General features: G+C 71.5%; 39 protein-coding genes and 1 pseudogene (1 of these 40 running past the window's edge). 26 read left to right on the top strand and 14 right to left on the bottom strand.

Annotation, left to right across the window (positions count from 1 at the left end; translation table 11 throughout):
* The 4 genes from ACWDYF_RS35795 to ACWDYF_RS35780 form a co-directional block, all read left to right on the top strand.
* On the top strand, window positions 1-5,126 hold the end of the coding sequence (locus tag ACWDYF_RS35795) for a hypothetical protein (RefSeq protein WP_451584325.1). 19,015 nt of this gene lie to the left of the window's left edge; the window shows 5,126 of its 24,141 coding nt (coding positions 19,016-24,141); its start codon lies off the left edge, out of view; its stop codon occupies window positions 5,124-5,126.
* Between the two features lie 20 nt (window positions 5,127-5,146).
* A complete protein-coding gene (locus ACWDYF_RS35790; protein ID WP_389471024.1) occupies window positions 5,147-5,809 on the top strand; it encodes a type VII secretion system-associated protein in 663 nt (220 codons plus the stop codon).
* Window positions 5,810-5,994: 185 nt separating this feature from the next.
* Window positions 5,995-7,695 carry an amidohydrolase gene (locus ACWDYF_RS35785; RefSeq protein WP_381741826.1) on the top strand — a complete coding sequence of 567 codons (1,701 nt, stop codon included), beginning with the start codon at window positions 5,995-5,997 and terminating at the stop codon, window positions 7,693-7,695.
* A 199-nt stretch (window positions 7,696-7,894) separates the two neighbouring features.
* Window positions 7,895-9,142: an NAD(P)/FAD-dependent oxidoreductase gene (locus ACWDYF_RS35780; protein ID WP_389471027.1), complete on the top strand. Its 1,248-nt coding sequence runs from the start codon at window positions 7,895-7,897 to the stop codon at window positions 9,140-9,142.
* Here the strand turns inward: ACWDYF_RS35780 and ACWDYF_RS35775 are convergent.
* Window positions 9,132-9,998, bottom strand: a complete 867-nt coding sequence (locus ACWDYF_RS35775; protein WP_037892012.1) for a L,D-transpeptidase family protein — start codon at window positions 9,996-9,998, stop codon at window positions 9,132-9,134. The two genes, ACWDYF_RS35780 and ACWDYF_RS35775, sit on opposite strands and share 11 nt — an antisense overlap.
* Before the next feature lie 195 nt (window positions 9,999-10,193).
* Between ACWDYF_RS35775 and ACWDYF_RS35770 the strand changes: the two genes are divergently transcribed.
* The 3 genes from ACWDYF_RS35770 (at window position 10,194) to ACWDYF_RS35760 (ending at window position 12,649) form a co-directional block, all read left to right on the top strand.
* Window positions 10,194-11,159, top strand: a complete 966-nt coding sequence (locus ACWDYF_RS35770) for an RNA polymerase sigma factor (RefSeq protein ID WP_389471030.1) — start codon at window positions 10,194-10,196, stop codon at window positions 11,157-11,159.
* 262 nt (window positions 11,160-11,421) lie between these two features.
* On the top strand, window positions 11,422-12,339 hold the full coding sequence (locus ACWDYF_RS35765; RefSeq protein WP_381741818.1) for an alpha/beta fold hydrolase: 918 nt from the start codon (window positions 11,422-11,424) through the stop codon (window positions 12,337-12,339).
* Window positions 12,340-12,403: 64 nt separating this feature from the next.
* Window positions 12,404-12,649, top strand: coding sequence for a Smr/MutS family protein (locus tag ACWDYF_RS35760; protein WP_018569300.1), 246 nt, complete (start codon window positions 12,404-12,406; stop codon window positions 12,647-12,649).
* Between the two features lie 27 nt (window positions 12,650-12,676).
* Here the strand turns inward: ACWDYF_RS35760 and ACWDYF_RS35755 are convergent, their stop codons facing one another.
* The 3 genes from ACWDYF_RS35755 to ACWDYF_RS35745 form a co-directional block, all read right to left on the bottom strand.
* Window positions 12,677-13,060, bottom strand: a complete 384-nt coding sequence (locus ACWDYF_RS35755; protein WP_018569299.1) for a DUF6009 family protein — start codon at window positions 13,058-13,060, stop codon at window positions 12,677-12,679.
* A 202-nt stretch (window positions 13,061-13,262) separates the two neighbouring features.
* Complete coding sequence (locus ACWDYF_RS35750; protein WP_389471036.1) at window positions 13,263-14,825, bottom strand: DNA primase family protein; 1,563 nt, start codon at window positions 14,823-14,825, stop codon at window positions 13,263-13,265.
* Window positions 14,822-15,937 (bottom strand): bifunctional DNA primase/polymerase, encoded by a 1,116-nt coding sequence (locus tag ACWDYF_RS35745; protein WP_389471038.1) that lies wholly within the window; start codon window positions 15,935-15,937, stop codon window positions 14,822-14,824. Before ACWDYF_RS35745 ends, ACWDYF_RS35750 begins: the two co-directional genes overlap by 4 nt.
* Window positions 15,938-17,005: 1,068 nt before the next feature.
* Between ACWDYF_RS35745 and ACWDYF_RS35740 the strand changes: the two genes are divergently transcribed.
* The 5 genes from ACWDYF_RS35740 to ACWDYF_RS35720 all read left to right on the top strand — a co-directional run bounded on the left by ACWDYF_RS35740 (window position 17,006) and on the right by ACWDYF_RS35720 (window position 22,086).
* Window positions 17,006-17,830 carry a hypothetical protein gene (locus ACWDYF_RS35740; RefSeq protein ID WP_389471041.1) on the top strand — a complete coding sequence of 275 codons (825 nt, stop codon included), beginning with the start codon at window positions 17,006-17,008 and terminating at the stop codon, window positions 17,828-17,830.
* 198 nt (window positions 17,831-18,028) lie between these two features.
* Window positions 18,029-19,294 (top strand): ParA family protein, encoded by a 1,266-nt coding sequence (locus ACWDYF_RS35735; protein WP_389471043.1) that lies wholly within the window; start codon window positions 18,029-18,031, stop codon window positions 19,292-19,294.
* Window positions 19,291-20,484, top strand: coding sequence for a ParB/RepB/Spo0J family partition protein (locus tag ACWDYF_RS35730; protein ID WP_389471046.1), 1,194 nt, complete (start codon window positions 19,291-19,293; stop codon window positions 20,482-20,484). Before ACWDYF_RS35735 ends, ACWDYF_RS35730 begins: the two co-directional genes overlap by 4 nt.
* Window positions 20,485-21,325: 841 nt before the next feature.
* Entirely contained in the window at window positions 21,326-21,778 is a 453-nt protein-coding gene (locus ACWDYF_RS35725; RefSeq protein ID WP_037863325.1) for a MarR family transcriptional regulator, read from the top strand.
* A complete protein-coding gene (locus ACWDYF_RS35720; protein WP_018569291.1) occupies window positions 21,775-22,086 on the top strand; it encodes a cyclic nucleotide-binding domain-containing protein in 312 nt (103 codons plus the stop codon). The genes ACWDYF_RS35725 and ACWDYF_RS35720 overlap by 4 nt, the downstream gene beginning before the upstream one ends.
* 271 nt (window positions 22,087-22,357) lie before the next feature.
* Here ACWDYF_RS35720 and ACWDYF_RS35715 read toward each other — a convergent pair whose 3' ends face one another.
* The 4 genes from ACWDYF_RS35715 to ACWDYF_RS35700 form a co-directional block, all read right to left on the bottom strand.
* A complete protein-coding gene (locus ACWDYF_RS35715; RefSeq protein WP_018569290.1) occupies window positions 22,358-22,558 on the bottom strand; it encodes a cold-shock protein in 201 nt (66 codons plus the stop codon).
* A gap of 165 nt (window positions 22,559-22,723) precedes the next feature.
* Entirely contained in the window at window positions 22,724-23,668 is a 945-nt protein-coding gene (locus ACWDYF_RS35710) for an LAETG motif-containing sortase-dependent surface protein (RefSeq protein ID WP_389471050.1), read from the bottom strand.
* A 178-nt stretch (window positions 23,669-23,846) separates the two neighbouring features.
* Entirely contained in the window at window positions 23,847-24,830 is a 984-nt protein-coding gene (locus ACWDYF_RS35705; RefSeq protein ID WP_389471052.1) for a helix-turn-helix domain-containing protein, read from the bottom strand.
* A 188-nt stretch (window positions 24,831-25,018) separates the two neighbouring features.
* Window positions 25,019-28,918, bottom strand: a complete 3,900-nt coding sequence (locus ACWDYF_RS35700) for a S8 family serine peptidase (RefSeq protein WP_389471155.1) — start codon at window positions 28,916-28,918, stop codon at window positions 25,019-25,021.
* Window positions 28,919-29,179: 261 nt separating this feature from the next.
* Between ACWDYF_RS35700 and ACWDYF_RS35695 the strand changes: the two genes are divergently transcribed.
* The 6 genes from ACWDYF_RS35695 to ACWDYF_RS35670 all read left to right on the top strand — a co-directional run bounded on the left by ACWDYF_RS35695 (window position 29,180) and on the right by ACWDYF_RS35670 (window position 37,120).
* Window positions 29,180-29,611, top strand: a complete 432-nt coding sequence (locus tag ACWDYF_RS35695; protein WP_389471054.1) for an organic hydroperoxide resistance protein — start codon at window positions 29,180-29,182, stop codon at window positions 29,609-29,611.
* 138 nt (window positions 29,612-29,749) lie between these two features.
* Window positions 29,750-30,262 (top strand): peptide-methionine (S)-S-oxide reductase MsrA, encoded by a 513-nt coding sequence (gene msrA / locus ACWDYF_RS35690; RefSeq protein ID WP_018570086.1) that lies wholly within the window; start codon window positions 29,750-29,752, stop codon window positions 30,260-30,262.
* 141 nt (window positions 30,263-30,403) lie between these two features.
* Window positions 30,404-33,355 (top strand): helix-turn-helix transcriptional regulator, encoded by a 2,952-nt coding sequence (locus ACWDYF_RS35685; protein ID WP_389471058.1) that lies wholly within the window; start codon window positions 30,404-30,406, stop codon window positions 33,353-33,355.
* A gap of 133 nt (window positions 33,356-33,488) precedes the next feature.
* The gene (locus ACWDYF_RS35680; RefSeq protein WP_381741803.1) at window positions 33,489-33,638 is read left to right on the top strand and encodes a hypothetical protein; all 150 of its coding nucleotides are present in this window, start codon (window positions 33,489-33,491) and stop codon (window positions 33,636-33,638) included.
* A 78-nt stretch (window positions 33,639-33,716) separates the two neighbouring features.
* Window positions 33,717-35,708, top strand: coding sequence for a hypothetical protein (locus tag ACWDYF_RS35675; RefSeq protein WP_389471061.1), 1,992 nt, complete (start codon window positions 33,717-33,719; stop codon window positions 35,706-35,708).
* Between the two features lie 65 nt (window positions 35,709-35,773).
* Window positions 35,774-37,120 (top strand): S53 family peptidase, encoded by a 1,347-nt coding sequence (locus ACWDYF_RS35670; protein WP_389471064.1) that lies wholly within the window; start codon window positions 35,774-35,776, stop codon window positions 37,118-37,120.
* A gap of 100 nt (window positions 37,121-37,220) precedes the next feature.
* Here ACWDYF_RS35670 and ACWDYF_RS35665 read toward each other — a convergent pair whose 3' ends face one another.
* Window positions 37,221-38,627, bottom strand: a complete 1,407-nt coding sequence (locus tag ACWDYF_RS35665) for an FAD-dependent oxidoreductase (RefSeq protein WP_389471066.1) — start codon at window positions 38,625-38,627, stop codon at window positions 37,221-37,223.
* Window positions 38,628-38,895: 268 nt separating this feature from the next.
* Here ACWDYF_RS35665 and ACWDYF_RS35660 point away from each other — a divergent pair, with 268 nt between their 5' ends.
* The 3 genes from ACWDYF_RS35660 (at window position 38,896) to ACWDYF_RS35650 (ending at window position 41,706) form a co-directional block, all read left to right on the top strand.
* Complete coding sequence (locus tag ACWDYF_RS35660) at window positions 38,896-39,942, top strand: NAD(P)-dependent oxidoreductase (protein ID WP_389471071.1); 1,047 nt, start codon at window positions 38,896-38,898, stop codon at window positions 39,940-39,942.
* Window positions 39,943-40,003: 61 nt separating this feature from the next.
* A complete protein-coding gene (locus ACWDYF_RS35655) occupies window positions 40,004-40,864 on the top strand; it encodes a hypothetical protein (RefSeq protein WP_389471076.1) in 861 nt (286 codons plus the stop codon).
* Window positions 40,861-41,706, top strand: a complete 846-nt coding sequence (locus tag ACWDYF_RS35650; protein ID WP_018570095.1) for a prephenate dehydratase — start codon at window positions 40,861-40,863, stop codon at window positions 41,704-41,706. The genes ACWDYF_RS35655 and ACWDYF_RS35650 overlap by 4 nt, the downstream gene beginning before the upstream one ends.
* Window positions 41,707-41,745: 39 nt before the next feature.
* Here ACWDYF_RS35650 and ACWDYF_RS35645 read toward each other — a convergent pair whose 3' ends face one another.
* The 3 genes from ACWDYF_RS35645 to ACWDYF_RS35635 form a co-directional block, all read right to left on the bottom strand.
* A complete protein-coding gene (locus ACWDYF_RS35645) occupies window positions 41,746-42,867 on the bottom strand; it encodes a glycerophosphodiester phosphodiesterase family protein (RefSeq protein ID WP_389471079.1) in 1,122 nt (373 codons plus the stop codon).
* 217 nt (window positions 42,868-43,084) lie between these two features.
* Window positions 43,085-44,503, bottom strand: coding sequence for an FAD-dependent oxidoreductase (locus ACWDYF_RS35640; RefSeq protein WP_389471081.1), 1,419 nt, complete (start codon window positions 44,501-44,503; stop codon window positions 43,085-43,087).
* A 649-nt stretch (window positions 44,504-45,152) separates the two neighbouring features.
* Entirely contained in the window at window positions 45,153-45,581 is a 429-nt protein-coding gene (locus ACWDYF_RS35635) for an organic hydroperoxide resistance protein (RefSeq protein ID WP_381741787.1), read from the bottom strand.
* A 196-nt stretch (window positions 45,582-45,777) separates the two neighbouring features.
* Between ACWDYF_RS35635 and ACWDYF_RS35630 the strand changes: the two genes are divergently transcribed.
* The 4 genes from ACWDYF_RS35630 to ACWDYF_RS35615 all read left to right on the top strand — a co-directional run bounded on the left by ACWDYF_RS35630 (window position 45,778) and on the right by ACWDYF_RS35615 (window position 49,000).
* The gene (locus ACWDYF_RS35630) at window positions 45,778-46,407 is read left to right on the top strand and encodes an HAD family hydrolase (RefSeq protein WP_389471085.1); all 630 of its coding nucleotides are present in this window, start codon (window positions 45,778-45,780) and stop codon (window positions 46,405-46,407) included.
* A gap of 119 nt (window positions 46,408-46,526) precedes the next feature.
* Window positions 46,527-47,489 (top strand): aldo/keto reductase, encoded by a 963-nt coding sequence (locus ACWDYF_RS35625; protein WP_389471088.1) that lies wholly within the window; start codon window positions 46,527-46,529, stop codon window positions 47,487-47,489.
* Between the two features lie 96 nt (window positions 47,490-47,585).
* Window positions 47,586-47,966: a nuclear transport factor 2 family protein gene (locus ACWDYF_RS35620; protein ID WP_381741781.1), complete on the top strand. Its 381-nt coding sequence runs from the start codon at window positions 47,586-47,588 to the stop codon at window positions 47,964-47,966.
* A gap of 116 nt (window positions 47,967-48,082) precedes the next feature.
* Complete coding sequence (locus ACWDYF_RS35615; RefSeq protein WP_389471091.1) at window positions 48,083-49,000, top strand: TIGR03619 family F420-dependent LLM class oxidoreductase; 918 nt, start codon at window positions 48,083-48,085, stop codon at window positions 48,998-49,000.
* A 38-nt stretch (window positions 49,001-49,038) separates the two neighbouring features.
* Here the strand turns inward: ACWDYF_RS35615 and ACWDYF_RS35610 are convergent, their stop codons facing one another.
* Window positions 49,039-56,280, bottom strand: coding sequence for a hypothetical protein (locus ACWDYF_RS35610; protein ID WP_389471095.1), 7,242 nt, complete (start codon window positions 56,278-56,280; stop codon window positions 49,039-49,041).
* Between the two features lie 421 nt (window positions 56,281-56,701).
* Here ACWDYF_RS35610 and def point away from each other — a divergent pair, with 421 nt between their 5' ends.
* Window positions 56,702-57,355, top strand: coding sequence for a peptide deformylase (gene def, locus ACWDYF_RS35605; protein ID WP_389471098.1), 654 nt, complete (start codon window positions 56,702-56,704; stop codon window positions 57,353-57,355).
* Window positions 57,356-57,418: 63 nt separating this feature from the next.
* On the opposite strand, the pseudogene ACWDYF_RS35600 reads toward def, so the two are convergent.
* Window positions 57,419-57,671, bottom strand: a pseudogene (locus tag ACWDYF_RS35600) (TetR family transcriptional regulator); the annotation flags it as partial.

The following is a 57,671-nucleotide window of genomic DNA, read 5'->3' as shown; positions in this document are numbered from 1 at the left end:
TTCCGCCCCGGCCCTCCCCCCAACCGCCCGCGCCCCCGGCGGCCAGCCGCTTCCCCGTCGCGAACTCGGCTGCCGACCCTGCGGAGCACCAGCGGGGGCACGCCCGGTCGAGCGTGGATCACCATGCCGACCTCGCCCCTGCCACCGGTCCCGCTCGGCACGAGGAGACCCGGCCCGCCCCCGGATCACGGACCGACGATGCGATCCCCCTGCCCGCCCATGACGTCCGCACACCCCGGAGGGAGCAGGAGAACAGAGCAGAGAGCGCCTTCACCATTCTGACCGACGTGACAGCCGAGAGGCCGATGGACGAGCATGCCGATGGGTACTCCGAGCCTGGCACACTCGCCGACGCGGCGCGGTTGGCGGTGGGCCCGCGGAAGCCTCAGGTGCTGTACCGGTCGCGCCTGGATCAGGTGGTCCGCGAGGTCCTGAGCAGTCGGGGGAAGGGGATACGCACCACCGGCGCGAGCGAGGACTCCGGGCCGGTGTCGCTGTCTCCCCGCGAGCTGTCGGTGCAGGAGTGCCTGACATTGCTGCACGGTCTGCGCGACAAGCTGTTTCCACAGAGCATCGCTCCGGCGCGTACCGCGGACGACAGTGTGGTGGGCGTCCGCCCGCAGGAGGATCCGCTCGCCCTCGGCGCGGACTGGCGGCCGGTCCGCGACTGGCGCGCAGTGGAGAGGGCCCTCGAACGAGCTGAACCCGGCAGCACCGCGTTCATCCTCGCCACGCGTACCGGTCGTATCGGCCACGCCTTCGCGGCCTATTCCCCCGCGCCCGGCGACGGCGGTGCGCCGAGGATCGCATGGATCGACCTCCAGGCCTCCCTCGGTTCCCAGGTCAGCGACGCCCGTCCGGCCATCGCCCCCACCGGCGCTCGGGCGATCATCGTCGACCACACAGCTCGCGTCGTGGCGGACGCTCTGCCCGCGAATCCCGAGTCCAGCTCCCTCCCACACGCCCTCGTGGATCCCCCCGCCAGCCACCAGTACGGGGCTATAGGGCTGGAAGTGGAATTCAACCAGCCCATCGACATTGCAGGCGATTTCGGCCTCGAATACAATCTACCCATCGCAACCCATATCTCCGGGTCCGAGCTACGCGTGGACGATCAACATTTCTGGCAAGGTGGCGGTCGCCTGTTCCTCGACATCGACGACGCACTGGAGGCAGGACACAAAAACCCGAAGCAGGCATCTCACTTCATCCTGGAATTGATTTCCAAACCTGCCGCAGTGATCCGTGGAGAATCACGTTCACTGAACAGCGAATCCGCCCTCAAGCTGGCGGAAATGACGCGAAAGCGCCTCAATGTCGGCCGGCCAAGGCATTTGGGAGATATCTTCAAGCCGGAAGACGGCTGGTCCGTGTCCAGCCCCATGGAAGACATGCTCATCCACCCCTCCCCCATAGGAAGAGACCAAAACAAGGCGTACACTCAACTGACCGTCGGAATTCCCGTCAATGGAATTCTCCCCCTGCTCCATCTGGTCGAGTCTCACGACGGCGCCACGAATGACCAGCTTTTCGCCGCATCCCGAGATTTCGGAATGCGCCTGGCTCAAGATTTCCTGACCCGTCGCCTAAATCGTTCCATCACATCCGATCAGGTGTACTTGATGTCATGGGACCCCCAGGTGCGAGAGCTGTGGGGATACGGCTGGCTCCTCTTCAACCATGTCGCGGCGACACCGGTGCGGAACAGGTACCACGTGGGAAGTCTGGTGAAAAACAGACTTCCTGCCGCTTCCAGAAACCCACTGGGAGAAATACGCGCAGCGCTTCTCCCGGAAGTCCGAGCATTCCTGAGAAACAATCTCGCACAGATCAAGACAAACTTTTTGGATTCTCTGGAGAATCTGTTTTCCAAAACGGATCCAAAGCACTGGCAGCATCGCCCCGACCCCGACGTTCTCCGGGAAAATCTGGCCCAATACGGAGCCACCGTGGATGACTATCTCACCTACGGCGCGATCGGGAAAACTGCTCAAGGGCGCATCGTCGACCAGTTCACTGCCGTCGACATGAACCCAAACCCGTTGTACAACAACCTGGACGAGCATTCTGGTGTCCCCTTGGCGCTTCTGGAACTACGGCAGTACGGTCCAGAGGGAGGCATCATGTCCCGCGAGCAATTGCACCAATACTTCCAAGAAGTGTCCCATGTTTCGCAGACATCCTTCATGGATCACCAAAGCCGTGCAGTTCAGCACGACTTCAACCACCAGTTCCGGCAAATTCTCACCTACCCCGGCATGCATGAGGTGGCCCCACTGCTCGAAATGATCCCGCGAATCAAAGTTTCTGCGCGGGCAGGCACAGTCGTACCTCCGTCCACGCACAGTGGCCAGATCGTATTTCTCGCTCAATCTCTCAGTGAGCTGGGTATCAACGGGCGGCATCTACCGGCCAGGGCACGTGAGGAGCTCCTGCTCTTGGCCGATACAGTCCAAGCGGAACTCTTGTCGCGGACAGCCTCCCTGGGCTTCAGGCATCCGGAGCGCCGGCAACAGATGCAGGACGCCGTCAACGCTGCCAGGCGGCTCGCCACCCCTCCGCGCTCGCTGCCGCCGACACAACGACCGGCAGCAGGCCCCTCGCACTGGCAGCCCCCCGCCCCTTCGGGAAGCCACCCGTACGTCCATGCCCCGCAGCAGCCGCCCCGCCCGCTGCCGCCGCGCCCCCTCCCGCAGCCGCCGCCCATGTCCTTCCCCGACGCTCGTCACCACAACAACTCAGCCCCTTACCGGGACCGGCCCCAGCAGGCGACCCCAGCACCATATGGCTCGCCTCGCACGATCACACTCGGCCAGGCAGTTCGACAGGAGCAGGAGAGGACGGTCACCGATGTCGCCCCCGGCCCGGCGGAGCCGCGGCGAGGGCACGCCCGGTCAAGCGTCGGTCACCATGTCGCTCCGGCTCCTGTCAGCGGTCTCGCTCAGTTCTCCCAGGCACGCCGGTCAGCTCCGGATGCCGCGGTTCTCAGCCAGTCGCTCTACGCCCGTGGCGGCGTCATCGCCGGTGCGGACTATCGGCACCATGACGACGGCCGCTTGAGCGCATCCGTTCCTCCTCTGATCACGGGTGAGTACCTCCACTATGTGTCTCCGCATTTGCCCCGCGAACTTCCGTCAGGCACCCGGGGCATCCCGTCTCCTTGGGGTGCGAGCACGCCGATCCTGGTCGCCGCCGATCATTCGGGATCCGGCGTAGCGGTGACCTCTCACGGCGGCCCGCGGATGCTTGCCTTCTCCGAGTTCGCCGAACACGTGCAAAAGGTCATCACCTGGCAGCGGTCTCCCGAGAACGCTCCCATTGTCCTTGTCATGCCGTACGCGGCAGCGGGGCGCATGAGGCTGCCGCGCATCCTCGCCGAGTACACCGGAAGGGATGTGTGGGCCAGTGACGGGCCCGTGGCATTGCTGCACGGGAGCAGCCAGCAGGCTCCTGCCTCCTGGATCGTCCAGCACACGCCGGACGGCGTGGCCGTCAGCCGCTGGGTCGTCAGCCGGCCGGGAGCTCTCAGTGCGACTGCCGACAGTCCTTCGGCAATCCGGTTGACCAGCATTCACGGTGAGAGGTTCCCGGCGTCGGAGACCACACCCCGTGTGCTCATCAACGAGCGCGGTGAGCCCATCGGGGGAGCCCTGGACCTTCTCCGCGAGTGGCCCGTGATGGAGCCGGAGCTGCGCGAGCTGAGCAGCGTGACGAGGCACCAGACAGGTGCCGCCCACATCGACCGGGTCGAGGGCCAAGCCGACCAGGACGACTGGCTCGCCTACCCTCCCCGACAGGCGACGCCCCACCCCGGGATCGGCCACCCCGGACAGCCGCTCCTCCCGTCGCAAACCGACGCCGGGTCCCTGCGGGGTCACGCCCGGTCCGGTTCCAGCGCGGCCGATCCGGCGACAGCCACGGTGAGGCCGTACCGGAATCCGATCTTCGGGCCCGACGGCGGCTCGATGCCGATGGGCCTGGACTACCGCCATGACGGTGCCGGACAACTGATCCCGCACACGCTGTCTCCACGGCTCGACAAGTTCCTGTTGTATACCGGGGACCACCTCCCTTCCGTCATTCCGGCGGACGGGCAGGAGGTTTCCGCGCCTTGGGGCAGCGTCCGCCCGGTCCTCATCGTCGCGGAGCTTGACCCTGATGGCATCGCTGCGGTCACCCCCGGCGGCCATGAGACGCTCGGTATCCACGAGTTCGCCCGAGCCGTGGCATCGGACGTGGCGATCACCGGCACATCGGCTCAGGTTCCGATAGTGCTCCTCGTCCCGACCGCCGCGGCGGGCGAAATGCCCCTTCCCCGTATCCTGGCGCACCTGACAGGAAGAGCGGTGTGGGCCACCGACGGTGAATTCTCCCTTGTCACAGCCGACAGAGGTGGTCCAGGCGGACCCGGTCGTGAGTCCGAGTCATGGATACTTCTCCACCGGCACACCGGCGCCGACGGCGGTCAGTGGCTCCGCACCCTGCCAACCGACCTTGATGTCCAGATCGCACGCATCGGGAGTGTTTCCAGCTACCCCGAAAGCATCGATCTTCCGACCCTCGACGGAGAAAAGGTAAACTCGTCTGAAATAATCTCACACACTCTGGTGGATAACCATGGGGTTCAAGTCGGCAGAGCCCTCCATCAAGTCGAAGAACAATATGTCAGGCAACAATACTTCGCACATCTGGCGGAGGTCACTGAGTATTTCAGACACCACCAGGATGGCAATGTGGAACTCGACTCCAGCGGCAAGGCAACTCCTCTTCCCGTCCCGTGGAAGCCAGCACTCGTCATGCCCTATTTCTTGCCGGCACACGGCAGCATACGCAAGGTCCACCTCCCCACTGACTCCGGATCGAGAATCATCGACGGAAAATCCCTGGGAAACTGGCTGCGGAAAAGGCCCAGTTTTGAGCGACACCCTCGACCGACGATTCTCGTGATCTGCAAGAGCGGCAAGGATGGGGAACAAGTGGACAGTTCGGTCGCCCAGGAGGTAGCCGACACCATCAGGCAGAAGGTATACGCACCGACCGGCCCGATATGGGCTGACCTTGCGGTGGAGATCGATCCGAACACCGGTGAAGGCCAGTGGAAAACGTTCCATCCTCGAAATCCTTAAGAATCATAGAAAGGAAAGCAATGAGCGAAACCTCACCGACTAAGCAGAACGACGCGGATCCGCTTTCCAACATCCCCGACGAACTCCGTGAAGCCGCGAAGGCCGCACCCGACCACTGGCTCGGCCTGGTCGACCCCGGCTGGCGCAGTGAAGGTCCACCGCCGCGCTGGACCGTGGCGGGTGAGTACCGCTCCAACCCCGAGGGCGAAGTGGTGGAATGGCGGGAGAACGAGGAATACCGACCCTCGCCCGTGGCACTCGGCTGGCCCACCCCGACCGACCCGGTGGACCAGGCCATCCAACTGGCCTCCACCGGCTGGGGGCCGCCTGAGGACGTGACCCGGCAACTGGCCGGTACGATCGTGGGGATCTGGCTGGCCGCCGACGGGACCCCACTGCGGACACGGACACCCGACGGCACACCGATCGTCCCTCTCTTCACCTCCGCCGGGCAGATGGAGGCTGCGGGACAGTTCGCCACCAGCACCATCAGGGTCGAGGAACTGATCGGTCAGCTGGCTGAAGACGAGCAGCTGTACCTGAATCCCTTCGGCGTCGTCGTGATGCTCGTCGCCCCTGAAGCCGTCCTCACATCGACGGACGCCGTTGGAGAAGGAGAACAGGGAGACGCCGCGGCTCCAGCGCCCGGTGTGTCCTCCGGCGCTGCTGCTATTACGCCGTAGTAGCAGCGCCGCCATCCGCCTGCATCACACATTCACACGTACCTGACGCTTCGACACGTTACACTCCGTCAGTCTGCCCAGGTGTGCGTCCTATCGAGACACATACCTATACAGAGGCGCATCTGGCAGCACTGTCTGGGCCGCCCCCGGCCCCCCTCCCTCACCTCCCGAGGAACGAGACTCACGTGAACGACGACCTCCACCCGGGCCGCCGGCGGCTGCTGAAGATGTTCGGGCTCGGTGCCACCGCGACCACGGCCGCGCTGCTCCAGGCCGACCCGGTGCTCGCCGCGACGCTCGGCTACGACGAGAAGACCGGGGTGTCCCCGGTGACGTACCGGGCGCCCAAGGGCCTGGCGCGGAACACGGCGGCCAAGCAGGCCGCGCTCGGCTGGATCGGTGCCAACCAGGGCGCGGTCACCCGGCTGAACGACGATGTCTGGAAGTACGCGGAGCTGTCGCTGCGCGAGTGGAAGTCCTCCCTCGCCACCGCCAACCTGCTCAAGGCCAACGGCTTCACGGTGGAATGGGGCTCGGCGGGCTTCCCGACCGCGTTCGTCGCCACCTACGGCAACGGCGGCCCGGTGCTGGGCTTCAACGCCGAGTACGACGCGCTGCCGGGGCTGTCCCAGAAGAAGGGTGTGGCCGGCCACGACCCGCTGGTCTACAACTACGACGCCTACGGGCCGTCGTACGGCGCCGGACACGGTGACGCGCACAACGCGCTGGGCGCGGGCGGCACGGCCGCCGCCATCGCCGTCGCGCAGGCCATCCGCACCCAGGGTCTGAAGGCGACCGTCAAGCTGTTCGGCAGCGCCGGTGAGGAACAGCTCGTCGGCAAGGCGTACGCGGTGAAGGAGGGCGTCTACGACGGCCTCGACGCGTTCCTCGACTGGCATCCGTTCAACATCACCACACCGTTCTGGAACACCACCAGTGCGCTGATATCGGCCACGTTCACCTTCCTCGGCGCCTCCGGGCACGGCGGCACCCCGCTCGGCAACAAGAGCGGCCTGGACGGGGCCCTGCTGATGGCCACCATGTCGGAGTATCTGCGGGAGAAGAACGTCGCCCCCTCCGGGCGGTTCCATTACGCCGTGATCAACGGCGGCGGCGCCCCGAACGTGACCCCGGACATGTGCTCCATCTGGTTCTTCGTGCGCGAGGGCAGCCCGGCGCGCGCCCAGGTGCTCTACGACAAGATCGTGGAGTGCGCGAAGGCCGCCGCCCAGGCCAGCCAGACCCGGCTGGTGCACAAGTTCCACTCGGCGACCTGGAACCTGCTGGCCAACAAGGCCGGCGCGGAGCTGCTGTACGACAACATGCAGCAGATCGGCGCCCCCAAGTTCACCGACGCCGACCACACCCTGGCCAAGGCCGTGCAGAAGTCGCTGGGCCGCCCGGAGGTGGGCATGCCCACCGAACTGGTGCCGCTCGCTCCCCCGGCCGCCGCCTACACCGGCGGACTGGCCACCGACACCGCCGACATCAGCTGGCAGGCGCCCACCGCGGTGCTGCTGTCCGCCGCGTACCCGCCCGGACTGCCCAACCACAACTGGGGCGTGACCGCGACCGCGGCCACCAACATCGGGCACCAGGCGATGCTGTCGGCCGCCCGCTACCTCGCGGCGGGCGCCATCGACCTCATCGAGCAGCCGGAGCGGCTGGAGGCGATGAAGCAGGAGTTCAAGGGCCGCACCGAGGGCATCAAGTGGGCCTCGATGATCCCCGACGGCACCCAGCCGCCGCTGTACGAGCCGCCCGCGGACTTCCTGAAGGCGACCGGGCAGAGCTGGCCGCCGAAGGGCGTGACCTGGCCGGTACCGCCGGTGGTCGCCGCCGAGCAGCTCGGTACCACCGGCCCCAACCTGCCGCCCGTCACCTGACGGTGCCCCCTCCCCGTCCGTGGCCGTCCACTCCCGGCGGCCACGGGCGGGGCACACACGCGTTTTCCGGACACATGTGCTCCCCGGCCACGTGAGATGGCGCAAAACACGCCCTGCAAAAGGATCACCTCTTCCGCGGGCGGCGGGGGCCGTCGTAGCGTGCGCGGCGGATCATCCCACCACAAGCCGAGGATCAGACATGGCCCAGGCAGCATCCGTGACCGGCGCCTCGGGAACAGGCAGCGCCGGAGTGGTCGTCGTCGGTGCCTCGGCGGCGGGCACGGCCACCGTGGAGACGCTGCGCCGGTCCGGCTACGACGGCCCGCTCACGCTGATCGGCGACGAGCCGCATCCGCCCTACGACCGGCCGCCGGTGTCGAAGCAACTGCTGTCCGGTGAGTGGGAGGCCGAACGGCTGCTGCTGCGCCCGGCGGAGGAGTACACCGAGCTGGACGTGCGGCTCCGGCTGGGTGTCCCGGCCCGCGCCCTGGACACCGGGGCCCACCGGGTGCGGCTCGCCGACGGGACCGAAGTGCCGTACGACAGCCTCGTCGTGGCCACCGGCGCGCGGGCGCGCAGCCTGCCCGGCACGGCCGGTGTGTCCGGGGTGCACGTCCTGCGCACCGTCGACGACGCGCTGGCCCTGCGGGCAGCACTGGCTGACCGGCCGCGGCTGGTGATCGTGGGCGGCGGCTTCGTCGGCGCCGAAGCCGCCTCCGTGGCCCGGTCGTTCGACTGCGAGGTCACCCTGATCACCACGGGCGAGGCCCCGCTGTCGGATGTCGTCGGCCCCGTCCTGGCGGACGCGCTGGCCGAGGTGCACCGCGAGCACGGGGTCCGGCTGGTCACGGGGACACGCGTCACGGGACTGCTCACGGAGGACGGCCGGGTCACCGGCGTACGCACCGACGGCGGCCCGGCGGGCGGGGCGTCGGTCCCCGCCGATGTCGTGCTGGTCGGCATCGGTGCGCTGCCCAACACCGAATGGCTGGCGGGCAGCGGCCTCCCGCTGGGCGACGGCGTCGAGTGCGACAGCCGGCTGTACGCCGGGCACGACGTGTGGGCCGCCGGGGACGTGGCGTCCTGGCCCGACGCGGTCTCCGGGACCCGGCTGCGGATCGAGCACCGTACCAACGCCGCCGAACAGGGCCGCGCGGTCGCGGCGAACATCCTGGCCGGGCCCGAGGCCGCGGCCGACTTCCGCACGGTCCCCTATGTCTGGTCGGACCAGTACGGCCTGCGGCTCCAGGTGTTCGGCCTGGCCCGGGGCGCCGGTGAGACGCAGGTCGTCGACGGGGACCCCGCGCAGCGGAAGTTCACGGCGGTGCGGGTCCGTGACGGCCGGGTCGTCGCCGCCCTCGGGATGGGCATGTTCCGCCAACTGCGCACCCTGCGGGAGCTGGTGGCCGAGCACGCGCCCTGGCAGCCGGAGAGCCTCACCTGCTGAGCGAGGCGGCGTCCCCCATCACGACGGCGGGGTGCAGCGCCGGGTCGAGGGCGCGCAGCAGTTCCTGCATGTGCCGCTTGGCGATGCTCACGCACCCGTGGGTGGGGCCACCGTGGTCGACGTGCAGCCAGATGCCGCCGCCCCGGTCCGCGCCGAGGGGACGCGTCCAGTCCAGCGGGGTCGTGCCCTTCTGGTGGTTGTAGTCGATGGCGACGACGTAGTCGAAGGCCCCGGCGAGGGGTTCGCCGTTGAAGCCCAGACCGCCGACGGTGTACCCGGACACGGAGCGGGTGTACGGCAGTTTGGAACCCGGGTCGGGCAGCTTGCCTCCGGCGTCGCTGAGGGTGAACACACCGATGGGCGACCGGAGATCACCGACGTGGTGCTCATCGGTCCAGCCCTTGAGCGCGTTGTGCGCGGCCCAGGTCGCGCCCGCCTTCCAGCCGTCCCCGGTGCGCTGGTACAGCACGACCCCGGAGCGGTTGGAGTCCTTGCCCTGGCCGGTGACCAGGACGACCTGCCGAGCGTCCGCGGGCACCTGCGACAGTGTCTTGGGGCCCAACCCGGGGAGCTGTGTGGGCAGTTCGGGTGCCGCGTTGTCGCCGCCGCCGGACATCGTGCGCGGCTGGTCCCGCGCGGAGGGAGCGGCGGCCGTGGTCTGCCCGGCGGCGGCCGGGGCGTCGTGTGCCGCCCCCGTTCCGGTCGACCCGCAGCCGGTGACGGTGGCCGCGACGACCAGGGCGGCGGCGGTCAGCGGGAGGCGGCCGCCCGCCCGCGACAGCGTGGCGAGGATCTGATCGCCCGCCGTCGGCGCCCGATGGCGCCCTCGGGGGGTCTGCTTGCTCGGTGAAGCCATGGTCCCAGGATGTCGAACACCTTTCAGGAACTCGTCAGCACCCCACCGATATGAGACACATCACGGTCGGCGGTTCCGCCGCGCACATGTGTGTTCCACTTGACCGTCTTCACACCCATCTGATGGTTCCGCCGCTTTGAGTATCCTCGGACTCGGCGGCATGCGGCATACGGGATCCAGGGCCGGAGGCAACACATGGACACGGCGCTGAAGGACATCGCGCGGACCGAGGACGCGCTGCTGACCCGTGCCGCGCAGCGGGGCGACGCGGCGGCGCTCGGCACCTTGCTGGAGCGCCACCGCCCGGGAATGCGTGCGGTGGCCCTGAGCCTGCTGGGCCCCGGACCCGATGTCGACGACGTCATGCAGGAGGCGGCGCTGATCGCGCTGCGCCGGATCGTCGACGTCCGCGATCCGGAGGCCGTGGGACCGTGGCTGCGCATGGTGGTGCGCAACGCCTGCCGGTCCCTGCTGCGCGATTCCCGGCGCACCGAGCCGGTGGACGAGGTCCCGCTGCCGCCCGACGAGGTCTCCCCCGAGCAACTGCTGCACCGGCATGCCCTGCGGGACTGGATCTGGGAGGCCGTGGAGAAGCTCTCCCCAGTACTGCGGCTGCCGGTGGTGCTCCGCTACTTCTCGACCGGGGTGACCTCGTACCAGCAGATCGCCGAGGCGTGCGGTGTCCCGGTCGGCACGGTCCGCAGCAGGCTGCACCAGGCGCGCGGTCTGCTCACCCAGGCGCTCGCGGAGACCTCGGCCTCCCGGCACGACGACACGGCCCGCCGGACCGAGGCTAGCTGGCTGGAGGCGCACGAGACACTCGCCGCCGCCGAACGCGGAGAGTTCGGCAAGGTCGTCAAGGACCGCTACTCCCCCGAGCTGTCGCTGCTCAGCGGCGGCCACCGGCTCGGCGGCGTGGGGCTGATCCTGGTCGGCATGGACTCCGACCTGTCCGCCGGAGTGCGTCAGCGGCCCCGGCATGTCGTCGCCGGCCGGTCACTGGTCGTGTGGGAGATGGACCTGATCAACCCGCCGGACGCCCCCGATCACTGCCCGCCCGGCGTCGCCTGGATCATGAGCCTCCGGGACGGCCGTATCGGCGAGCTGCGCCTGGTGCACGCGCCGCGTACCGCTGACGCCGGGCACCTTGCGGCTGCCTGAGCCAGCCGGACGGCGTCCCCCTATTACGCCGTAATAGGCCCGCCCTCCGGCCCGCGCCCCGCGCCTCGCACCCTCGACCTATTACGCCGTAATAGGTCCGCCCGGTGGGCACCGCTGCCCCCTCACCCTCTCGGGCTATTACGCCGTAATAGCCTTCACCGAGACCGGAGTGACATGGATCACAGCCAGGTCTTCGAACTCTCGACCACCACTCGCGTCGTGTCGGTGTCAGAACACACCCTCACATCACGCGGAGACCCTCATGAGCATCACTCCCGGTCCGCTCACTCCCGGTACCCACTCCTTCGAGGTGGGCGGCATCACCCAGCGCTATCACGTCCACGGCAGCGGTCCCGTGGTCCTGGCCCACTCCGGGGGGCCGGGCATCCACTGGGACTATCTGCGCATGCCCGCGCTGGAGGAGCACCTGACCATGGTGTACGTCGAGCCGATCGGCACCGGCGAGTCCGGCCGCCTCCCCTCGCACCCGCACGGCTACACCCGGGACCGCTACAGCCGCTTCCTGGAAGTGCTGATCAACCGGCTGGGCGTCCCCCAGGTCCATCTGCTCGGCCATTCGCACGGCGCGTTCGTCGCCGCCTATCACGCACTGCACCGCTCGCAGCGGCTGGCGGGGGTCGTGCTGTACGAGGGTGCTCCGGTCACCGGGCCCGAGCACGGCGAGGAGGCGGGCCGCATGGTGGAGCGGTTCGCGGCCGAGCACGCCGGTCACCCCGGTCTGCCGGGTGTCCTGGCCGCGTTCGGCGCGATGTCCGGCATGGCCACCGACGAGGACACCGTGGCGGTCGCCCGGGGCGTCCTGCCCTCGTACTTCGCCCACTACTGGGAGAACGAGGAGGAGCTGGCCCCGTTCCGGGACGCGCTGCGGGCCACGTTCATCTCGGGTCTTGACGAGGACCTCTCCCCCGACCTCATCGACGACCGCGCCGCTCTGAAGGGTCTGACCGTGCCCGCGCTGGTCGTCGTCGGCCGGCACGATGTGATCTGCGGGCTCCGCTGGGGCCTGGAGCTGGACGAGCTGATCCCCGACTCCCGGCTCCTCGTCCTGGAGGACAGCGGTCACATGGGACACATCGAGGAGCCCGAGCGGTTCAACGAGGCGGTGCTCGCCTTCGTACGGGAGACGGCCGGGGAGGGAACCGGGAACCGTAGCCTGTAGGACCGGGGCGGCTGCCCCCGCCCGCACCCGGCCGGAAGCGGTCCGCTCCCTGAGGAGGATCCCGATGATGTCGCTCGATCTGCACCCGGTGTTCCGCAACAACCGGGACATCGAACTCGCGATGCGTCAGTTCCTCTTCAGGGCGTCCCACGCGGGCGTGCCGGTCGCGGAGATCATCCCCGGCAAGGGCTCGGGGCGGCTCCGGGACCGGGTCCTGGCCTTTCTGGACCAGAAGCACATCCGCAGGCTCTATGTGCGCCGGGAGGTCGACACCAAGAACTCCGGGCGCGTGCTGGTGTACTTCAGCTGAGGCCGCCCGGCTGTCCGCGGCGCGGGCTCAGGGCGCCGATGTCGCTATGGGCAGCGAGCCGCACTGCGAGCGGGGAGTCTTCGCCCCCGGCTTCCTGGGGGCGATGGTGCGCGGGTCGACGGCCTCGCCCGGGGCTCCCTCGCGGTAAAGGCCGTCGGGCAGGCTGTCGCGGTCGTGCGGCAGCAGGAAGAAGACGCGGCGCTTGTACAGACCGCTGTCCGGGTCGGGCGACGCCTGCTCGTCGAGCAGCGCGTACCCGACCATGCGCCCGTCGCGGGCGTAGGGCGGTTTGGTGTTGCGGCGCTTGGTCTTGTCCAGGGCCTGACGGACGTAGTCAAGCTTTTCGGGGTTCTCCAGCCACACCACCTCTTCCTCGTGGATGAGGTCGCTCTCGGTCAGTAGCGAGCTCATGGCTGTAGCCCCTCCTTCGTCGGCGTGCTCCCCACCAAGGGGGACGTGCCCAGGCATGTGAACGTGTCGTTCCGGCCCTCGCTCCGGCCGGTGGCGGAGCCTCTGGTGGAAGCCGCCGCATGCGGGACCTGCCCTCCATCGTAGAGCTCCCGCCGGTCGGGGTGCAGGCCGACCGCTGAGTACGCCCGAAGTGCGGCCCTTCTCACGGGTGCTCCAACAGGGCGATGCCCGGGTAGTACTTGCGTCCGTTCGACTTGATCATGTCGGCGGGCGAGGCCACGCCGACGTCCTGGCGGACCCGGTTGGCGAAGGCTCTCGGGGTCGCGGGCCTGATCCCCTCCCCCGCGTTGCACCAGGAGCTGTACTCCGTGTACAGCAGCCCCTGCTCGACGCGGAGTTCGCGTCCGGCCTCGCCGCCGTCCCGGGTGCAGCACTCGGCGAGGAAGCGGCCGATGTGGTCCTCGGTGGTGGCGTAGGCGGTGGTGGCGATGCGGACGCGGTCGGGGCCTTCCAGCGGGTCGCGGGTGGCCAGGTAGCGCTGGGAGCCCTCGATGAGCCAGTGCAGGATGCCGGGGCCCTCGTCCCGGACGAGTTCGAAGGCGAGGTTGTCGATCCGGCGTTCGGCCGGGACGGTCCGGGTGAAGGGCAGCAGCCGGATACGGCGCCAGAAGGCGAAGCCGCCGGTGGACACCTCGGGGCGGTGGTTGCCCAGCAGCCACAGGTGGTGGGTGGGCGTGAAGGAGAAGTAGTCCTGCCGCATCCGGCGGGCCTTGATCTTGTCGCCGCCGGTCAGCAGGCGCACCCGGGCCTCGTCGAACTTGTCGTTCGGTTTCAGCTCGCTGCACACCACGAGCCGGCGGCCGTGCAGCTCGGTCAGCTCGGTGGAGTGCTCGGAGAACGCCCCCCGGTCCATCAGGAAGCCGGGCGGGGCCGCGTCGGCGTAGTCGCCCAGGATCTGGATCATGATGTCCAGCAGGACGGACTTGCCGTTCTTGCCCTCGCCGTGCAGGAAGGGCAGCACCTGGGCGCCCACGTCACCGGTGATCGAGTACCCCAGCAGCAGGTGCAGGAAGTCGATCATCTCCTCACCCTCGGGGTCGCTGCCGAAGGTGTCGGTGAGGAAGCGGTGCCAGCGCGGCGTGTCCATGCGCTGCGGGGCCACGCTCGTGGCCCGGGAGTGGAAGTCCCGCGTGGGATCCGCCTTGCGCAGATGGCCGTTGTGCAGGTCGACCACGCCCGCCGGGGTGCACAGCGCGTACGGGTCGCCGTCCAGGCAGTCCGGATCCACCGAGAGGTCGGGCGAGGCCTTCGCCTGGGTGAGCAGGGCCTTCATGCCGGTGGTGGAGAGGGTGCGCCGCTTGTGCTGGGCGATCTCGCGGTTGCTGAAGACTCCGCGCGGATCGGTGTCCGGCATCTCCTCGGCCATCTCCCCGGCGGCCCACAGCGCGGCCTTCTCGCCGCCGGTGCGCTTCCACCGGTAGCCGTCCCAGGCGAACCAGCCCAGTCCCTCCACGTGCCGGAACTGGTCGCGGTGCATCTGCACGAAGAGCCGGGCGTTGCCCCGGTCCGACAGCGACGGCGGCAGCGACGGCACGCCGAAGGCGCCGGGCGGCGGGAGCGGGGGCGGTCCTGAGGGGGCCTCAGGGACCGTCTGCGCGGGCACCAGCGCCGCCCCGGGGGGCTGGGCAGCCGCCTCCAGATCGAGCATCTGCTGAGCGGCAGCCTGCGGGTCGAAGCGCGGCGAGCTTCCGGCACTGCTGCTCATGGACGTCCTTTGAGGTGGAGAGGGCGGGCAGACCCTACGGCAAGGGCGTCGTCGACGATCGTTTCATTTCTGGCCTGCTGCCAGGGACGTGCGTACTGGGCGACTCTGACGAGCCGGTCCCGGATCGGGGCGTGGTCCAGATGGCCGGCCCCGACCAGTCCGCCCGCGGTGTAGGCGGCCCGGTTGAGCTTCTCCGAGAAGCCCATGCCCTCGGCGGCCGCGGCGCATCCGGCGATCTGCGCGATGAGCGGGTCGAGGAGGTGGAGCGCGGCCGCCTCCCGCCGGGGCGGACGGAAGCCCCTGGAGGGGCCTGTGACGGCCTGTGGGGCTCTCGGGGCATCCGGGGCCACAGATCCCCCCGCAGGCGCCACAGCGGCTCCTGAGGGCTCTGGAGGGGCCGTGAGGGAGGCGTCGGGCACCACATGCCCGGTGCGGGTGAGTTCGTCCCTGAGCCAGGCGGGCAGGGGCGCCGGGGTCCTGGCCTCGCCCTCCGCCTGGTAGACACCCTGCGGGGTACGCGTGCTGGGGGCCACGATGTAGCCCCCGTCGGCGCGCACATCGACCTGCCAGGCCAGCGCGGCCTTGCTGCCGGACCCGGTGGAGCAGCGGAAGCGCGTCGCGGGGTCCGGGTTGCGGTACCAGACGTGCAGCCCCCCGGAGGGCGTCCGGACCCGCAGCGTCGCCTCGTCCGCCGCGGGGTCGGGAACTCCCCGGTAGGCGGCCAGCAGCGCCAGCGTGTCGAAGCCCGAGGCCAGTCCGTCCAGGCTGACCTGCTCCGGGATGGGGATGCCGGGCAGCAGCCGTGAGCGGTCGGCGACCGGAGCCGCGTGGGCATCGATGTCAATGACGACCAGGTCCGCGGGGGCACAGGCCACGCCGACCCCGGCCGAGGGCTTGGCGCTCCACCAGCGGTCGATGCGGTCGGGGTCGGTGGTCGCCGCGTGGAAGCCGTGACAGGGGCGGCCTGCGGGCAGGCAGGGGCAGTCGGCGGGGTCGTGCCGGTGCGTCCGGCAGTCCGGGCAGTTCCCGGCCGGCGTCTTGCGCCCGGGGGCCAGGGGGTGGACCGGCCAGCCCTGCGCGGCGCACCACCGTGCGACGGCATGCGGAGCCACGGGCCCGACTCGGGCTGCACTTTCGCGGTTCTCACCTTCGCGCGGCACGGGGATCGTCCTCGTCACGTCTCGTCGTTCGCTCACTGCACGGACACCTGGCTGGCAGTGACACGCCATCAGGGACCGAAGGGACTCTAGTGCGAAAAGAGTCTAGAGCTCATCGTCCGAAAAGTGGGTCTGTTCTGGGCCGCGTGCCGTTTCTATCAGTTTTCCGGGTCCCTTGAGTCCCTGGGTCCCTTTGCGGTGAGTCTCGCGTGCCCGCCCGCCGTCCTCGGTCCCTGGGACCCGGAGCCGGTCGGTCCCTCTCCCCCGGGCCAGGGACCAGCGGTTTCCCACTCTAGGGGCTGAAGGGACTGATGATTGTCATATAAGCCAGGGCTTCGTGGGCACCCTCAAGACCGGGGCAGAGGGGCCGAAGCGACCCAGGGACCAAAAGCCAGGGTCCGGGAGGGTTCAGGGACCCTGTTGGGTCCCTGAACGTTTTCGCAGGTCAGAGACGTATGACCAGCGGATTAGGGACTGTAGGGACTGAACTCGCCAATTATGAGCTGAACATGAACATGAGTGACATACGCGCCCGCGTACAGGAATCACATGTCTTGTCTACGTCATAATTGCGACTTTCAGTCCCTACAGTCCCTCTCTGGACCTGCAAGATGCCTCTGACCTGCGAAAACACCAGGGACTGAAGCTCAGGGACCAAGAGGGACCCGGACCCTTTCAGCCCCTGGCCTTCGGACCCTGGCCCACTCGGTCCCTCAGGAGGGACCGTTCCGGCGCCCACTGCGCGCCGACTTCCAGGACTCCGGGAAGAAGCGTGAACCTTTTCGGTCCCTGCTCCCGTCTCCAGGTCATGAGCCTGTGCATGCCGACCGGGGCCGAGAGCCCCGCAGGCCGAGGGACTGAGCTATTACGCCGTAATAGCCTCTGTCGTACCCTCCGCCCGGCGTCCCACCTCTGACTCAAGCCGCTTCCCAGGGCTTCTCCAGCAGCGATCGGGCCGTTCACGAGCCTCGCTGAGATGTTTCACATTCTGTGAAACGGGTCTGCGGGAGGCACAATCCCCGTATGGCCAAGCGCGCGCGAAGTTCGCTCCGAACCACAAAACCCCTGGTCAAGCCCCCTGTCCGGATCGGCCCGCTGGATGCCGCTGCTCTGGTCGGGGAGCTGCGACAGTTCCATGAGAAGGCCGAGGACCCGGACATCGAACGCATGCCGGCCGACGACGAGCTGTACGGGGCACTGCTGTACGCGGAGAAGCACTCCCCCGCCCTGCGAGGCCAGCCCGCCGAGGTACGACGCACCGCGGCCCTGAAGCGGGTGCTGCTCTGGGAGTATGTGAAGGAGCAGGCCGAACTCCACCAGGTGCGAGCGGTGGACGATGCCCGGGAGGCAGGCGCCCACTGGGCCCACCTCGCTCCCCCGCTCGCGGTGAACGCGCCGAGCGCGGCGTACAACAAGGCGAAGCGACTCCGGGCCACCGCGCTCACCGACGAGACCCCTCAGGCCCAGCCGGTCCGCCGGACACCCGAGGCAGTGCTGCGCGCCGAGCGGAGGCTCATCCTCGAACAGGCCGCAGAACGCCGTGCGCAGGAAGAGGCGGAGAAACGGCACCGGCTTCTGGTCCCTGTCGCGACCCGGCTTCTGGAACAGCGGGACGCGCTGCACCTCGACGAGGACGCCGACTACTGGCTGGAGGAGATCGAAGCGGTACTCCCCCACTGCCATACGCCGCTTCAGATGGTGAGCCTTCATCGCTATCTCGATGCGGTCGTTCGAGCCCTGACTCGGCACGAGGAGCGGACGGCCCGTCCGGTGGGGCTCACCGAGGATGCCCGCTGCGCAGTGACCGCCGCCGTCGAGTTCATGAAGGCGGCAGCTATTACGCCGTAATAGGTCCGCCCCCCCAGGCTCCCCGGAGAGCAGGCCCATGGGAGGCGTCCGGACGGCCATGAACCAGCCCCGGCTATTACGCCGTAATAGGGATGAGGGAGTCTGAAGGGACAGACAGAGCTCTCTGACGCTTCACCAAGTCGCACTAACTAACGTGTCGATGCTGCGGTTGATCATGGGCGTTAGTAAGGTAGCGCCATGAGTATGCCAGCCACCTCGAACGACCGAGCGAAGGTCGTCTCCAAACTGCCGGGATGGCTCCGGCAGAACCTCAAGGTCAGAACAGCCCAGTTGGGCATCGAGATCCAGACCGCCGTGGAGCAGGGCATCGGCGCCTGGTGCGGTCTGGCCTCCGCCACGGCCTCGGTCGACACCGCCGGAGCCGAGTCCTTCTCCACCTTCCTCCCCCCTGGGCAGTGGGAGGAGTTCCGTGGAATCGCGGAGGACCGCAGGGTCTCCCTCATCCAGGGACTCGCCCAGTCCGTCCAGCTCTGGCTCGACACCAACCCGGCCCCCGATGTCCGGCGCCCGGACATCACCCGCCGCATCGTCGTCTGCAACCAGAAGGGCGGGGTCGGCAAGACGGCCATCACCGCCGGTGTGGGTGAGGCACTGTCCGAGGACTCCAACAGCCTCTATCCCGTCCGTGTCGCCAAGGCCCTCGCCGCCGCGCTCCGTGCAGGTGACGCGGATGGCGACGAGAGCGAGAGCGGCGCCGACCCCCTCGGCATCGAGAAGCTGCCCGGTCTGGGTCTCCGTGTCCTGCTGGTCGACTTCGACCCGCAGTGCCACCTCACCAATCAACTGGGGGCCGCTCCCCTGGCGATGAACGGCGACAGCCTCACCAACCACATGGCCGGGGATCCCAAGGGCGAGCTGCGGGATCTGATCGTCTCCATCGACGAGGACCACTTCGGCGGTCGGCTGCACCTGCTGCCCGCCTGCCACGACGCCTTCCTGCTGGACGTCCGGCTCTCCGCCGTACGCGCCCGTGAGGCCGCTCTCGAACGCGCGCTCACTCCGCTGGAAGCCGATTACGACGTGATCCTCGTCGACTGCCCGCCCAGCCTCGGCCTCAGCATGGACGCGGCGGCCTACTACGGGCGTCGGCGCGACAGCGAGCGGCCGGGCCAGTCCGGGGCGCTCATCGTCGTCCAGGCCGAGGACAGTTCCGCCGACGCCTACGATCTGCTCACCAACCAGATCGAGGACCTCCGCAACGACCTCGGGCTCGACATCGACTACCTGGGCATCGTGGTCAACCTCTACGACGGCCGACGCGGCTACATCGCCACCTCTTCCCTCCAGGGCTGGATCGACATAAAGGATCCGCGGGTCGTCGGTCTCATCAGTGACCTGAAAGAACAGAAGGAAGCGGTGCGGATGAAGCAGCCGCTGCTCAGTTACGCCCCTTCCTCGCAGCAGGCCATCGGAATGCGCGCCCTGGCACGGGAGATCTCATGAGCAAGGCCGACCAGCTGGGAGCAGGGCGCTTTGGAGGAGGCGCCCGGCCGGTCAGCGCCCGCCGGGCCGCTATCGGCGCCGCCACCGGCGTCCCCACCGAAGGGGTGGCCCCGCCCACCCGGGTGCCCGTCGAACGCATCAGCCCCAACCCCGAGAACCCCCGCACCTCCCTCGGCGATCTCTCCGAACTGACGGGCAGCCTCAAGGAGCACGGCCAGAAGCAGGCCATCACGGTCATGAACCGCGATGCCTACATCAAGGCCAACCCCGAGCGCGAGAAGGATCTGGAGCCCGACACGACGCATGTCGTCGTCGACGGCAGCAGCCGCCTCGCCGCCGCCCGGGAAGCCGGCCTCACGCATCTCCATGTGATGGTCGACGACGAGCAGGGGAGTGACGGCGACGCCATCCTTGAGTCCGCGCTCGTCGCCAACATCCACCGCAACGACCTGGACCCGCTGGACGAGGCGCGTGCCCTTCAGCGGCTGCTCTCCATCCATGGCTCCCAGGTCCAGTTGGCCAAGCGGCTGCGCAAGTCGCAGGGCTGGGTGTCCCAGCGGCTCGCCCTGCTGAATCTCTCTCCGCAGCTTCAGGCCGTGGTCGGTGAGGAACCCGTCGAGCTGCTGCGTGCGGTGGCGAAGGAACCGCAGGAGCGACAGGCGGAGGCGCTGGAGGAGCTGAAGGCCGAGCGCCTGCGCAAGGACGCGGAGCGCAAGGCGGCAGCGGCCGTTCAGGTGAGCCCGGTGACGCCGGTGGCTCCGCAGGTATCGGAGCCAGAGGAGGTAGCGGAGCCAGCGGAGGAAGTCGAAACGGAAGGGCACCCACAGGAGGCGGAGGAGCCGTGGGATCCGTCCGCCGCGGAGTCTGAGGACTCGGCAGACTCCGCGGACTCGGCGGCAGAACCGACGAGCCCGGGGGAGTCCGCCCCGTCCGTCCCGTCCGTGCCCACGCGGCCTGCCCCGGCTCCGGAGACCGTTCCCGAACCTCGGTCCGATCGCTCGTCCCCCGTCGCTGAACCCGACCTCACCGACTCCAGCTCCTCGGCTGCTCGCCGACTGCCCTACGACAATGGGGCCTTCCTTGCGATGCACCTCATCCGCAAGATGACCCCGACCGAGTTCGACCGGATGCTCGTCATCCTCAACAAGCATCAGCAGGAGCGGCTGGAGTCCCCCAGCAACACCCGCTGAGCCCCAAGCGTCATCACTCAGGCCGTCCCCCTATTACGCCGTAATAGGGGGACGGCCTTATTACGGCGTAATAGGCCGGGGGAGGGACATCGGTCTCCGCACCCGTGCCGCGCCCAGGCGCTCACCTTCCGACCGCCGGTGCCCGACTCCCGGCCGTGGCGCCTTCCTTCTTCCTCAAGCGTGGCTGGGCCGAGTGCGGGGTTGCTGGAGACACACGCGCGCCTGAGCTGTCGACCGCGGGCGCGTACTGGCTGGCTTTCCGTGGTACAGGAACAGTGGGGCCCGCATCAGGGCAGAACAGGTCGGAACAGCTCGGCAGGGGACGGGCCGGGCGGTGGGCCCGCGGCGCGTTGGACGAAGTAAGAGAGCGTCCGCCGAGGAAACCGCCTCTGACCTGCGGAAATGCAGAGCCGGACCAAGATCCTGCGGACTGGTAGGCAGTTCAGCGGATCGTCATGCACGGCTGAGGGAACTGGGCACTCGGTTCCCAGGAACTGATCACCCGGTTTCCTCGATCTGGCACCGCTGTTCCTCGATCTGCCACACGGTTCTCAGGAACTGCCAGTACGTCCGAGGGAACTGGGCACCGCTGTTCCAGAACAGCGGCAGATTGACGTCACGTACATCTCTCGACCGGGGGACGGCCGCGAGACGGCCGAGAAACGGCCGGGCGAGGACCAGGTGACGGACCCTCGATGCGCTGTGTGGAGGACAAGCGACACGGTCGACGAGCGGAGTTGATTGACTTCCTGCTCATGTACGTTAGGTTCATGTGGTCGGCCTGAGGGTCGCCCTGGATGAACAGTGCATCAATGCCAATGCCCCACGCATGGAGGGCCTGTTGGGAGCAGTACGCAGACTGGTCGACGCCGACACCGGCGAGCCGGTCCCTTATGCGCCTTATGCCTTCTCAGGGAGGCATACGCAGGTGGACAAGGCGCGGGTCGAGGCCATCACGGAGTCGAAGGCCTTCACGCCCAGTCAGAAGTTCCTCGTCCTGTGGTGGATCGGTGTCTCACCCGAGGGTATGGAACCGCTGAGAGCCACCGGAGCGGACATCGCCAAGCGGGTCGGCATGTCGACGGACGCGGTGGGGAAGATCAACAGAAAGCTCGCCAAGCATCGGGTTCTGATTGTCCGGGGACGCATCGGCAACTACAACTTCTACCGCATCAGCCCGTACATTGCCTTCCATGGAACAGGGCTGGAGCAGCGTGAAGCGGTGAGGACGTGCAATCCGCCGGACATCCCGGGCTTCGACGAGAACACTCCAGCACGGTGGGAGGCAAAGTGACCAGTGACGACAAGCAGCAGAACCTCAAGCTGCTGGAGGCAACGGCCGGCATGACCGCCAACCAGCGTCTCGTCGTCATGCTGTACGCCCTGCACCCGACGGACCGCTCCGGCGCCGTACTGGAGACCGCGGCGCAGCTGGCCCAGCTGGTGGGGATGGCACCGCCGGTGTTCTCCCGGACGCGCAAGCAGGTGATCGGTCTGGGCTGGCTGGAAGAGACCGAGAAGATCGGCCATATCAAGTACTACCGGATCGTTCCGGGGCGGCTGGGGGAGCGGGTCGTCGTTCCGCTCCGCCGCGCGACCTGATCGGTACCGGCAAGGCACCGCTCCGAACTGGCGGGCGCCGACCGGTACTTCCCCGGATGCTTCCCGAGGTTCGGACTGTCCGGACTGTCCGGACAGCAGAACGGACAACAGAAGGCGTCCTGCGGATCGTCCCTCATTGACGTGACGTACATGAGGTGCGATCCGCAGGACGCCTTTCCTGCTGTCAGGGCAATGTCCCGGAGCTTGTTCGAACTGTTCGATTCTTCGCTCAGAACGATTCTCCGGGACAGTGCCCCGTGCGCGCGAACAGTCAGCCGCGGACGATGTTCTCTGCCTGCGGGCCCTTCTGGCCCTGGGTGACGTCAAAAGTGACCTGCTCACCCTCGACCAGCTCGCGGTAGCCGTTGCCCGCGATGTTGGAGTAGTGCGCGAAGACGTCAGGTCCGCCGTCCTGGGCGATGAAACCGAAGCCCTTTTCGGAGTTGAACCACTTCACGGTGCCGCTTGCCATGTACTTTCCTTCGTCTAAGCCGAGACCCAGCCAACCTTGTCCGTGGCGGGCCCGCTCGGGCGGGAACGTTTCGGCCGCAGCCCGGTTCCGCCTTTGCCGTCACCATGGTAAGTCGGAACCACGTTTCGCACGAGACTTCTCCTGCCTGCGGAAACGTGTGTGTCGTCAGCCCTTTTGTGCTGTGCGGCGACGACGGGCGATGACGAGCGCACCGGCGCCCGCCGCCACCAGGGCCGCCGCGCCGGCCGCGAGCGGCACGGTGTTGCTGCTGCCCGTCTCCGCGAGGGGCTGGGACGAATCACCCGACTGGCTCGGCCGGGGAGTGACCGGCACCGCCCCGGCCGGGGCCGTGGACGTGGTGGTGGCCGGAGTGGACGGGGTGGAGGGGCTGGACGGCACCGAGGCCGACGGAGTGGGGGTGCCCGGGGCCGAGGGCTGCGAAGCGCTGGGTGTCGGGGTCGCGGGCGGGGTGGACTCGGCCGGCGGGGTGGAGGTGGAGGCCGAGGGAGTGGGCGTGGACGGGGTCTCCGGGACGTGGCACACCGTGGTCCCGCCCTGCCAGGCCGCGATGAGATTGCCGGTGAACACCGGGTGGTCGGGGCCCTCCGGCAGATCGGCGGTCTTGCCGTCGTGCTTGACGTCGCCCTTGTAGAGGTCGATCTGGGTGAAGCAGTCCTTGCCGGGCGCCGTGATCGTGAGCTGGCCGGTGGCGCCGTGGGAGACCGTGACGGTGTCGAAGTCGAGGAACTCCTGCTTGCCGGAGGTCTGCCAGCTCGGTCCGTGCGTGAGGTACGCGGCGAGGGAGACCGTGCAGGTGTCGCCCTTGCCCGCGCGGACACCGATGTGCAGCTTGTCGTTGTCGCCGGACGACAGGTCGAGCTTGCGGGCCTCGCTGCTCGGCAGCCAGGTGTGGCCGTCCACGGAGAACCGGCAGGGGGAGTCGACCCGGCTGCCGGCCGCGTTCTGGTTGGGGTGGAAGGAGCTCTGCTGCGCACCGGCACCGGAGGCGCTCGCCGCGTAGGCGCTGAAGGTGCTGCCTGCGGAGACGAGGAGCACGGCCGCGGTCGTGCTCAGCACGGATCCCAGCGCGAAATGGCGGGCTCTTGCCATGGAAGTCTTCCGTTCCTGGTGGCACGCTCACACACCTGGTGTCGGCGCCGCCGTGACCAGGTGTGTGAGTGTGGCGTTCTAGTCATGTGGGGGCAGCGGATCGAGGTCACCACACACGTTTCACCACATGAATGTCAAGTCGCCCCGGTCGGAGGGGTGTACAGGGCAAGATATGTGTTTACAGCCACTCACGCCGGGCGGCCTGCCAGGCGAGCTGCATACGGGTCTCGGCACCGGCGCGCTCCATGAGCGACTGGATGCGGCGCTGGACGGTTCTGCGGCTCAGGCTCATATGGGAGGCGATGGCCTTGTCGGTGACTCCCGCCACGAGCAGCGACAGCAGTCGGCTGTCGACCGGGGAGAGCCGGGTGCGGGGGGAGGCGGGTTCCTCGGTGAGCAGGGTCTGCGGGCCCGTGGCGTCCGTGAGGTGCAGGGGGACGGCGTTCTCCCAGTAGCTCTCGAACAGGGCGACCAGGGCGCTCAGCAGGTTGCTGTCGCGCACCAGGGCGGTGGTGGGCTCGTCGGGGCTGCCCTGGGGGCCGCCGGGGACCAGGGGGAAGATGGCGACGGAACGGTCGGCGACGGCCAGCCGCAGCGGGAGGCTGGGCACGGCGCGGGCGGACTCTCCGGCCCGCATCCCCGTGGCAACGTTGTCCACCGCACCCTCGTCGTCGAAGAACGCCTGCTCGTACAGGACGCGGTAGCGCACACCCCGGGCCAGGGCCTCGTACTCCTCGGTGTTGCTGCCGGACGGCATGGCGACGTACTGGGCCTTGCAGAACCAGAGCATCTCCTCGCGCGCGTGGGTCTGGATCTGCTTGAGGTGCTGGCGCAACGCCTCGGCGCCGGTGATGACTTCGAGCAGCTGGCCGGCGTCGTGGCGGCGGACCGTCTCGCGGTGTGTCTCGATCAGCCGGGCAGCCTCGGTCCTGGCGAGGTCGAGGGCCTCGGTGTTCCGCTTGATGCGGGGGAGCAGGGCGACGTCCGGCGGGACCGCCCGGAAGCGCCCGGGGGCGCCGTCGGCGTGGGTGGCAAGACCCATGGCGACCAGCGCCTCCAGGGTCTTCGCGCTGTCGGCGCGGGGTATGCCGGTGCGCCGGGCGATGTCGTCGACCGTGGCGTGGCCGGACATCACGAGCACGCGGTAGACGGATTCCTGCATCTGTGAGACTCCAGCGGCTTCCAGCATCCCGCACGTCCTCCCCGCTTGCCGTTGGCCCTGGTTGACGACTGTAGGGCAGAGGGAATGGGGTGATCGGTGCGAAAGACGGGTGAAGAGGGGCGTAAGGGCGAGCGGTTGATCCCACCGCTCGCCCTCACCTCGTCGTGGAGGTGCCTTTCAGGCCGCGGTCAGCGGCGTTCCGCCCAGGCGCGTTCGACGGTCTGCCGGATGCTGTTGCCCGAGGAGTCCTGGGCCGTGACGCGCAGGCTCACATAGGCGGTGCCGTGGCCGGTCGGGGCGACGGTGGCCCGGAAGGAGGTGCCGGTGCGGTGGCCGGTGCGGGCCGTGTGCCAGGTGCGTCCGCCGTCGGTGGACGTCTCCACCCGGACGGTGACCCCGCGGGGGGCGGGGGCGCCGCTCTGGGCGCGGACCGTGACACCGACGCCGTAGGAACCGCGGGCCGTGACCGTGTTCCGGGCGTCGACGGGTACGTCGTAGTCGAGCTGGAGCAGCGGCAGCGGCACGGCCTGCTCGGTGCGCCGCGAACGGAACGACCAGGACGTGCTGGTGGCGGTGGCGTAGTGCCACTCGGGTTCGGTGCGGGAGGTGGTCAGATCGAGGCGGTAGTCGGCCTGTTCGGCGGGGACCTCGGCGTCCAGCCAGGTGCTGGGCAGGTCGGCGTACTTCTTCCCGTTCCGGTAGAGCACCGCCGCGGTGGTGTCGCCGGTCGCGGCCGGTGCGGTGCCGGAGCTGGTGCCGACGCCGAAGCCGCCCTCCAGCAGCCGGGTCCAGTGGCCGGGCTGGGAGTCCGTGAACTCCGGGATCCACAGGTTGAGTACGTTGCCGGTGCGGGTGGTCGGGTGGGTGGTCCCGGCCGGGATCGACGGGCGTACGACGGCGCCCTGCCAGGTCTCCGCGCTGTGCTCGCCCGCCCGGTAGGTGCGCGGGGTGTCCCGCTCGCCGATGGCCAGCGGCTGGTCCTGGTCGAAGACCGTGGTGTGGTGGACCAGGTGCTGCCAGACGGTGTCACCGGCGCTGATGTACTCGGTGCGGGTGAAGCCGGTGGGCACGAAGCGGTTGTACTGGTTCCAGGTGGTCTGCTGGAACGGCCGCCGGGCGAAGCGCTGTTCGGACGCCCAGCCGGCGCCGCCGTTGTCCGCGTAGGTGGTGCGGACGGTGGCGCTGGTGCGTTCCGAGACGGTGTACGTGATGTGCTTCGGGATCTCCTGCTTGCTGATCTGCATCACGTCGTACAGGTAGGGGCTGCGCGAGGTGCCGTGGAAGGTCAGCCGCTCCGGGTGGCGGTGGGCCAGCGCGAGGATCCGTGCTCCGTCGGTGGCGCCGATGCGGACGGTGGGTGCGGCCCAGCGGTCGCCGTCGGGGCGCCAGCGGGTCCAGGGGTTGTCGTCGGACTGGACCAGGAGCACGGCCTTGGCGCCCGCGGCGGCGGCCCGTTCGACGACGTCGGCCTCGTTCACCCAGGTGGTGTTGGTGAGGACCGCGATCCGGCCCCGGACCCGGCCGAGCGCGGGGGCGGAGACATCGCCCGCGTCGGCGGCCTCCAGGGTCGCGCCGCGCTCGCCGAACAGCGGGGAGGCGGGCATGTAGTACGTGTTCAGCGTGCCGGGCAGACCGGCGGCCCGGGTCTCCAGGAGCGGCGCGACGAGCTGCCAGCGGGAGGAGAACTCGAACGTGCCCTCCTTGACCGGGGGAGCGGGGCTGGCGTAGACGCGCTTGGCGAGGTCGAAGTACATCGTGCCCTGGAGCAGGCTGTGGCCGTCGAGGGCGCGGTACGTCTGGTAGCTGATCGCGCCGCGCTGCTCGGCGGGGCGGGGGGTGCGGATTTCGACGGGCACGGTGGCGCGGGCGTCCACGGTGACGGTGGTGTCCTTGGTGACCTTCACCTCGGGCAGCACGACCTCGCGCATCTCCTGGCCGTCCTGGGCGTCGACCAGGAAGGTCTCGTTGACCTGGTACGTGCCCTCCTCGACCTCGGCGATGCCGTGCGCGGGGTCCTGGTAGGACTCGAAGCCGTCGGCGCCCCAGATGACCGGCTGGAGCGGCACGCGCTTGCCGTGCTCGTCGTACGACACCACCGTGAGCCGGTGCACGGGCGCGTGCACGGTCAGGCCGAGGGTGGTGTGCACGACGGATGCGGGGGCGCCGGACATGGTGGCGGTGACATAGCCGTAGTAGGTGCCGCGGCCCGTCCTGCCGGTGTCGGCGGTCAGTGTGACGGCGGCGGTGCCGTGGGCGGGGACGCGGACCGTGGGGGAGGAGAGCCGGACGGTGTCCGCCGGGGCGGGGCGGCCGCCGGCGTCCGTCAGCCGCGGGCTGAGGGCCAGCGTGATGTCGGCGCCGGAGGTGTTGGTGTAGCGCAGGGTCGCGGTGCGGGGGGCGTCCCCGGGGTGGAAGGAGCCGAGGGTGAGGCTGCCGGTCGCGGTGACCGGGCCGAGGGCCGCCGCGGAGGCGTCGATGCGTCCGCCGCCCTGCTCGGGCGCCTTCTGGCCGTCGATCGTACGGGCGGTGCTGACCAGCGCGTCCTTGATCTGGGCGCCGGTCCAGTCGGGGTGCTCGTGGGCGACCAGGGCGGCCGCGCCGGCCACGTGCGGGGTGGCCATCGAGGTGCCGGAGGCGGCCGTGTAGTACTGGTCCACCGGGTCGCCCATGGTGGTGCCCGCGGCGCGGGCCGCGACGATGCCGACGCCCGGTGCGGTCACGTCCGGCTTGAGCGCGCCGTCACCGGCCCGGGGGCCGCGGCTGGAGAAGTCGGCCAGCGAGTCGTCGCGGTCCACGGCGCCGACGGTGAGGGCGTCGTCGGCCGCGGCGGGCGCGCCGATGGTGCTCGCGCCGTCGGCGCCGCTGTTTCCGGCCGCCGTCACGAACAAGGTGCCGGTGCTGCGGCTCAGTTCGTTCAGGGCGAGGCTCATCGCGTCGGTGCCGTCGCTGGGTGTGTCCGAACTGAGGCTCATGTTCACGACCTTGGCGCCCTGCGCCGCCGCCCACTCCATGCCGGCGATCACCGCCGACTCGGTGCCGTAGCCGTCGTCGCCGAGCACCTTGCCGATCAGCAGGTCGGCCGCGGGCGCCACGCCCTTGCGGGTGCCGCCGGAGGCCGCGCCGCTGCCGCCGACGATGGAAGCGACATGCGTACCGTGTCCGAAGACGTCGCCGGGGCCCGAACTGCCGGAGAAGTCCTGGGCCTTCGAGATCCGTCCGGCCAGGTCGGGGTGGTTCTGGTCGACGCCGGTGTCGAGCACGGCGACCTTGACGCCCTCGCCGCGGTCGCCCTTCTGCCAGACGGCGGGCGCGTTGATCTGGGCGGTGCTGCGGTCGAGCACGGCGCGGACCCGGCCGTCCAGGCGGACGCGCGGGACGGCGGCGAGCGCGGACGCGGTCCGCGACGCCCCGGCGGCCGGGACGAGTTGGTCCCAGAAGCGGCCCAGGTCCTGCTGTGGGACGCTGAGGGCGCGGGCGTGGATGCTGGGCAGGTCGCGCGGGGGAGCGACGGCCTGCCGGGCCGTCCCGGCCGTCTGGTCCTGCTGGTCCTGCTGGTCCTGCTGGTTCTTCTGGTTCTTCTGGGGTTTCCGCTTCTTCTGCGCCGCCGCCGACTGCTCGGCGAACGCGGTGAGTCGGCGCGCGGCCGGGGCCGAGGCGCCGTCGGCGGTGCCGATCAGCAGCGGGAGCGCGGAGGTGTGGGCGGTGTCGTAGCGCTGTGCGAGAAGGGCGGTGACGTCGAACAGCGAACCGTCCAACCGGCCCGCCGACACCAGGGGTTGGGCGTCGGACGGCAGCACGGAGATGCGGCCGTCCTGCTCGTAGGTGTGGAAGACGATGCCGTCACGGCCGGTTCCGGGGCGCACGGTGGCTGTCCGGTGCCCGTCCGTGCCCGTCTCCACGGTGACGGTGTCGCCCGTGATCAGGCGTACGGTGGCCGTTCCGGTCGCGGACGCCGCCGGGTGGGTCCGCGGGGTGACCGCCGGTCCCGTGCCGGGCGCGGCGGCGGTCACCGGGGTCACGGCTCCCACCGCTCCCACGGCCAGGGCGAAGCCTGCCGCTGTCGCCGCCATCAGGCGGATCTGTCTCATCGGTGCCATGCCTTCCCTCGGTGGCTGGACTGAGTTCACGCGCTGGACAGAATCCGACGGGGGTGAACTTTGTGTCACTGGATTCCGTTGGCGCAGGTGAGACATGGCGCAACCATGACAGCCTCAGAAGTCACCCCCTTGACTGGTGACACATATGCCTGCCATGATGACGTCACCGCCTGAACAGGTGACTAGAGAGTCCGGTCACCAGGGAAGGAGGCACACCCCGAACACCCACCCGTACACACAGGGAGAACCGTCATGGCCGTCACCTACACCGCCCGTGTCGCTGTCACCGGCGAGGGCCGCAACGGCGGCACCGCCCGCTCCGAGGACGGCCTGCTGGAGCACACCCTGGCCATCCCGAAGGAACTCGGCGGCGCCGGTGACGCCACCAACCCCGAACAGCTCTTCGCCGCCGGCTGGGCCGCCTGCTTCCTCGGCGCCCTGCGCCGCGCCGCCGCCACCCGCCACATCCGCCTCACCAGCACCGCCATCACCGCCGAGATCACCCTCACCCACGGCGACGACGGCGAGTTCACCCTCTCCGCCACCCTCCACCCCGTCCTCGGCGGAGTCGACCAGACCACCGCACAGGAACTCGCCCACGCCGCCCACCAGATCTGCCCCTACTCCAAAGCCACCCGCGGCAACATCCCCGTCACCCTCAACGCCACCACCGCCACCGCCTGACGAACGAGAACCACCCCGCCACCGGCCGCCACCTGCCACGGCACCAGCACCACCGGTGTGAGAGGCCGAGGACCGTGTGCGACGCTGGTCAGGGGAACACGGACGAACATGAGACACGGAACGAAAAGGGGAGATGTCATGGCCGACGCCGAGGAGAAGGCAGTGCTGGCAGGAGGCTGCTTCTGGGGGATGCAGGAGCTGATCCGCAAGCAGCCGGGTGTGCTGGACACGCGGGTCGGATACAGCGGCGGTGAGCTGCGGAACCCGACCTACCGCCGCCACGACGGCCATGCCGAGTCGATCGAGATCACCTTCGACCCGGCCGTGACCGACTACCGGGCCGTCCTGGAGTTCTTCTTCCAGATCCACGACCCGAGCACGAAGGACCGGCAGGGCAACGACATCGGCGACAGCTACCGCTCCGCCATCTTCTACCTCGACGACGAGCAGCGCCGGATCGCCGAGGACACCATCGCCGATGTGGACGCCTCCGGTCTGTGGCCGGGCCCGGTGGTCACCGAGGTCGCGCCCGCGGGCCCCTTCTGGGAGGCCGAACCGGAGCACCAGGACTACCTCCAGCGCTACCCGAACGGCTACACCTGCCACTTCCCGCGCCCCAACTGGCGGCTGCCCCGGCGCGCCGAGGGCTGAGCCGTCCCGCACCGCGGGGAGCGGGCGGCGCCAGGGGACAGGACAAGAGAGGTGAACAGCGAGACACGTTTCTGGAACTTCCAGGTGTGAACACGTCACACTGGTGCTCCATCGGCCCTTGCCGACGCAGGAGGGTGACCAGTGGAGCAATCGACGGCACACGACGCACCGGACGCCGTCCCGGTGCGTGTTCCGCGCCTGGTCGGCCGCCGCGCCGAACTGGAACAGGTCGTCGGCGCGCTGAGCCGCGGCCCCGCGACGGTGCTGGTCGAGGGCGAGGCCGGGGTGGGCAAGAGCCGGCTGCTCCAGGAGGCCCTGGGCGCCCCCGCCGTACGGGCGCGCGGCCCGCTGGTGGCGGTGTGCCCGCCGTTCGAGGAGGCGCTGACCCTCGGCCCGGTGGTGGACGCGGTACGCCAGTCCCGTACCGGACCGGCCGGTCTGGAGCTCACCGCGCTGGCCGGGGCGCTGCGTCCGCTGTTCCCGGAGTGGGCCCACGCGCTGCCCCCGGCGCCGGAACCCCTCCATGACGCCGGAGCCGCACGGCACCGCCTGTTCCGCGCGCTCGCCGAACTCCTGGACCGGCTGGGCACCGAGATCCTCGTCGTCGAGGACGTGCACTGGGCGGACGACGCCACGCTCGGCTTCCTGCTGTTCGTGGCCGCCCGGCGGCCCCGGCGGATCAGCCTGGTCGTCACCTACCGGCCCGAGGAGACCGCGGCGGGCTCCCCGCTGCTGCGGCTGTCCGCGCGGCCGGCCGTGGGCGCCGCCCATGTCCGGCTCTGCCTCGCGCCCCTGACCGTGGCGGGCACCGCCGCACTGGTCTCCTCCATGCTCGACGACGAACATGTCTCGGACGCCTTCGCCCGGTTCCTGCACCGGCGCACCGAAGGGCTGCCGCTGGCCGTGGAGGAGTCGGTACGGCTGCTGCGGGACCGCTCCGACCTGGTGCGGGCCCGTGGCGAGTGGGTGCGGCGCACCCTGGAGGACATCAGTGTGCCGCCGACCATCCGGGACGCCGTCCTGGAACGCTTCGCCCGGCTGGACCCGGACGTCCAGGAGGTGCTGCGCGCCGCCGCCGTGCTCACCGAACCTGCCGACGACCGGCTCGTCGCCCGGGTCGGGGGGATCCCCGGGCCGCGCGCCACGGCCGCTCTGGCGGCGGCCGTGCGCGGCGGCGTGCTGGCGGAGGACGCCTCGGGGCAGCTGCGGTTCCGGCATGTGCTGGCCGCCCGCGCGGTGTACGACGCCATCCCCGCCGGGCAGCGCCGCGCCCTGCACCTGGCGGCCGGGCGTGCCCTGGAGGACGCCGTCCCGGCGCCGCTGGCCCGGCTGGCCCACCACTTCCGGGCGGGCGGCGACACGGCACGCTGGTGCCGGTACGCCGAGCGGGCCGGGGATCTCGCGCTGGCCTCGGGCGACCACCGGACGGCGGTCGCGATGGTGCACGGCGTCCTCGACGCGGGCGCGCTGCCCGCGGCGGACGTGGTGCGGCTGTGCGGGAAGTTCCCCGTCTTCGCCTTCTCCGGCCACCGGGGCCGTACCGACCTGGTCCGCACCCTGCGCACACTGCTGGACGACGCGAGCCTGGACACCGCCGAACGCGGTCTTGTGCGGCAGCAGTTGGGCCGGATGCTGCTGCATGTCGGGCAGTACGACGCGGGCGCGGCCGAGTTGGAGCGCGCGGTGTCCGAACTCGCCGACCGGCCGCTGGAGGCGGCGACCGCGATGAGCGCGCTGTCCCGGCTGTCGGGGGCGTCCTGTCCGGTGGCCGTGCACCGCCGCTGGCTGGAGCGGGTCACCGCGCTGGCGCGCACCGCGCTGCCGGCCGAGCACCGGCTGACGTTCCTGGTCGAGCGGGTCACCGCGCTGCTGGAGCTGGGCGACCCGGCCGGCTGGGAGGCCGCGCGCGAGATACCCGAGGCCCCCACCGCCGCCCGGGACGTGCTGGACGTGACGCGGGCGGTCCTCAACATCGGTGACGCCGCGATGAGATGGGGCTACCACGACGAGGCACGGCGCCGGCTGACCGCCGGGCGTGACGCGGCCGGGGCCCACGGGCATCTGCGGCTGCGCGACATGGCGGCCACCACCCTCGTCCACCTCGACTGGCACGCCGGTGCCTGGGACGGCCTCGCCGAGCGGGCCGCCGCGCTCGCCGCCATCGACGAGGAGCCGCTGATCCAGCTCGACACCTGCCTGGTCACCGGTCTGCTGGCCGCCGCGCGCGGCGCGCAGGACACGGCCGCCGACAGCCTCGCCCGGGTCGCGGACGAGGCACGGCGCCGGGGCATCCTCGACATGTCGCTGGAGTCGGCCGCCGCGCTCGCCCGGGTCCGGCTGGCACAGGACCGCCTGGACGAGGCCCTCGCGCTGACCGAGGAGGGCATGCGGCTCGTGGTCCGCAAGGGCGTCTGGCTGGCCGCCACCGAGATCGCCCCCGCCCGCACCGAGGCCCTGGTCGCGGCGGGGCGCGCTGCCGAGGCCGCGCGGCTGGCGGCCGCGTTCGCCCGTGGCGCCCACGGCTCCGTCGCGCCCGCCACCCGGGCGTCGCTGGCCACCTGCCGGGCCGTGGTGGCGGAGGTGCGCCAGCCGCCGTCGCGGGCGGCGGCCGCGTGGGCGGACGCCGCCACCGCCTGGGAGGTCCTGCCCCGGCCGTACGCGGTGCTGCTCGCCCGCGCGGCCCAGGCGCGGTGCCTGGCGCGGGCGGGCCGGCGGAAGGCCGCCACGGCGCTGACGGAGACGGCCCGCGCGGGTCTCCGGGAGCTGGGTGCGGCGTACGCCGTCTCCCGGCTCGCCGCCGCCACCGGCCACGAGGCGTCGCCGGGCGACCCGGGCGGTCCGGTGCGCGGCCCGCGCGGCTACGGCGACCAGCTCTCCCCGCGCGAGCTGGAGGCGGTCCGGCACATGCTCAACGGGCTGACCAATCCGGAGATCGCCCGTGCGCTGTGCCGCTCGCCCAAGACGATCGCCGCCCAGCTCAAGTCGGCCATGCGCAAACACGGGGTGACCTCGCGGACGGCGCTGGCCGTGAGCGCGCTGCGGGCCGGGATCACTCCGGCGGGACCGGCCGGGGACGCGGACCCGGGAGCGTAGCGCCGACCCGGCGGCAGCGTCCGCCGTCTTCTTTTAGGTCACTTGCCCAATCGCTCCGGCCGCCCCGCCGTCGTGATACTCGCCGCACATGTTCCTGCGAGCACACCCAGTGGGACTGGAGAGAGCACCGCACGTGAGCAGTTCCCCCGAGCACCTGCGCGACCTCGTACCGGAATACGTAGGTCCGGATCCGGACGGCGAGCCGCCCGCGCCCGACGCCACCGAGGCCCCGGACGAGGCAGCCCCGGACGAGGACCCCCTCACCGGTTACGAGCCCCTGTGACAGCCGGTCACGACTCCCTGTGACCCGGCAACCGGACGGAAAGGCAGTCGACTTGTGAAATTCCTCAGAAGAGCGTCGGTGGGGGTCTGTGCCCTTGCCGCGGCCGGCGGGCTCCTCACCGTGCCCTCGTCGTCGGCGGCGACGGCGCCCCCCGCCGTGTTCACCGGCGGGGCCGCCGCCGTGAAACCGTGCCAGGTCACCCTGCCCGGCGGGCTGCGGGCCACCGTGACCGGGAACGCCGGGCAGCGCACGGCCCGGCTGACCGACCCCGCCCGGGTGAAGGAATCCGTCACCACCTACTGGTCCGACGGACACCAGTACCTGATGCCCTCCACCGCGGCGGACGGCGGCGCGGCGCATCCGGGCCCGGCGGCCTATGACGTCACCGCGCTCGCCGACCGCACCTGCGGCCAGGCCGCCGCGCGGCCCGCGGCGCAGACGGCCACGCGGAAGGGCACCGGGCGCGCGTACAAGATGGTCCGGCTGACCATCGACACGCGCGACGAGACATCGGTTCCCGCCACGAGCGGAAATCTGCTGCTGACCAACCTCGATGACAACACCTTCGTCCGCCGGACCTACATCATCACCCACGGTGTCGTGCGGGCGGTCGTGCCCGCCGGTCACTACGCGGCGCTCTTCGAGCACTGGAAGGGGACCAGCGACGGCCTGACGTACTGGATGACGATCAACCCCGAGTTCACGGTGCGCGACGGAACCCGGGTGACCCTGGACGCCAGTACCGCGACCGTGCCCGTCCCCGTTCCGGTCACACCGCGCCCCGCACAGCTCGTCAGCCGGTCGTTCGCCGTGTACCGGGGCGACGGGTCGGGGCCGGGCGCCGAACACGGCCTCTGGTTCCACCAGCAGTGGCCGTCCGGTGTGAGCCTCACGAACAAGATCCGTGTGAACCCCGGTGCAGGGCCGGTCACGCACGGCCGGTTCAGCGTCGTCTCGACCTTCGACTTCGCCTCGCCGGAGGGCACCGCCCAGCCCTACGCCTACCACCTGGCCGAGTCCGCCGACCGCACCCTCACGACGTACCCCTCGAAGGCGGACCCCGCGACGCTCGCCACGGTGCGCCGCTCGTACACCGGGACGGGCGGTGACGCGACACCCGCCCTGGTCGTCGGCATCACCGTACCCACCTGGGCGGCCCGGACCCGGGAAATCCTGCCCGCCGCCTTCCAGTTCCTGCCCGCGGGCACCGAGCAGACCGAGTACTACAGCGCCCTGCCCGACACGGCCTGGGCCCAGGAGTACGCGGACACGGCACGCGGTACGGCCCTCGCCTCGGGCTTGAGCGTCTACCGGGCGGGCCGCAACCCGGACGAGACCTTCGGCGCCGGGGCACCGCATCCGAACGGCCCCCTCGCGACCCGGGTCGGCACGGTGTACTGCGGTGCCTGCGCCGACGCGACCTCGCTGCGCTTCGCGCTGCTGCCCGCCGGTGACAACACACCGGGCCACGAAGGCGTGTACGAGCGCCAGAGCAGCGACTCCGTGACCCTGAAGCGCGACGGCGCGCTGTACGCCACCGGCGAGAGCGGCCTGTCCCAGGTCAGCGTGCCGGTTCCGGCCGGGCGGGCCCGCTACGAACTGCGGCTGGCGAACCGCTCCACGGGGGCGGACGGCCGGCTCTCGCCCGGCACCGACACCACCTGGACCTTCACGGCCGACCCGGGACACGGCAGGACCCTGCCCGACGACATGCTGTGCCCGGCGGAGGGGAACGCCTGCGGCGCCCTGCCGCTGCTGTACGCCTACACCAACACCGACGCCGACCTGATGAACCGGCTCACCCCGGGACGCCACACCCTGTCGCTGGACGTCGGACGCCAGCAGTACGCCCCGCCCGGCGTCGTGACCGGAGCCGAGATGTCGGTCTCCTACGACGACGGCGCGCACTGGCAGAAGCTCCGCACCCGCGGCGGCGCGGGCCGGTTCACGGCGGACTGCACCGTGCCGTCCACCGCCTCCGGCCACACCGTGTCGCTCCGCCTGGCCGCCTGGGACAGCACCGGCAGCCGCGTCGACCAGGAACTGCCCGGCGCCTACCAGGTGCCGTGACCGCGAGCGCGGGACGCCACCGCCCGCGCGGCGGCGTCCCTTCCCCCGAACTCCAGGAGTGTTCCGTGAGCGACATCAGAAACGTCCCGGCCACGGGAGCCGACAGCGGCAGGCGTTCCCGGCGGCCCTGGGCGGCCGCCGCGGTCGCCGGTGCCCTCGTCGCCCTCCTCAGCGGTGCCTCGGCGGTGACCGCGAACTCCGCGGGCGGCGGACCGGCGGCGGACGACCAGTCCCCGGCGGTACGCGCGTGCGACGTCCCCCGACCCGGTGAGGCGGCCTGTCTCGCCGAGGTGCTGCCCGGTTCCGCACCGGGCAGCCGGACCCAGGCACCGGCCGGGTACGGGCCGGCCGACCTCCGGTCCGCCTACGGTCTGACGGCGGCCGTGCGGGCGGGCGCGGGCAAGGGCAGGACCGTGGCGATCGTGGACGCCTTCGACGCCCCGACCGTCGAAGCCGATCTGGCCGTGTACCGCTCGACGTACGGGCTGCCGCCGTGCACGACGGACAACGGCTGCTTCCGCAAGGTCAATCAGCGGGGTGACACCGCTCCGCTGCCGCAGCCGGACGCCGGCTGGGGCGTCGAGATCAGCCTCGACGTGCAGGCGGTGTCCGCGCTCTGCCCGTCCTGCGACATCCTGCTGGTCGAGTCGGACAACGCCAACTGGGACAGCCTCGCCGACGGGGTGGACACCGCCGTCCGGCTGGGCGCCACGACGGTCTCCAACAGCTACGGCGGACCCGAGAGCGACGTCACCGACAACCGGAGCCACGGCACGGGCCCCGATCCGGTCCGTGCGGCCTCCTACAACCACCCGGGTGTGCCCATCGTGGCCGCGGCGGGCGACGCGGGCTTCCAGCTGGACGCCCTGTACCCGGCCACCCTCAGCACCGTGACCGCCGTCGGCGGCACCACGCTGAAGAAGAGCGACACCGCCCGCGGCTGGTCCGAGACGGCGTGGGCGACCAACTACAAGGGCGGTGCGGCGGGCGCCGGTTGCTCCGCCCATGTGGCCAAACCCGCCTGGCAGCACGACCGGGACTGCCCGAACCGGACGCTCACGGACATCTCCGCGGTCGCCGACCCGGTCACCGGGCTCGCGGTGTACGACAGCATCCGTGACCCCAACGGCCCGCCCGCGGGCTGGATGAAGGTCGGCGGCACCAGCGCCTCGGCGCCTCTCGTCGCGGCGATGTACGCACTGGCCGGGCACACCGAGGACGTCCGGGACGCGTCGCGCCTGTACGCCCACCGCGACCGGCTGAACGACATCTCCGGCGGCAGCGTCAGCGTGCCGCACAGCGGCCAGGAGTGCCCGGCGAGCAGTTATCTGTGCACCGCGCTGCGCGGGTACGACGGGCCGACCGGGCTGGGCACGCCCGACGGACTGGGGGCGTTCGCTCCCGTCCGCTGACCGGGACACGGCGGTCCGCCGTCCGGGAGCCGCGTGAGGCTCCCCGGGCGGCGGACCGCCGCCGCGCGGGCGCGGGCACCGGCCTCCGAGTGGGGCCCGCTCAGGCTGGACGGACGTTGTGGTTGAGGCGGAACATGTTCTCCGGGTCGTAGTGGCGCTTGACCGCCGCCAGCCGGTCGTGGCGCTCGGCGCCGAACAGCGCCCGCATGTCCGTCCGCGCGCGGGCCGCGTCCGGGGACAGGAAGTTCATGATGTTCCGCTCGTCGGCCCAGGGCGCCATCGCCTCGGCGTACGCCGTGAGCCGCCCGCGGACCGGGCCGGCCTCGGGCAGCGGGGCGACGCCGAAGGCGAACGTGACGAACGGGACGCCGCGCGAGGGCACCGAGTTGGGCACCGGCGGCTCCCGGTCCAGGGCACCGCCCAGGACCCGGATCTCCACCGCGGCGAGCGGACAGCCGGAGTCCGGGCCGGTGAACGCGGTCAGCGCGGGGAACATGCCGCCGGACAGCTCCCGCAGCCCCACGGTCGTCTCGGACACGTGGGACGGCCGCACCGGGTCCCGGTGGATCTCACCCACCTGCTCGTACGGCCGCTCGGCGAGGGTGTCGAGGAGGACGGGCGCGGCGGCCCGCAGCGGGGCGGCCAGGGCCGCGCCCTCGGCGGCCGGACCGAGGTGGCCCACCCGGACGTGCAGGACGAACGCGCCGCGCAGCGGGGGCGGCAGCTGGGGAAGGTCCGGGAGCTGCTGGACGGCGACGGACGTCGTGGTGCGCTCGTCGAGCCCCGCCTGCCAGGTCCGCCACACGTCGAGCACCCCGGCGGCGTCCGCGCCGGAGAACCACAGCCCGCCGCCGAAGAAGCGGGTCACGGGGAAGACACCGAACTCCATGCGGGTCACCACGCCGAAGTTGCCCTTGCAGCCCAGCAGCGCCCAGAACAGGCCGGGTTCGGACTCCGGGGTGACCTCGCGGCGGGCGCCGTCCGCGGTGACGACCTCCATCCGCCGGACATGGTCGGCGGCGTATCCGTGGGTCCGGCTCAGCAGCGGGCCGATCCCGCCGCCCAGCGTGTAGCCGGTCACCCCGACCCGCGGCGCCGAACCGCAGGCGGGCGCGAGACCGTGCCGCGCGGTCTCGGGAAGGACGTCGTCCCAGCGGGCGCCGGGGCCCACGGTGACCGTGCGGTGCCCGGGGTCCACGACGACGTCGTTCATGCGGCGCAGGGTGATGAGCAGCCAGTCGCCGTCCTCGGGAACAACCATCTGGTGCCCGGCGTTGCGCACCGCGACGGGCAGCCGGTGCCGGGCCGCGAACCGCACGGCGGCGGCCACGTCGTCGGCGGAGGTGGCGCCGACGACGACCGAGGGCCGCGAGGTGCGCAGCAGGTTGTGGCCGGTGCACTCCGCCGCGTGGTCCGGGTCGTCCGGGGTGAGCACCGGTCCCTCGACGGCGGCGCGCAGGGAGGCGAGGCCGGAGGAGGGGATCTGTCTGGTCGCTGCTGTGCCCATGTGTTTCCTCGTGCGAGATCTCGTGCGAGATATGGTCGTGGGCGGAAACACCCACCTTTCCCCCGTCCCGGAAACGTGTCGGCGCGGCGCCGGGTTCACCGGATGTCCGACACATGGTGTGTCGCACCTCACGTGAACTTTCGGCCATCTTGCACACGTTGGCCTGTTGTAGACGCGCAGGTGTCCGCGCGGAGATGACCGGCCGGTCCGGTGCCAACGTGCCGCGGACCGGCGGAACAGCGCAAGCAGCGAAAGAAGCTGAGGCACGATGAACGACGGCAAGACGGTGTGGCTCCCGTACCGGCCGGAACGGGTCCGCGGCCTGCCGGACGGACTCACCTATCGCCACTGGGACGGCTCGGCCGACCTGCCCGGTGACCCGCGCGAGGTCCACTTCCTCGTCGGTCCGCCGGCGACCGGCTCGGAACGTGTCTTCGCCCGGCTGCTGCCCGTGGCGGCCAACGTGGAGGCCGTGCAGCTCCTCAGCTCGGGATACGAGCACATGGTGCCGCTGCTGGACCTGCTGGCGCCGGGTGCGCGGCTGGCCACCGCGCGGGGTGTGCACCGCGAGGCCACCGCGGAACTGGCCGTCACCCTGCTGCTGGCCCTCGCCCGCGGTCTGGACGACTACGCGCGCGGCCCGGTGCGGGGCCGGACGGGCGCGGGCGGGCCGCGCACCGGTGTCACCCTGGTCGGCAAGCGGGTCGTGGTGGTCGGCTACGGTGCCGTGGGCGCGTCCGTGGCGGCGCTGCTCGGCGCGTTCCGCTGCGAGGTCGTCCTCGTCGCCCGGACGGGGCGCACCACCCCGGCGGGCCGGGTGCACGGCGCGGCGGAACTGCCCTCGCTGCTGCCCACGGCGGACGCGGTGGTGCTGTGCGCCCCGCTGACCGAAGGCACCCGGGGCATGTTCGGCGCGGCGGAGCTGGCGCTGCTGAAGGACGGCGCGTTCCTGGTGAATGTGGCCCGGGGCGAACTCCTGGACACCGCCGCCGCGGTCCGCGAGGTGCGCGCCGGACGGCTGCGTGTCGCCCTCGATGTGACCGACCCCGAGCCGCTGCCCGCGGGGCATCCGCTGCGGGACCTGCCGGGCGCGCTGATCACCCCGCATGTGGGGGCCTTCACCGACGCGTTCCCCCGGATGACCGTGGACTTCCTGCGCCGTCAGCTGCACCGGTACGCGCGCGGTGCGGAACTGGAGAACGTCGTCCACACGGCAGCGTACGGAACACGGCCCGTGGACGGCCACGGCACGGACGGGCACGGCACGGACGAGCACAGCATGGACGAGCACGGGACGGGTGAGCGGGTTGCCTAGGCGGGGCACGGCGGACGCCGGGGGCGGATACCTGAGGATCGTCGGACCGTACGCCGGTCCGGTGCGGGTGCTCGGTTTCTACGAGCGGGACGGGCACTCGGACGCCTCGGCGGCCTGGGAGTCGTTCACCTCGGTCTGGAACTGGGCCGCGCCGCTGGTCACCGCGCTGCCCCGGGAACCGTCCGGCGCCGGTCCGCTCGTGCGGGGCGTCGCGGGCGGCTTCTCCGTGTCGGGGCAGTGGCGGCTGCCCGGAGGGGCGCAGCCCGGCCCGTGGCTGGCGCTGCGGCTGACCGCACACCCGCGCGGGAGCGGGGAGGGCTTCGGGGTGAGCGATCCGGACGTGTTCGTGGTGGCGTCGAAGGTACTGCCCGCATCGCCGGGAGGCGGGGACGCGGAGCGGGCCGGGGCGGTCTTCCGGCTCGTGGACGAGTATGTGCCGGGCGGGTTCGCCACCAGTTCCGCGGGCACACCGCTGGGGGCCGGGGACGCGGTGTTCGTGTGGGCGGCGGTGGCGGGCATGGCGTTCGGCGCCGCCCGGCGGCTGACCGACGCCCTGGCCGGGCTGGAGGCACCCGGCGCGTTCGTGACGCCCGCCGCCGCGGCGGCCGAGCTGGCCGCCGCCCTGCACGACGAGCGGCTGAGCCTGGCCGCCCGGCTGCACGGCGTCTCCCGGGCGGAACCCAGGGAGCGGGCGGCCGCGACGGCGGTGCTCGCCGAGCAGGTCCGGCGGGCGTCCCGGCTGGTCCACCAGGTGGTCTCGGCGGCGTACGAGTACGGTCTGTCCGCCCGGGGGAGCGCGGCCGAGGACCCCCTGATTTCCCTGGTGGACGACAGCACCCCGATACTGCAGTACATGCGGTACGCGGTGGACCTGCTGCCGCCCGACGAGAGGACCCCCACGGTGGAGGGCGATACACGGTGACGACCGTCGCATATCAGGGTGAGCGCGGCTCCAACTCGGCGACCGCGGCCCGCGCGCTGTTCCCGGACGGCGACGAGCTGCCGTGCACGGGCTTCGAGCAGGCGCTGGACGCGGTCTCGCTGGGCACGGCCGACGTGGCGGTGATCCCGGTCGACAACTCGGCGGCGGGCCGGGTGGCGGACGTCCACCACCTGCTGCCGGAGTCGGGTCTGTTCATCGTCGGCGAGTACTTCCTCGCCATCCGGTTCGACCTGATGGGCGTCCCGGGTGCCACCCTCGACCAGGTGGAGTGCGTCCGCAGCCATGTGCACGCGCTCGGCCAGTGCCGCAAGCTGCTGCGCGAGGGCGGCTGGCGCACCCTGGTCAGCGACGACACGGCGGGCTCGGCGCGTGAGGTGGCCGAGCTGGGCGACGCGCGGCACGCGGCGCTCGCCCCGCCCGCCGCCGCCGGTCTGTACGGCCTCGACGTGCTGCGCGCCGGGGTCGAGGACGACCCGGACAACACCACGCGGTTCGTGGTGCTCTCCCGGGAGCCGGGCCCCTGGCCGGGCACCGACGGACCCACGGTGACCAGCCTGTTCTTCTGCGTACGCAATATCCCGAGCGCCCTCTACAAGGCGCTCGGCGGATTCGCCAGCAGCGGGGTGAACCTCACCAAGATCGAGAGCTACCAGATGGGCGCCGGGCTCAACCCGAGCCGCTTCTACGTCGAGATCGAGGGCCACCCCGACGAGTCACGCGTCGCGCTCGCCCTCCAGGAGCTGCGCTTCTTCTCCTCCGAGGTGCGCATTCTCGGCGTCTACCCGTCCCACCCCCACCGGCGCGGGGAGCGGCCCGCCTGAGCGGGCCCGCAGGCCGGCGGGGGTGCGGCGGGACCGGGCTCAGCGGCGCGGCGCCGGGTAGGCCCGCGGCAGCGGCATCCCGCGCTCGGCCAGGAGGGCGCGGACGCGGTCGGGGTAGTCGGTGATGATCCCGTCGACCCCCAGGTCCATCAGCGCCGCGAGCGTCGCCGGGTCGTCGCAGGTCCAGGGGATCACCTTCAGCCCGCGCCGGTGCGCCTCGGCCACCATCCGCGCGTCGGGGTAGAAGCGGAAGTCCGGGTCGGCGACCGTACCGCTCTGCGGGAAGCCGTAGTTGGGGGAGAGGGCGGTGAGGCCGGGGACGGCAGCGACGGCGGCCCGCACGAAGTCGCCGTCGTAGTCGTCGGCGTCGATCCCGCCGAGCCAGGGTGACGCGCCCGGCTTCCCCACCTCAAGGAAGTCGTGGTTGGTCAGCGCCACCAGCGGGTACGAGGGCGCCAGCCGGTGCATCGTCCTCAGGGCGCCCCAGTCGAACGACTGGATGGTGACCTGCCGTTCGATGCCCGAGCGGTGGATCTCCTCGTACACCCGGCGCACGAACAGCTCGCGCGGCGCCGTCTGTTCGGGCGAGCCGGCCTCCACCTTCGTCTCGATGTTCAGCTTGACCTGGCGGGCCCGGTAGCGCTTGACCAGGTCGAGGACGTCCTTCAGCTCCACCATCCGGAAGCCCTTGATCTGCTCCTGCTCGGGGAAGCCGGGGAGTTGCCGGTAGCCGCAGTCCATCGTCTTGATCTGAGCCAGCGTCAGATCCTTGATGTACTTGCCGACATACGGGTACATCGGGTCGCCCGGCGTCACGGGACGGGTGTCCGCGCACTTCTGGGCGCTGATCTGCCGGTCGTGGTTGACGACGACCTTGTGGTCCCGGGTGATCTGCGTGTCCAGTTCCAGGGTGCTCACCCCGAGGCGCAGCGCCTTGGCGAACCCTTGCAGGGACTCCTCGGTGGTCAGACCGAGGCCGCCGCGGTGGGCCTGGAGATCGAAGTGCTTCTGCCGGGGCGGCTGCGGCGGGCCGGGGTGATGGTGAGCGGCGGGGTGATGGTGAGCGGCGGGGGCCGCGGCGGACGCCTGCGCGCTCGCCGGGAGGGCGAGCGCGAGCGCGGGCAGGGCGGTGAGGACGGCCAGGGCACGCCGGAGGGACATGGGAACCTCGTCGGGGTCTGGGGCGGGGCGCGGGGACCCAGTGAGGTTAGGCCGCGGTTCCGGACGGCACGAGGACCGTTCGTGAGGGTGGGGTGAACGGGGCCGGAACGGGGGCGTCCGGCCCGGCCTGTTCGGTCTGTTCAGCCTGTTCGGTCTGTTCGGTCTGTTCGGCCTGTTCGGCCTGTTTGGTCTCTTCGGTGTCTTCGGCCCGTTCGGTCTATTCGGCCTCGTGGGCGGGAGCCGGATCGTGGCGCGCGGCGTGCGCGGCCTGCGCCGCCTGCGTGGCCTTGGGGGCGTACCTGAGGACACGGAGCACATTGGCCGGATGCAGCAGCCGTCCGGGGGGCTCGATGAGGTTGGCGACCCGCAGGAACGTGGCGGCGAGACCGGGATCGACCGACGCCGCGGCGCGGTAGCGTTCGAGATACTTGTTGATCAGCTTGTCGCCCGGCGGCCGCTTGCCCTCCACCTGGGGGAATCGCAGGTCGCCGCCGGTGGCCAGGGCCCACGGGGTGTCGACGAGCTTGGCGGCGGCGCGGAAGAAGCGTCCGGGGAGCTGTGCGGTCCCCTCCGACAGCAGGCGGCGCAGCAGGACGCCCTCCATGGCCGCGACGGTCATGCCCTGTCCGTAGGCGGGGTTGAAGCTGCACAGGGCGTCACCCATGACCACGAAGCCCTCGGGGTGGTGCTTGAGCTTCTCGTAGTGCTTGCGCACCCCGGCGGGGAACCGCATCCTGGCCGGCTCGTCCAGGGGTGTCGCGGACTCGATGACAGCGGCCACCTCGGGACTGGCCAGCGATCTCGCGTACTCCAGCATGCCGGCGTCGTCCGTCGGGGGCTCCTCGCCGAACATGCCGGCCAGCAGCAGCGCGTACCGGTCGCCCTCCTCGGGCATGACGACACCCATCCGGGGCAGCGCCGGGGACGGGACGACCGAAACGCCCAGCCGCCGTCCGCCCAGGAGCTCCGGCCGCTTCGCGTAGTGGCGTGTGACGTACACCAGGTCGATGCGCACGGTGGACTCCTCGGGCTGCGGATGTCCCATGCCGCTCAGCCACACACCGGCGCGTGATCCCCGCCCGGAGGCGTCCACGACGAGGTCCGCGGACAGAACCGTCTCCTGCGCGTCGGCGCGGCGCTCGGTGACCCGGACGCCCGCGACCCGGTCCGGTCCGTCCGCCGCGAGGCCGACCACCTCGATGTCGTCCGTGATCCTCACACCGGGCAAGGCCGCCACCCGGTTCCGCAGCACGCTCTCGATCAGCGGCCGGCTGGCTCCGTAGCCCGGTATGTCGGACGGGGCCGTACGCAGCCGGAAGCCGTCCAGGAACCAGTGGTGGTCCACCTGGCCGTCCCCCAGCGCGCCGCCGGCCGCGACCAACTCGTCCTGGAAGCCCGGGAACAGCTCCTCCAGCGCCGACGCGCCACCGCCGAGCAGTCCGTGCACCTGTCTGCTCTGCGGCACTCCCCGCCGGGGGCCGGGCTCGGCGGGGAGCGTGTCCCGGTCGATGACGGTGATCCGGGCGAACGTGCTTGCCAGCGCCTGCGCGGCCACGAGCCCGGCGATGCCCGCCCCGACGACGACTGCATGCCCGTTCGAAGGAGCTGAGGCGCTCCGTAGGGTCTGATCGGTCACAGCACACACACCTTGCCTGGCGACACATCCATCGCCTTGTACGGGGACGAGCGCGGACCCGGAGGTGCCTTCGTACGCTCGCCTCGGATGATTCGGGTCCCGGCGGTCCCGCCCGCCGACGCACGGGGCGGGCGGGACCTTCCGGTTCCGGCTCTCCCGGGGAAAGGGGCCGGAACGGAGGGCGGCCCCGTGAGCGGGACGTACGGGGGCCGCCTGGCTCTACCGGCAGGGTGACGAGGACCGCTGCCGAGTGGGCGGGACCCTGACGCCGTCGCCTGGGCGTCAGGGCCTCACACCGGGAACAACGGAGCGGCGGGGCGCGGGGTTCACCGGGTTCGCCGGGTTCTCGGGGTTCTCAGGGAGTTCACGGGAGGAAGGGGGCCGCTGAAGGGCCGTATCCGGACATCGCGGCACTCTCCGCCCAGGACCACATCAGGGCGGGATCGGGCCATCCTCCGCCGGTCGCGTCGGCGTCGGCGGCGGTGGCCGCCGGGCCTGCGGGTGCGGGGGCCGCGGCTGCCGTGCGGGCGGCGTGAACGGCCTTGCGACGCTTACCGGTTCGCCCTCGGGCGACCACTGCGGAGGACATGGCGACTCCCTGTTTCGAGGGGGGGGAGGGGGTGATCGGTGGCGGGGTGGTTCTTGTTCGTCAGGCGGTGGTGGCGTTGAGGGTGACGGGGATGTTGCCGCGGGTGGCCTTGGAGTAGGGGCAGATCTGGTGGGCGGCGTGGGCGAGTTCCTGTGCGGTGGTCTGGTCGACTCCGCCGAGGACGGGGTGGAGGGTGGCGGAGAGGGAGAACTCGCCGTCGTCGCCGTGGGTGAGGGTGATCTCGGCGGTGATGGCGGTGCTGGTGAGGCGGATGTGGCGGGTGGCGGCGGCGCGGCGCAGGGCGCCGAGGAAGCAGGCGGCCCAGCCGGCGGCGAAGAGCTGTTCGGGGTTGGTGGCGCCGCCCGCGCCGCCCAGTTCCTTCGGGATGGCCAGGGTGTGCTCCAGGAGGCCGTCCTCGGAGCGGGCGGTGCCGCCGTTGCGGCCCTCGCCGGTGACGGCGACACGGGCGGTGTAGGTGACGGGTGCCATGACGGTTCTCCCTGTGTGTGCGGGTGGGTGTTCGGGGGTGGGCCTCCTTCCCTGGCGACTCGGACTCTCTCGTCACCCGTTCAGGCGGTGATGTAAGAATGGCGGATGCGTGCGTCACTAGTCAAGCGGGTGACGTAGATATGTGTCTGCCGACCGGGGGCGAACTCTCCTCCCGGGCACCTCGTAGAGTTCCGGCATGACGCATCGCAAGGGCCTCGTCCTCGACTTCGGCGGCGTGCTGACCACGCCGCTCTTTCCCGCAGCCCTCGCCTTCGAGGAGCGCGCGGGGCTGGCCCGGGGCGCTCTGATCAGCGCGCTGTACCTGGATCCCGAGGCGGCGCGGCGCACCCAGGAGCTGGAGCGCGGCACGCTCACACAGGAGGAATGGAACACCGAGGCCGGCCGGGTGCTCGGCATCCCGGGGGACAACCTCATGGGCCGGGTCTTCGCCGATCTGCGCCCCGAGACCCCGGTGCTCGCCGCCGCTGCCGCCGCGCGCCGGGCGGGCGTGAAGGTCGGCATCCTCTCCAACTCGGTGGGCCTGAGCCCCTGGAACCTCTACGAGGGCTACGACCTGGAGCGGGAGTACGACGCCGTGGTGATCTCCGGGCAGCACGGCCTGCGCAAGCCGGAACCGGAGATCTTCGCGCTGATGCTCGATCTGCTGGGCCTGCCCGCGGACGAGTGTGTGTTCGTCGACGACACGGAGGAGTATCTGCCGCCCGCCGCGGCGCTGGGCTTCGCGACCGTGCACGCGCGCGAGCCGCGGGAGACGGTGGCCCGGCTGGAGGCGCTGCTGGGTGTGCCCCTGGGGGAGGCGGGCTGACATGGTGTGAAGCGTGGCCATCCACTTGGACTTGCTGGTCCATTTTTTCCGCCGCATGCTGATGCGGGCCGGACGACCGACACCGTCACCCGACGGGTTCCGGCCGTGGACGGAGGACCATGCAGCAGCGCACACTCGGTGGTCAGGGCCTGACCACCTCGGCCATCGGCTTCGGCGCGATGGGCATTTCGGCCGCCTACGGGCCCGCCGACGAAGAGGGCGGCCTCGCGGCCATCCGGCGCTCCCGTGAACTCGGCGTCACCTTCATCGACACCGCCGAGGTGTACGGCTGGGGGGAGAACGAACGGCTCGTGGGCCGGGCGGTCGCCGGATTCCGCGACGAGGTCGTCATCGCCACCAAGTTCGGCCACACCCGTGACTTCGGCCTGGACAGCCGGCCCGAACACATCCGTACCGTCGTCGACAGCAGTCTGCGTAATCTGGGTGTCGACCACATCGACGTGCTCTACCAGCACCGTGTCGACCCCGCCGTGCCCGTGGAGGAGATGGCGGGCGCCGTGGGCGAGCTGGTCCGTGCGGGCAAGGTCCGCTTCCTGGGACTGAGCGAGGCGGGTCCCGAGACACTGCGCCGGGCGCACGGCGCGCATCCGGTGTCCGTGCTCCAGACCGAGTACTCGCTCTTCGAGCGCGACGTCGAGGCGCTCTTCCCGGTGCTCGCCGAACTCGGCATCGGGCTGGTGCCCTACTCGCCGCTGGGGCGCGGCTTCCTCAGCGCCTCGGTCAGACCGGCGGCGGAGTACGCCGAGGACGACTGGCGCCGCGGCGACCCCCGCTGGCAGCCGGGTGCCTACGAGAAGAACCTCGACGCGGTGCGCGGGCTCACCGCCTTCGCCGCGACGAAGGGGGCCACCGTCGCCCAACTGGCGCTCGCCTGGCTGCTGGCGCAGGGGGAGCACATCGTGCCGATCCCGGGCACCCGCAGCGCCGCACGCGCCGCGGAGAACGCCCGCGCCGCGGAACTCGTCCTGACACCGGACGACCTGGACGCCGTACGTGCCGTCCTGCCGTCCGGCGGCCACGGTGCCCGCTACCGGGCCGAGCACATGCCCACCTGGATCTGAGGGCCCAGATTTTTGGACTTGCAGGTCCAATCTATTCATCGCACACTAGCTGGACCACGTAGTCCAGAGAAGTAGACCGGAGAAAGAGGCATCACCATGTCCGTCGACCACGACACCTTCGTCCGCGAGTTCGTCACGGCGTTCAACACCAAGGACGCCGACCGTCTCGCGCCCTATCTGCACCCCGAGGTCGTCTTCCACAGCTACGGCGACGACGAGGTGCACGGCCGGGACGCCGTGCTCCAGGTGTGGAAGAACGTCTTCGGCGCCTTCGAGCGGGTCGAGTTCGACACCGTCCACCAGGCCGTCAACGGAGACGTCGTCATCGCCGAGCAGGTCCACGGCCTGGCTCTGCCCGGCGGCCCGCTCGCCCCGGTGATGAACATGGCCGTCTACGAGATGCGCGACGGTCTGATCGCCGCCTGGCGCGACTACAGCAACCCCGAGTACGGCCGGCGGCTCCTGAGCGGCAAGTGAGGCGGGCCGACGGGAGAAACATATAGTGGTCTCTCCGGGGCGGTCCCCGCGGACCGCCCCGGCCGCACGGCACACATGTCGCGCCGTACCGTCCACGGCACAGAGGAATCACACACATGCGCCTGGGTCTCGCCCTTCCGACCTTCGGTCCGGACGCCCACGCCGAAGGCATCGTCCGTATCAGCCGTACCGCCGAGGAGATGGGGTACGACTCCCTGTGGACCGGCGACCGGGTGCTCGCCCCGCGCTCCCCGAGCGCGCGGTACCCGAGCAAGGACGGGGTGATGCCCCGGATCTACGAGAACCACCTCGACCCGCTGGTCAGCCTGACGCTCGCCGCCGCCCACACCGGCCGGGTCCGCCTCGGCACCAGCACGCTCAACGGCCTGTGGCAGCCGCCGCTGCTGCTGGCCAGGTCGCTCACGACGCTCGACGTCGTCAGCGGCGGCCGCCTGGACGTCGGTCTCGGCCTCGGCTGGATGCCGGACGAGTACACCGGCGTGGGCGTCCCGTGGGCGGGCCGGGGCGCGCGGCTGGACGAGACGCTCGACGTGCTGCACGGATACTGGACCCAGGACGACTTCTCGCACCGGGGCCCGCTCTTCACCATCCCCGAGACCGTCGTCGGGCTCAAGCCGCTCCAGCGTCCCGGACCGCCCGTCCTGCTCGCGGCGTTCACCCCGGCCGGGCTCCGCCGGATCGGCCGGCGGCTGGACGGCTGGCTGCCCGTGGCGCTGCCGCTGCCGCACCTCACCGGTATGTGGGCCACCGTCCTGAAGGCGGCCGAGGAGGCCGGGCGGGACCCGGCGGCGCTGCGCATGGCGCTGCGCGTCAACCCCACCCTGACCGAGCACCGGACCGGCCCGGACGTCATGCCGGGCGCGGGCACCCTCGGCCAGTACGTCGACTACGCGCGCGCCGCCGCACAGGCCGGTGTGCACGAACTCTTCGTCGACTTCGGGCAGACACCCGCCACCCTCGACGAGCGCGTCGACCTGGCCGGCCGCTTCCTCGAAGGCGTGCGCGCGGGCTGAGCCGGAGGCCGTCGCAGGCACGGGTCCGGACCGGCGGCTCAGGACAGCAGCCCGTCCGGGTCCCGCAGCCGCTTCCGGTTGGCCGGGTCGCGCAGCATCTCCCGGACCACGGGCGCCGGGATCCGCACGACGACCGGGACCGGGTGGGTGAACTCCCGGACGGAGACGGCCGGGTGGCCCGGCCGGACCACGCCCTTCACCTCCGCCACCACCCGCACGTCCAGTGTGAACTGCACCAGAGCGGATTCCGCCTTCGGCTTGTGCAGCGGCATCGAACCCGAACCGGCGGCCGTGCCGTCGGCACCGCCGCCGGTGTGCCCGGCACCGGCCAGCAGCCGGTTCAGCCGGACGTCGGTGCCGTTCAGCAGACCCGCGCCGCCCGCGGCACGCGCCGTCTTCGTGTGCTCCACGGTGTGCTGGCCGTCCGCGCCGGTGGGACGGAGGGCGTCCGGGGCACTCTGCGCGACCGTCTCGAAGGTCATCTTGTCACCGGCGCCCAGCACCCGTCCGTCCCGCAGCCGCGCGTGCAGCGAGGTGTGCAGATCGTGCCCGCGCACGTCGAAGGCGGGGGCGACCGGCAGATCCGCGCCGGCCGTCGTGAGCAGCGGCAGGACGGAGGTGAGCCACTCCGTGGACACCGCCTCGTGCTGCGTGTACGCCGCGGCCTCGCCCGTCCTCGTGAAGTGCTCGCCGCCGTGGGCGTCCCGCGCGGCGTCCGCGATCACCTGACGTATCTCCGGCGCGCCGCGGAAGCCGTTGACCTGTGCCTCCATCGGCAGGGTCACACCGCGGCGGTGCCAGGACTCCAGGGCGGCCGGGTCGGCGTCCTGCGGCCGCAGGCGCGCCTGCCCGGTCTGCTCCAGGGGCACCGCGCGTAGCCGGGCCAGCGCCTGGAGGTCCTTCGCCGGGATGCGGTGCACCAGGGACTGCGGGCCGAGGGTGACGGAGCCCACCGGGCCCTCGGGTCCCCGCACTTCGAGCGTCGCCTCGAACGGCACCCGCATCCGGACCGAGCGGCCCGCCGCCTCGGCCACCGTCTTCACCCCGAGCTGTCCGCGCGCGACACTCGCGGACCGCACCGTGTCCGCGGAGCCCGCGCCGAGCCCCACCGCGGCGGCGGCGTTGCGCAACCGGGGCACGCTGTCCCCCGGTTTGCCCGCCCCCGACAGCAGCGCCTCGACGGTGGTGGAGTCGACCGTGTCGCGGGCGGCCGTGCGCTGTGCGGTGGCGGAGGTGATGTACTCCATGTCGCGTCCGTCGTCGGCGTCGGCCTCGTAGACACCCGGACCTGTCCGGCGGACCTGGAACACCGCCCAGTAGGGGGACTTGCGGTCCCGGAACAGCTCGACGGCCGTACCGCCGTCCATCGCGGACGACAGCAGCCCTGCGGCTCCGTCCCGGTCCAGTACCCGCAGCAGCCGCTGGACGTTGTCGTGCGGGTCCGCCAACTGTCGCCGGGGAAGCAGGGTTTCGGCGAGGTTCTGGTCACGGCGGCCCAGGTCCGCGCGCAGCCGCTCGAGCAGGGGGACGAAGTCGGGCAGATCCTCGATCATGCCCAGCCCGAGGGGCAGTTCGCGGGCCAGCTCGGGCATCGGGGGTTCTGTCTGTGCTTGTGCTGGTGGCTGGGGTGCAGGGCGTTCCGGGCCATCCGGGGAGGCGGACGGTCCCGCGGTCGGCGGGGCGGACGGCTCGGGCGGCGCCCCCGGCGGACGCAGCCCCGCCGCCCGCAGCTGCTCGGTGGTCAGCCACACGGCGGCGGCGCCCGGCAGTGTCAGCTCTCCCGTGGCGACGTGCGGGCCGCCCAGCCCGGCCTCCGCCTCGGCCACCATGCGCACCAGCAGATCACACCGGACGAGGTGGAGCGGACGGCTGCGCGGTGTGTGGGCGTTGCGCTCCACCGTGCCGCCGAGTGTGGTGGCGGTCGCGGTGCCCCGGCTGCGCCCGCGCGCCACCGACAGACCCGTGCCCAGCCGCCACCCGGCCGGGTTGTACGCGCCTGACAGACTGCCCTGCACGGCCGTGCTCACGCCGTGGCCCTCCTGCCCGGTGGCCTGGTGGCCGCCGAGGTGCAGCGTCTCGGTCCCGGCTCCCGTGCCCTCCGCCACGACTTCCGGGTTGGCGAGGGTCATCCGTGTGCCGACGGCGCCGCGCAGCCCGGCGAGCCGGCGCGGATGACGCAGATCGCGCACCACCCAGCCCGAGGAGACCGCCTGGCGCAGCCCCGCCGTGAGGGAACGCGTGCTCAGGCCCTCCTCGACCGCCAGCCGCGGCGCCAGGCCCTCGGCCTCCAGCGCGCGGTCCGTCCGTCCAGGCCGGTCACCCCCGGCCGCCCGAGCCAGCAGGTCGAAGGCGAGTTCCCGGATCTGTCGGCCGTCGCCGACCGTCTCCACCAGAGTCCAGTCCCGGACGGTCCGGACGGCCGGGCCGGTCCCTTCCGGCTCCGGCGCCAGGCCAGACAGATCCCCGATGCCGCGCGCGGCGAACTCCCGGGTCCCGGTCCTGGCCCCGGAGCCGGTGGCCGGGAGCCGTGCGGCCAGCCGGTCCATCGCGGCCCCGTCCACGGTCAGCGCCCTCGGGGTGAGCAGCCGCACCCGCTGCTCGCCCAGGAACAACTGCGGGGTGTGCGCGGAGGACGCGATGTGTTCGGCGACCGGTGTGTGCCGACCGGGGGCGCCGGGGGTGAGGGCGCGCTTGGCGGTCCGCTCCCGCGTGGTCATCGTGACCTCCACGTGCAGGCGTAGGGCACCCCCGAAGACGGCGGCGGTCTCGTCGCCGTTGGTCAGCACGTCGGACCGGGTGACCGGGCCGCCCTGGCTGCGCCGGGCACTGTGCCGGACGCGCTCGCCGCGCACGGACGCCGACAGCGCGCCGGGCAGCAGCCGGAACTGACCGAGCGCCAGCGCACCGAACGAGCGCGCGCCCGAACGCCCGCTCTGCACCGAGCCCGCGACACCCGAGTGACTGCGCACCAGCCAGTCCTTGGTCTCGCCCAGGTATCCGGTCTCCCGCAGGGTGCCCGTCACCCGGATCTGCACATCCTGCTTGTGCCAGCGGCTCTTGTGGCGCAACCGGACGTTGATGCCGGAGGACAGCAACTGGTCCTTGTGGGAGCGCAGATGAGTCTCGGACAGCAGAGTGACCAGTTCCCGGTAGTTGCGCCGCCGCTCCTGCGCGTCCTCGGCGCTCACCTTCCTGCCCCGTGCACCCGCCTGCGCGCCGGACGTGCCGAACTCCGGGAGCCAGCCCGCCAGCCGGGGATCAGCGGCGAACAGCCGCTCGATGCCGGACAGCAGGGGCCGGGTGTCCAGCTGGCTGATCGCCACGCTCGCGCCCGCCGGACCGAACGGCAGATGGCGCCGGGTGTCGTCGAGACCGGGTGCGCTGACGGCGGGGCCCGGCTCCACTCCGGCGGGAAGGGCGAGGCCGAGCGAGTGGGCCTCGTCGGCCCGCAGTCCCAGCCACAGGTCCATGGTGTGCTCCGCGCTCCGCGCCCCCGGGCCGGTCTTCGCGGCGGGCGGCAGCGGACCGGTCCCCTCGACGCTGAACCGCACCCGGGCCAGGTACAGCGCCTTGTCACCGCGCACCTCGGCGCCCTGGCGGCTCGACACCGTCCGCTCGCTCACGGTGTAGCGGGAGGTCCGCGCCGAGACGGTCGGCATCACCGTCGCCCGTACCGCGGCCGTGCCGCCGAGCACCCCGAAGCCCGCCGCCGGACCCGCCCCGAACATCGCGGCCCGCCCCTTGCCCGCCGTCCCGGTGACGGCGTGCTGGGACTGCTGGTGGGTACGCAACTGGGTCCTGCCGACCGACCAGGCGGGGGCCAGGCCGGTCAGCTCGGCACGCATCCGGTAGGTGCCCGCGACGCTCCCGTCCTTCGAGGCCAGGTCCTCGCCCACCACCCAGCCGTTCAGCAGCCGGGGCAGGTCCTCCAGCAGGGTGGCCGCGGACATGGCCTCGTGCAGCCGGTCCCGCCCCGGCGCGCCAGGCACGGTCAGCGCTGGGTGCAGCACGGACCGTACGGTGTCGAACAGTTCGCGCCCTCCCGGACGCGAGGCCGCCGGGTCGTCCAGGGCGAACGGTGCGAGCGAATCGGCGAGCCGCAGTCGGTTCGCCGACGGCCCGGAGAGCGGGCGCAGCCCTGCCGGCACCTCGTTCGTGACGGGCACCAGGTGCTCGGTCGGCACCCGCATCACCAGGGTGCCGTCGCCGCCGAACGTCCGGGCCTGCTCGCCCTGCCGCCCGATCCGCACGATGTACCGCACCTGGCGCGGGACCTCGACCGACCCCTTGTCGCTGCGCAGCACCCGCGGTTCGGAGACCGTCCGCTGTGCCCGGAGCTCCGCCGTCGTCTGGAACGGCTGTACGTTCGCCGTCACGGCCCCGCCGAGCCAGACACCTGGCACCACCGGCGCAAGGCCGAACGCCGTGAGACCGCCGCCTACGCCCGACGAGTCGCCCGCGCTGTGGCTCACCGCCGCAGAGGTGGTGTGCTGGACGTCGATCTTCGTGCTCGCGCCCTGGTCCAGCCGCGCCGTCTGGTCCTGCTGCCGGGCGTCCCCGGCCGCCGGGGTGCCGTCCTGCTCGGGCGGTTCCTCAGCAAGTTCCCTCCCCTTGCCCTTGCCCGTCGTGGCCGCCTCGCGCCTGGCCCAGAACGCGGCGATCTCCCGTTCCTGCCGCGCCGCTACGGCCTGTGCCTTCGCGGCCTCCGGGGAGGCGAAGGACTCGGGCAGGTCCCCGCGGCCCCGCGCGATCGACACGGTGACCTCGTACCAGTCGCCGCCCTCGTGTCCCGCGACGGTGAAGGAACGCCCCTCGCCGTAGAAGGTCTCCGGGCGACCCGCCAGATCAGCGACGATCTCGGCGACCGTCCCGTCGGAACGGCCGGTCGTCGTGCTCAGGGCGGTGGACACGAATTCGTGTCCGGTGAGGTTGTACGCAGTGGAGAGGCCGGGAGCGCGCAACTCCCGCAGATACGGGGGCAGTCCGAGAGGGGTGTGCCGCGCGGAGACGGCCGCCGGGTGCCGCTCCGGCTGCCCGGGGCGTGGGCGCGGCTCGTGCGGTGCCGGGCCGTCGGGGCGTACGGTCCTGACGGCTGCGTGGTCTTCTCCCGCGCCCACGTCTGTGTCCGGGGGTGTTCTGTGCGGGCCGGTGCCGGTGCCGGTGCTGGTGGCGGAAGCCTCGGGTGCGGTCTCGTCCGTCTCGTGGAGGGTGGGCAGGCGGTGCGCCAGGGTGTTCCGTACGGCCGCCGTGACCGGCTCCGCGCCGCGCAGGGCGGCCTCCACACGGGCACGCAGACTCGTCGGCTCCTCCGCACCTGGTGGGGGCGCCTGGACGGACGGTCCTGGACGGGCGGAAGGCCCCGGTCCGGATCGCCCGGCGGCGGCTTCCGCCGCACGGCCCGGAACGAATACGGATACGGATCCGTCACCGGACACGGTGGGCAGCCGCCCGGGGAGGAGGCGCCCGGGACCCGGGTGGCCGGGATGCGGACGGCCGGGTTCGGGTGCGAGCGCGGCCGGTCCGGTCCGCGCGCCGCCCGCCACGGGCTCCCCGGCGCCGGGCGGCGTACCCGCGCCGACCGTGGCGGCCGGGTGCACGTCGGGGTTGAGCGGCGGGTTCGGTTCAAGGGGCGCGGCCAGCGGGACACCGGCACCGGGCCGTGGCGCCACGCCCATGACGGACGGCGGATCCAGCAGGGCGACCGCCGCGGCCGCCGTTCCCGGGACCGGAGCGCGCCCGGCCACAGCGGCACCGCCCGCCGAGACGGTGGAGCCGGCCGAGAGGAGGGGCCGGGTCGGCGCGGCGGTCCCGTCAGCCTCCGTTGCCGCCGGGCCGATCCCGTTGACGTGCCCGGGTGCAGGTGCGTGCCGGACGGAGCCGAACAGCTTCCCCAGATCGTGGGCCGCGCCCTTCATCCAGTGGGCGACCGGGGCGGCCACCTGGTGCCCGGCGGTACTCACGAGGAGTCCTGCCGCGCCCGCGGCCGTGGTGAACCCCGACGTGCTGAACTTGCCGGTCAGCCAGACGTTGAACACGCCCTCGGAGAGGTTCTGGTGCGCCGCGTTCAGCGGCGTCTCGAACAGGAGCAACAGCACGCGGGTGGCTGCCGCGCCGGGCAGAGCCCGCGCCACGCCCTCCGACAACTGGGTCCGCAGCGGGGCGAACCCCGCGGGCAGCGGGCGTACCGCTTCGCCCAGCGCCTCGGCCAGGGCTGAACGACCGCTGCGGGAGGGCCGGCCGGCGTGGGCGAGGAAGGCGTCTGCCCAGGCGCCTCCCGCGCCCCGTGCCGCCGCCGGTCCGATGTGCTCGGCGAAGGCCTTGCCGAAGAGGGACTCCGTCCGGAGCCGGAAGAGGTCGCGGGCCGCGCTGTCGACCACGCCGGAACGGAGGGAGAGCGCCATCGGCGCCGCCGCGGCGGCCAGCTTCCCGGCGAACCACCCGTCGAGCGCGGAGGCCCAGGGGGCGAGCAGGGCGTCGCCGGCTGCGCGCGTGGCGCCCCCGTCCGCCGTACGGACCGGGGGCACGGGGGTGGGACGGTGCAGTCCGGCCTGGACCGCCTTCTCCAGCGCCTTGGCCGCGGCGGGGACCGAGATCTTCGTCAGCACCTTGGAGATGCCCGCCGTCGCGAAGGGCAGCGCGGTGCCGATCGCGCCCTGGATGGCGCCGAACACCACCGACTGGCGGTGGTAGGCGGCGCCCTGCATGGTGTGCTTGCCCTGGGTGGCGAGGGCCCACCGGGTCAGTCCGTCCAGCGCGGTGGAGAGGGCGACGTTGACACCCACCATGACCACGGCCTCCAGCGCCAGCCGCCGCAGCTCCTTGAGCAGCAGCACCTTGAAGGTCGCCCGCAGGGCCGCCTGTTCGGTGAGCGCCTCGACCGGGTTGAAGATCATCAGCACCAGCGTGACCGCCCACTCGGCCAGGAAGAGGACCACCTGCCCGGCGATGTTGATGAGTGTGTAGGCCAGCTGGTAAGCGAACTCGGCACCCGCGTCGGCGAGTTGCGCCGCAGTCTCCTTCAGCGCCTGGATGTGGTCCGCGCCGTCGCCGGAGGCGAGCGTCGACATGGCCCGCACGTACTCCTGCGGCATGTCCCCGCTCGCTCCGGCCGCGGTCCCGGCCGTCACATCGGCCAGGGCGCGCTGGAGACCGTCGAGGAATTGCACCAGTTCCAGGTGCGGGACCACCACCTCCCGGTACATGCGCTCCGGCGAACCCAGCGGCACGGACGTGCCCGTCAGAGCGATCACGACCGGGTTGTACCAGGGTTCCTCGGCCACCGGGCGTCTCCCGCCTTCCGTCCCGGCGGACGAGTCTGCGCGGGACGGATGAGCGGCCGGTGACGCTTCGACACCGGTCGGGAGCCGATTCCGGAAACTATGTGTCGGACAGTGTGCGGGGAATGTTCGCCCGCAGACATGTTTGAACAGCGGAGAGTGCGGTCACTTCAGCCCGAGGGCCCGGGGTCTGCTGCACGATGCTGTTGCCCGCCCGGTCGCGGGCCGCGGTGCGCAGGCCGGTGAACCGGGCGGTGCGTGGGTCGAGCTGGACCAGGCGCAGTTGGGCCATGGCGTCCCATGGAAACACCTGTCGCGGAACGCCCCGAGGAACATGCACTGGGTGCGGGCATGCGCAGAAGACCGCCGTACTAAGGTGTGACCGCGAAACACCCCCCATGTGTGCAGGAGGCGTAGGTCGGTCATGGCGCAGCAGGACACCGATCAGCAGCAGACGGGCGTGCTCCCCATCGACGACGAGGGCTATGTCGTGGACACGGAGGACTGCGAGGCGCGTGAGGCGGCCTGGCGTGAGCGGGGCACCTCGCGGCCGATCACGGTCGTCGGCAATCCGGTGCTGCACAAGGAGTGCGCGGACGTCACCGACTTCGGCCCGGAACTGGAGCAGCTGGTCGCGGACATGTTCGCCAGCCAGCGCACCGCGTCGGGTGTGGGCCTGGCCGCCAACCAGATCGGCGTCGCTCTGAAGGTCTTCGTCTACGACTGCCCCGAGGTGAAGGGCGGCCCCCGGCACGTGGGTGTGGTCTGCAACCCGCGGCTGGTCGAGCGGCCCGCGGCCGAGCGCAGGCTGGCCGAGGGCAAGGAGGGCTGCCTGTCCGTGCCGACGGCCTTCGCCGAACTCGCCCGCCCCGACTACGCCGAGGTCACCGGGCAGGACGTGCGCGGCAACCCGGTCCGGGTGCGCGGCCGGGACTTCTTCGCCCGCTGCCTCCAGCACGAGACCGACCACCTCTACGGCCGTCTCTACCTCGACCGGCTCTCCGCCCGGGACCGCAAGGACGCGCTGCGGCAGATGGCCGAGGGCGAGCCGCGCTACCCGGTGGCCGAGCACGGCTGACCGGACCGGCGCCTTGAGCACCCGGACGGCTTCCCGCCAGGGTGCTCAGGGGGCCGCGTGTGGTCAGGGCGCCGACGGCTGGGGCTGCCGGGCTCCCGTGCCGTGGAGGAAGGTGTCCACGACGACGTCGGCGGCCTGGGCCGCGCTGAGGTGGGGCAGTTGCCCGGCCACGAGGTGCATCAGCTGCGGCAGGAGGACGCTCGCCCAGCCTTCGGGCTGGTCGGGGCGGAGGAGTCCTTCGTCGGTGGCGCGGCGCAGGAAGGTGTCGACTTCCTGGACGGAGCGGTCGCGGCGGGTGCGTACGGCGTCGTCGGTG

It is taken from the genome of Streptomyces sp. NPDC003284 (assembly GCF_053589675.1).
This window is presented reverse-complemented; position numbering and strand designations above follow the sequence as displayed.

What these genes read in the sequence shown, in the direction of transcription:
- ACWDYF_RS35790 (WP_389471024.1), top strand. Translation starts at nt 5,147, where the DNA reads ATGAGCGAAACCTCACCGACTAAGCAGAACGACGCGGATCCGCTTTCC.
- ACWDYF_RS35780 (WP_389471027.1), top strand. Translation starts at nt 7,895, where the DNA reads ATGGCCCAGGCAGCATCCGTGACCGGCGCCTCGGGAACAGGCAGCGCC.
- ACWDYF_RS35775 (WP_037892012.1), bottom strand. Translation starts at nt 9,998, where the DNA reads ATGGCTTCACCGAGCAAGCAGACCCCCCGAGGGCGCCATCGGGCGCCG.
- ACWDYF_RS35770 (WP_389471030.1), top strand. Translation starts at nt 10,194, where the DNA reads ATGGACACGGCGCTGAAGGACATCGCGCGGACCGAGGACGCGCTGCTG.
- ACWDYF_RS35765 (WP_381741818.1), top strand. Translation starts at nt 11,422, where the DNA reads ATGAGCATCACTCCCGGTCCGCTCACTCCCGGTACCCACTCCTTCGAG.
- ACWDYF_RS35760 (WP_018569300.1), top strand. Translation starts at nt 12,404, where the DNA reads ATGATGTCGCTCGATCTGCACCCGGTGTTCCGCAACAACCGGGACATC.
- ACWDYF_RS35755 (WP_018569299.1), bottom strand. Translation starts at nt 13,060, where the DNA reads ATGAGCTCGCTACTGACCGAGAGCGACCTCATCCACGAGGAAGAGGTG.
- ACWDYF_RS35750 (WP_389471036.1), bottom strand. Translation starts at nt 14,825, where the DNA reads ATGAGCAGCAGTGCCGGAAGCTCGCCGCGCTTCGACCCGCAGGCTGCC.
- ACWDYF_RS35740 (WP_389471041.1), top strand. Translation starts at nt 17,006, where the DNA reads ATGGCCAAGCGCGCGCGAAGTTCGCTCCGAACCACAAAACCCCTGGTC.
- ACWDYF_RS35735 (WP_389471043.1), top strand. Translation starts at nt 18,029, where the DNA reads ATGAGTATGCCAGCCACCTCGAACGACCGAGCGAAGGTCGTCTCCAAA.
- ACWDYF_RS35730 (WP_389471046.1), top strand. Translation starts at nt 19,291, where the DNA reads ATGAGCAAGGCCGACCAGCTGGGAGCAGGGCGCTTTGGAGGAGGCGCC.
- ACWDYF_RS35715 (WP_018569290.1), bottom strand. Translation starts at nt 22,558, where the DNA reads ATGGCAAGCGGCACCGTGAAGTGGTTCAACTCCGAAAAGGGCTTCGGT.
- ACWDYF_RS35710 (WP_389471050.1), bottom strand. Translation starts at nt 23,668, where the DNA reads ATGGCAAGAGCCCGCCATTTCGCGCTGGGATCCGTGCTGAGCACGACC.
- ACWDYF_RS35705 (WP_389471052.1), bottom strand. Translation starts at nt 24,830, where the DNA reads ATGCAGGAATCCGTCTACCGCGTGCTCGTGATGTCCGGCCACGCCACG.
- ACWDYF_RS35700 (WP_389471155.1), bottom strand. Translation starts at nt 28,918, where the DNA reads ATGAGACAGATCCGCCTGATGGCGGCGACAGCGGCAGGCTTCGCCCTG.
- ACWDYF_RS35695 (WP_389471054.1), top strand. Translation starts at nt 29,180, where the DNA reads ATGGCCGTCACCTACACCGCCCGTGTCGCTGTCACCGGCGAGGGCCGC.
- msrA (WP_018570086.1), top strand. Translation starts at nt 29,750, where the DNA reads ATGGCCGACGCCGAGGAGAAGGCAGTGCTGGCAGGAGGCTGCTTCTGG.
- ACWDYF_RS35665 (WP_389471066.1), bottom strand. Translation starts at nt 38,627, where the DNA reads ATGGGCACAGCAGCGACCAGACAGATCCCCTCCTCCGGCCTCGCCTCC.
- ACWDYF_RS35660 (WP_389471071.1), top strand. Translation starts at nt 38,896, where the DNA reads ATGAACGACGGCAAGACGGTGTGGCTCCCGTACCGGCCGGAACGGGTC.
- ACWDYF_RS35645 (WP_389471079.1), bottom strand. Translation starts at nt 42,867, where the DNA reads ATGTCCCTCCGGCGTGCCCTGGCCGTCCTCACCGCCCTGCCCGCGCTC.
- ACWDYF_RS35635 (WP_381741787.1), bottom strand. Translation starts at nt 45,581, where the DNA reads ATGGCACCCGTCACCTACACCGCCCGTGTCGCCGTCACCGGCGAGGGC.
- ACWDYF_RS35630 (WP_389471085.1), top strand. Translation starts at nt 45,778, where the DNA reads ATGACGCATCGCAAGGGCCTCGTCCTCGACTTCGGCGGCGTGCTGACC.
- ACWDYF_RS35625 (WP_389471088.1), top strand. Translation starts at nt 46,527, where the DNA reads ATGCAGCAGCGCACACTCGGTGGTCAGGGCCTGACCACCTCGGCCATC.
- ACWDYF_RS35620 (WP_381741781.1), top strand. Translation starts at nt 47,586, where the DNA reads ATGTCCGTCGACCACGACACCTTCGTCCGCGAGTTCGTCACGGCGTTC.
- ACWDYF_RS35615 (WP_389471091.1), top strand. Translation starts at nt 48,083, where the DNA reads ATGCGCCTGGGTCTCGCCCTTCCGACCTTCGGTCCGGACGCCCACGCC.
- def (WP_389471098.1), top strand. Translation starts at nt 56,702, where the DNA reads ATGGCGCAGCAGGACACCGATCAGCAGCAGACGGGCGTGCTCCCCATC.